General features: G+C 57.0%; 48 protein-coding genes and 1 pseudogene. 29 read left to right on the plus strand and 20 right to left on the minus strand.

Translation table 11 applies throughout. From position 1 onward, the window contains the following. Positions 1-154 precede the first annotated feature (154 nt). The 8 genes from U5A67_RS37610 to U5A67_RS37645 all read left to right on the plus strand — a co-directional run bounded on the left by U5A67_RS37610 (position 155) and on the right by U5A67_RS37645 (position 9,001). Entirely contained in the window at positions 155-4,702 is a 4,548-nt protein-coding gene (locus U5A67_RS37610) for an RHS repeat-associated core domain-containing protein (RefSeq protein ID WP_321818384.1), read from the plus strand. Positions 4,703-4,724: 22 nt separating this feature from the next. After that, positions 4,725-5,860, plus strand: a protein-coding gene (locus U5A67_RS37615; RefSeq protein WP_415768221.1) for an IS3 family transposase whose coding sequence is annotated in 2 segments (ribosomal slippage) — positions 4,725-4,989 and positions 4,989-5,860 — 1,137 coding nt in all. Because the reading frame shifts where the segments join, the coding sequence is not laid out codon by codon here. A 206-nt stretch (positions 5,861-6,066) separates the two neighbouring features. Further along, positions 6,067-6,417 carry a hypothetical protein gene (locus U5A67_RS37620; RefSeq protein ID WP_321818386.1) on the plus strand — a complete coding sequence of 117 codons (351 nt, stop codon included), beginning with the start codon at positions 6,067-6,069 and terminating at the stop codon, positions 6,415-6,417. A gap of 164 nt (positions 6,418-6,581) precedes the next feature. Further along, positions 6,582-6,797 carry a transposase gene (locus tag U5A67_RS37625; RefSeq protein WP_321818387.1) on the plus strand — a complete coding sequence of 72 codons (216 nt, stop codon included), beginning with the start codon at positions 6,582-6,584 and terminating at the stop codon, positions 6,795-6,797. Positions 6,798-7,053: 256 nt separating this feature from the next. Next, on the plus strand, positions 7,054-7,389 hold the full coding sequence (locus U5A67_RS37630) for a hypothetical protein (protein WP_321959809.1): 336 nt from the start codon (positions 7,054-7,056) through the stop codon (positions 7,387-7,389). 683 nt (positions 7,390-8,072) lie between these two features. Further along, a complete protein-coding gene (locus U5A67_RS37635; RefSeq protein WP_321818389.1) occupies positions 8,073-8,249 on the plus strand; it encodes a hypothetical protein in 177 nt (58 codons plus the stop codon). A 36-nt stretch (positions 8,250-8,285) separates the two neighbouring features. Then, a complete protein-coding gene (locus U5A67_RS37640; protein WP_321818390.1) occupies positions 8,286-8,579 on the plus strand; it encodes an H-NS histone family protein in 294 nt (97 codons plus the stop codon). 68 nt (positions 8,580-8,647) lie between these two features. Further along, positions 8,648-9,001 carry a hypothetical protein gene (locus U5A67_RS37645; protein WP_321818391.1) on the plus strand — a complete coding sequence of 118 codons (354 nt, stop codon included), beginning with the start codon at positions 8,648-8,650 and terminating at the stop codon, positions 8,999-9,001. 234 nt (positions 9,002-9,235) lie between these two features. Here U5A67_RS37645 and U5A67_RS37650 read toward each other — a convergent pair whose 3' ends face one another. The 7 genes from U5A67_RS37650 to imuA form a co-directional block, all read right to left on the minus strand. After that, complete coding sequence (locus U5A67_RS37650) at positions 9,236-9,703, minus strand: hypothetical protein (protein WP_321818392.1); 468 nt, start codon at positions 9,701-9,703, stop codon at positions 9,236-9,238. A 48-nt stretch (positions 9,704-9,751) separates the two neighbouring features. Further along, entirely contained in the window at positions 9,752-10,693 is a 942-nt protein-coding gene (locus U5A67_RS37655) for a site-specific integrase (RefSeq protein WP_321818393.1), read from the minus strand. Positions 10,694-10,918: 225 nt separating this feature from the next. Then, positions 10,919-11,227, minus strand: coding sequence for a hypothetical protein (locus U5A67_RS37660; RefSeq protein ID WP_321818394.1), 309 nt, complete (start codon positions 11,225-11,227; stop codon positions 10,919-10,921). A gap of 37 nt (positions 11,228-11,264) precedes the next feature. Further along, positions 11,265-12,185, minus strand: a complete 921-nt coding sequence (locus U5A67_RS37665) for a DUF72 domain-containing protein (protein ID WP_321818395.1) — start codon at positions 12,183-12,185, stop codon at positions 11,265-11,267. A gap of 10 nt (positions 12,186-12,195) precedes the next feature. Continuing rightward, positions 12,196-15,345 carry an error-prone DNA polymerase gene (locus U5A67_RS37670; RefSeq protein WP_321818396.1) on the minus strand — a complete coding sequence of 1,050 codons (3,150 nt, stop codon included), beginning with the start codon at positions 15,343-15,345 and terminating at the stop codon, positions 12,196-12,198. Positions 15,346-15,348: 3 nt separating this feature from the next. Further along, complete coding sequence (locus U5A67_RS37675; RefSeq protein ID WP_321818397.1) at positions 15,349-16,824, minus strand: DNA polymerase Y family protein; 1,476 nt, start codon at positions 16,822-16,824, stop codon at positions 15,349-15,351. Further along, positions 16,745-17,464 carry a translesion DNA synthesis-associated protein ImuA gene (gene imuA / locus U5A67_RS37680; protein ID WP_321818398.1) on the minus strand — a complete coding sequence of 240 codons (720 nt, stop codon included), beginning with the start codon at positions 17,462-17,464 and terminating at the stop codon, positions 16,745-16,747. The genes U5A67_RS37675 and imuA overlap by 80 nt, the downstream gene beginning before the upstream one ends. A 198-nt stretch (positions 17,465-17,662) precedes the next feature. On the opposite strand from imuA, the gene U5A67_RS37685 reads away from it, so the two are divergent. Then, positions 17,663-18,001, plus strand: coding sequence for a hypothetical protein (locus U5A67_RS37685; protein ID WP_321818399.1), 339 nt, complete (start codon positions 17,663-17,665; stop codon positions 17,999-18,001). 328 nt (positions 18,002-18,329) lie between these two features. On the opposite strand, the gene U5A67_RS37690 is transcribed toward U5A67_RS37685, so the two are convergent. After that, positions 18,330-18,506 carry a hypothetical protein gene (locus tag U5A67_RS37690; RefSeq protein ID WP_321818400.1) on the minus strand — a complete coding sequence of 59 codons (177 nt, stop codon included), beginning with the start codon at positions 18,504-18,506 and terminating at the stop codon, positions 18,330-18,332. Positions 18,507-18,866: 360 nt separating this feature from the next. Here U5A67_RS37690 and U5A67_RS40820 point away from each other — a divergent pair, with 360 nt between their 5' ends. From U5A67_RS40820 to U5A67_RS37720, 6 genes are all read left to right on the plus strand, one after another. Then, on the plus strand, positions 18,867-19,283 hold the full coding sequence (locus U5A67_RS40820; RefSeq protein ID WP_415768227.1) for a DDE-type integrase/transposase/recombinase: 417 nt from the start codon (positions 18,867-18,869) through the stop codon (positions 19,281-19,283). Positions 19,284-19,571: 288 nt separating this feature from the next. Continuing rightward, a complete protein-coding gene (locus U5A67_RS37700) occupies positions 19,572-20,819 on the plus strand; it encodes a porin (protein WP_321818402.1) in 1,248 nt (415 codons plus the stop codon). Between the two features lie 85 nt (positions 20,820-20,904). Beyond that, positions 20,905-22,353, plus strand: coding sequence for a M20 family metallopeptidase (locus tag U5A67_RS37705; RefSeq protein ID WP_321818403.1), 1,449 nt, complete (start codon positions 20,905-20,907; stop codon positions 22,351-22,353). 141 nt (positions 22,354-22,494) lie between these two features. Beyond that, positions 22,495-23,436, plus strand: coding sequence for a LysR family transcriptional regulator (locus U5A67_RS37710; protein WP_321818404.1), 942 nt, complete (start codon positions 22,495-22,497; stop codon positions 23,434-23,436). A 49-nt stretch (positions 23,437-23,485) separates the two neighbouring features. Further along, the gene (locus U5A67_RS37715) at positions 23,486-24,850 is read left to right on the plus strand and encodes an MFS transporter (RefSeq protein ID WP_321818405.1); all 1,365 of its coding nucleotides are present in this window, start codon (positions 23,486-23,488) and stop codon (positions 24,848-24,850) included. 36 nt (positions 24,851-24,886) lie between these two features. After that, a complete protein-coding gene (locus tag U5A67_RS37720; RefSeq protein WP_321818406.1) occupies positions 24,887-26,269 on the plus strand; it encodes an L-serine ammonia-lyase in 1,383 nt (460 codons plus the stop codon). A gap of 707 nt (positions 26,270-26,976) precedes the next feature. Here the strand turns inward: U5A67_RS37720 and U5A67_RS37725 are convergent. Together U5A67_RS37725 and U5A67_RS37730 are read right to left on the minus strand one after the other, a co-directional pair. Next, positions 26,977-28,989 carry an FUSC family protein gene (locus U5A67_RS37725; protein ID WP_321818407.1) on the minus strand — a complete coding sequence of 671 codons (2,013 nt, stop codon included), beginning with the start codon at positions 28,987-28,989 and terminating at the stop codon, positions 26,977-26,979. Positions 28,990-29,079: 90 nt separating this feature from the next. Beyond that, positions 29,080-29,526, minus strand: coding sequence for a MarR family transcriptional regulator (locus tag U5A67_RS37730; protein WP_321818408.1), 447 nt, complete (start codon positions 29,524-29,526; stop codon positions 29,080-29,082). Positions 29,527-30,122: 596 nt separating this feature from the next. Between U5A67_RS37730 and U5A67_RS37735 the strand changes: the two genes are divergently transcribed. Then, positions 30,123-32,243, plus strand: coding sequence for an FUSC family protein (locus U5A67_RS37735; RefSeq protein ID WP_321818409.1), 2,121 nt, complete (start codon positions 30,123-30,125; stop codon positions 32,241-32,243). Between the two features lie 576 nt (positions 32,244-32,819). Here the strand turns inward: U5A67_RS37735 and U5A67_RS37745 are convergent. Beyond that, positions 32,820-33,178: pseudogene (locus U5A67_RS37745) on the minus strand (transposase); the annotation flags it as partial. A gap of 318 nt (positions 33,179-33,496) precedes the next feature. Between U5A67_RS37745 and U5A67_RS37750 the strand changes: the two are divergent. Next, a complete protein-coding gene (locus U5A67_RS37750) occupies positions 33,497-34,615 on the plus strand; it encodes a porin (protein ID WP_321818410.1) in 1,119 nt (372 codons plus the stop codon). A 312-nt stretch (positions 34,616-34,927) separates the two neighbouring features. Here the strand turns inward: U5A67_RS37750 and U5A67_RS37755 are convergent, their stop codons facing one another. Further along, on the minus strand, positions 34,928-35,605 hold the full coding sequence (locus U5A67_RS37755) for a dienelactone hydrolase family protein (protein ID WP_321818411.1): 678 nt from the start codon (positions 35,603-35,605) through the stop codon (positions 34,928-34,930). A gap of 470 nt (positions 35,606-36,075) precedes the next feature. Between U5A67_RS37755 and U5A67_RS37760 the strand changes: the two genes are divergently transcribed. From U5A67_RS37760 to U5A67_RS37815, 12 genes are all read left to right on the plus strand, one after another. Then, positions 36,076-37,284 carry an NAD(P)/FAD-dependent oxidoreductase gene (locus tag U5A67_RS37760; protein WP_321818412.1) on the plus strand — a complete coding sequence of 403 codons (1,209 nt, stop codon included), beginning with the start codon at positions 36,076-36,078 and terminating at the stop codon, positions 37,282-37,284. A gap of 31 nt (positions 37,285-37,315) precedes the next feature. Continuing rightward, positions 37,316-38,620: an aromatic ring-hydroxylating dioxygenase subunit alpha gene (locus U5A67_RS37765; RefSeq protein ID WP_321818413.1), complete on the plus strand. Its 1,305-nt coding sequence runs from the start codon at positions 37,316-37,318 to the stop codon at positions 38,618-38,620. Between the two features lie 10 nt (positions 38,621-38,630). After that, on the plus strand, positions 38,631-39,173 hold the full coding sequence (locus tag U5A67_RS37770; protein WP_321818414.1) for an aromatic-ring-hydroxylating dioxygenase subunit beta: 543 nt from the start codon (positions 38,631-38,633) through the stop codon (positions 39,171-39,173). 12 nt (positions 39,174-39,185) lie between these two features. Then, on the plus strand, positions 39,186-40,130 hold the full coding sequence (locus U5A67_RS37775; protein WP_321818415.1) for a VOC family protein: 945 nt from the start codon (positions 39,186-39,188) through the stop codon (positions 40,128-40,130). Then, the gene (locus U5A67_RS37780; RefSeq protein ID WP_321818416.1) at positions 40,127-40,906 is read left to right on the plus strand and encodes an SDR family oxidoreductase; all 780 of its coding nucleotides are present in this window, start codon (positions 40,127-40,129) and stop codon (positions 40,904-40,906) included. The genes U5A67_RS37775 and U5A67_RS37780 overlap by 4 nt, the downstream gene beginning before the upstream one ends. Before the next feature lie 20 nt (positions 40,907-40,926). Further along, positions 40,927-41,253, plus strand: coding sequence for a non-heme iron oxygenase ferredoxin subunit (locus tag U5A67_RS37785; protein WP_321818417.1), 327 nt, complete (start codon positions 40,927-40,929; stop codon positions 41,251-41,253). A gap of 11 nt (positions 41,254-41,264) precedes the next feature. After that, positions 41,265-41,984 carry a class II aldolase/adducin family protein gene (locus U5A67_RS37790; RefSeq protein WP_321818431.1) on the plus strand — a complete coding sequence of 240 codons (720 nt, stop codon included), beginning with the start codon at positions 41,265-41,267 and terminating at the stop codon, positions 41,982-41,984. Between the two features lie 312 nt (positions 41,985-42,296). Further along, entirely contained in the window at positions 42,297-43,163 is an 867-nt protein-coding gene (locus U5A67_RS37795; protein WP_321818418.1) for an alpha/beta fold hydrolase, read from the plus strand. Between the two features lie 10 nt (positions 43,164-43,173). Further along, positions 43,174-43,962, plus strand: coding sequence for a 2-keto-4-pentenoate hydratase (locus U5A67_RS37800; protein WP_321818419.1), 789 nt, complete (start codon positions 43,174-43,176; stop codon positions 43,960-43,962). Between the two features lie 13 nt (positions 43,963-43,975). Further along, the gene (locus U5A67_RS37805) at positions 43,976-44,911 is read left to right on the plus strand and encodes an acetaldehyde dehydrogenase (acetylating) (RefSeq protein ID WP_321818420.1); all 936 of its coding nucleotides are present in this window, start codon (positions 43,976-43,978) and stop codon (positions 44,909-44,911) included. Positions 44,912-44,928: 17 nt separating this feature from the next. Beyond that, positions 44,929-45,951, plus strand: coding sequence for a 4-hydroxy-2-oxovalerate aldolase (gene dmpG / locus U5A67_RS37810; RefSeq protein WP_321818421.1), 1,023 nt, complete (start codon positions 44,929-44,931; stop codon positions 45,949-45,951). Positions 45,952-46,197: 246 nt separating this feature from the next. Next, positions 46,198-46,872, plus strand: coding sequence for a TetR/AcrR family transcriptional regulator (locus U5A67_RS37815; protein ID WP_321818422.1), 675 nt, complete (start codon positions 46,198-46,200; stop codon positions 46,870-46,872). Positions 46,873-47,304: 432 nt separating this feature from the next. On the opposite strand, the gene U5A67_RS37820 is transcribed toward U5A67_RS37815, so the two are convergent. The 8 genes from U5A67_RS37820 to U5A67_RS37855 form a co-directional block, all read right to left on the minus strand. After that, a complete protein-coding gene (locus tag U5A67_RS37820) occupies positions 47,305-48,966 on the minus strand; it encodes a GMC family oxidoreductase (RefSeq protein WP_321818423.1) in 1,662 nt (553 codons plus the stop codon). A gap of 102 nt (positions 48,967-49,068) precedes the next feature. Further along, positions 49,069-50,577: an aldehyde dehydrogenase gene (locus tag U5A67_RS37825; RefSeq protein ID WP_321818424.1), complete on the minus strand. Its 1,509-nt coding sequence runs from the start codon at positions 50,575-50,577 to the stop codon at positions 49,069-49,071. Between the two features lie 126 nt (positions 50,578-50,703). Next, the gene (locus U5A67_RS37830; RefSeq protein ID WP_321818425.1) at positions 50,704-51,498 is read right to left on the minus strand and encodes an enoyl-CoA hydratase/isomerase family protein; all 795 of its coding nucleotides are present in this window, start codon (positions 51,496-51,498) and stop codon (positions 50,704-50,706) included. A gap of 40 nt (positions 51,499-51,538) precedes the next feature. After that, positions 51,539-53,302: an FAD-dependent oxidoreductase gene (locus U5A67_RS37835; protein ID WP_321818426.1), complete on the minus strand. Its 1,764-nt coding sequence runs from the start codon at positions 53,300-53,302 to the stop codon at positions 51,539-51,541. Next, on the minus strand, positions 53,299-53,769 hold the full coding sequence (locus tag U5A67_RS37840) for a Zn-ribbon domain-containing OB-fold protein (RefSeq protein ID WP_321818427.1): 471 nt from the start codon (positions 53,767-53,769) through the stop codon (positions 53,299-53,301). Before U5A67_RS37840 ends, U5A67_RS37835 begins: the two co-directional genes overlap by 4 nt. After that, the gene (locus U5A67_RS37845; RefSeq protein WP_321818428.1) at positions 53,766-54,944 is read right to left on the minus strand and encodes a thiolase C-terminal domain-containing protein; all 1,179 of its coding nucleotides are present in this window, start codon (positions 54,942-54,944) and stop codon (positions 53,766-53,768) included. Before U5A67_RS37845 ends, U5A67_RS37840 begins: the two co-directional genes overlap by 4 nt. A 129-nt stretch (positions 54,945-55,073) precedes the next feature. Beyond that, the gene (locus U5A67_RS37850; protein WP_321818429.1) at positions 55,074-56,168 is read right to left on the minus strand and encodes a CaiB/BaiF CoA-transferase family protein; all 1,095 of its coding nucleotides are present in this window, start codon (positions 56,166-56,168) and stop codon (positions 55,074-55,076) included. 13 nt (positions 56,169-56,181) lie between these two features. Then, complete coding sequence (locus tag U5A67_RS37855) at positions 56,182-57,411, minus strand: MFS transporter (RefSeq protein WP_321818430.1); 1,230 nt, start codon at positions 57,409-57,411, stop codon at positions 56,182-56,184. Positions 57,412-57,671 lie beyond the last annotated feature (260 nt).

Raw genomic sequence — 57,671 nt, forward strand, 5'->3', positions numbered from 1 at the left:
GTGCAACGGCCTTATGTTTTTATGACAAAAACATGAATTAAGATTGCTAAGTATGCGATAGAGATATCGACCGAGATAGAACAGCCACGATAAGTATTGGACTGTAAGGCCGGATCTTCAAAAATTAAATCCATCTGGAATGGACGGGGGAAGAATGGGGGTGCCGACTCGACTGGTTGGTTTTTTTCTTCTGTTGAGCTGTCTTGCAGCGTCGCCATCTGGTGAGGCGGTGACTCTTCCTGAAGCGCTCACATCCGCTCATTTTGCTGAGCCTCTCGTAGCAACTGCACCGACCGCCGCAGACGAGGATCAATCGCTTGCGAACGCGATTTCTTCCTCGGACCGCGACCATGCGTCAGCTCTTAACACATTTCTTGCGCAGTATCCGAAGTCGGGATGGGCTGCATCAATTCTGACCAATCAAGGTCTTTCCGCGCTTCATGATGGCCATTTTTCGATTGCAATCGCCAAGTGGAAAGGTGCATGGGAGCTCGGTCGCAAGTCGAATGAGCCGCAAGCTCGGGCGGTGGTGGATCGAGCGGTGGGAGAGCTCTCCAGGCTCTATGTCGCACTTGGTCAGCTTGGCGCAGCAAAGGCATTGCTGAACGACATCGGGGATCGCCCGGTCACCGGCTCGGCAACTGAGTCGATCCAGACAGTCCGCGATACTCTTGCCTTAGTTGGACGTGACAAGGCGCATCTCTACAATTGTGGTCCGACTGCGCTGCGCTATCTGATCCAGACGCTCACTCCCGATGACAAGAGCAGCGCGTTGCTTCCGTTTGCGCCGGTTGGGCCGCAGGGCTTGAGCATGGCCGATCTCATCAGACTGGCCGGATCCAAAGGTTTCGACGCCAAAGTCGTAAAGCGTCAGGAGGGGCAGCCTGTACCGATTCCATCAGTGATTCACTGGAAGTTGGGCCATTACGGTACAGTGACTGCACAGGCTAACGGCCGCTTTCGGATTGAAGATCCGGCGTTCCCCGGCGGCGAACTTTGGGTGACACAGGACGGGCTTGACAGTGAGTCTAGCGGCTATTTTCTGGTAGCCGCAACCCTACCGGGCTCAAGCGTTTGGACGACGGCCTCTGCCTCCGAAATGGCAGAAATCCGTGGAAAGGGGCAGACGAGCGGAACTCAGGCTGGAGCAAGCGGCGCGCGCGACCAAGCCGTCGGTGGTAGCGATCCTAACTGTGGTATGTGCGGCGCTGCGATTCGAGAGTCAACTGTTGGTATCACACTGTCTGATACGCCTGTCGGATATGCTCCGCCGATTGGGCCGGCGGCGATGGTGACCTTGACTTACAACCAGCGTGAGGACAGTCAACCAGCCAACTTTAACTTTTTCAATGTGAGCCCCAAGTGGACGTTGAACTGGCTCTCCTACGTCACCGATGACCCAACGAACCCCGGTGGCAGCGTTTCGCGCTTTTTGCCGGGTGGCGGCGCGTATTCCTATTCGGGGTACAACAGCTCGTCCCAGACATTTTCTCCCGATAGCGATGACGGTTCTGTTTTGGCTCTCACATCGACGTCGCCTGTCGTCTACAAGCGATTGAAACAAGACGGCAGCATCGAGGTATTCAGTCAGTCCGACGGTGCCCTTGCATATCCGCGTCGTGTGTTCTTGACCCAGAAAATCGACCCGCAGGGTAACGCGGTCAACCTCAATTACGATGGCCAGAATCGTCTGGTCGGGCTGACCGACGCCGTGGGCCGGACCACCGGCTTCGCATACGGGATTACTACGTCAACGCAGTGGCTTGTCACAAAAATCACGGATCCGTTCGGTCGCTCTGCCACGCTTGCGTATGACTCCAACGGACGCCTTGTCTCGATCACTGACGTTCTCGGCATTACGTCTGGCTTTACCTATGACTCAAACGGGCTGATCAGCAGCCTCACCACGCCTTACGGCACTTCGACGTTTGCATATACGGCACCCGGAACCAGCGGCGCACCACGCTTTGCCGATATTACGGACCCAATGGGCTTCCATCGACGCGTCGAATGGCTGGAGCCAGCGCCAATCTCGGACAGTGACCCTGCCGCAACGGTGCCTACCGGCATGTCCACGACCAATCAGTATCTGACATATAGAGACAGCTTCTACTGGGATCCTGCGGCCTATGTTGCTGCAGGTTGTACAGTGTCCGGCGGTTGTGACTATACGAAGGCACGCGATACGCACTACCTCCACGTCGCCAACAGCAGCATCAAATCGACAGTACCGGAGAGTGTTAAACAGCCGTTGGAGAACCGGATTTGGTTTAACTATTCAGGCCAGAGTTCCTCCATCTTCACGGGGAGCTATAACATACCTACGATGGCGGGTCGGGTATTGGACGACGGAAGCACGCAGCTTCGTCAATATGCGTATGACACCATGGGCTCGTACAAGCCGACTTTGGCTGTCGATCCTGTGGGTCGAACGACCGGCTACGCTTATGCCAACCACGTTGATCTGGCTGCAATCGCGCAAGGCACTGGATTTGGTTTTCAGACAACGCTGGCCCAGTTTGCATACAACGTCCAGCATCTACCTGTTCTGTCCACTGACGCGGCCGGGCAAACCTCTTCTATCACCTACAACACAGCTGGCCAGGTTATCTCATTGACCAATCCGTTGGCTCAGCAGACACAATATCAGTACAGTACCCGTGGTGACCTAGTTGCGGTTATCAATGCGAATGGCGCCGTCGCAGCGAGCTATACATATGACGCTTTTGATCGGATTGCGACGGCCGCCGACTCTGAGGGCTGGACAGTCTCATATCGCTATGACGCTTTCGATCGGATTACTCGCGTTACTTATCCCGATGGCACGAGCGAGAGCAACACATACCAGAATCTCGACCAGATCACACACACCGACCGTCTGGGTCGGACTTGGACCTATGCGTACGATGCTGATCGTCGCCGAATCTCAGTTGCCGATCCGGCAGGTCAGCTAACGCAATATGCTTACGATCCGTCGGGCAGATTGACAGCGCTGACGGATCCAAAGAGCAACGTAACGCAATGGGCCTATGACGTTCAGGGGCGGTTGCTGACCAAGACTTATCCCGATAACAGTGCAGTCGCGTCCGCTTATGAAACGACGACGAGTCGAGTGAAATCGATTACCGACGCGCTCGGGCAGGTTAAGCAATATACGTACGCTAAAGATGACTTGCCCACCGCGATCACCTACCTGAACGCGGTTAATCCGACCCCTAACGTTAGCTTTACCTATGATCCTTATTTCAGGCGTGTCTCGTCGATGATAGATGGCACCGGGACGACGACCTATTCGTATGTGCCGGTGGGATCCCTCGGCGCCTTGCAGATGCAGCAGGAAACGAATTCACTGCCAGGCGCTTCGATTGTCTATGCCTACGATGCGGTCGGTCGCCTTACCAGCCGCACGGTCAGCGGCATAGCCACAGAAACTTTTGGCTACGACAAAATCGACCGCCTGATCAGTCATGCAAGTGCACTTGGTACTTTTAACTTTACATACTTGGGGCAAACCCACCAGCTTGCTAACCGTTCGCTTGTCGGTTCGACGGTTTCTACTAGTTGGAGTTATCTTGCTAACGTGGGCGATCGGCGTTTGGCTGGCATCGACACAGTTGGTCTTTCATCGGGACAGACAAGCAATTACCGGTACACAACCACACCTGAGAATTTCATTACGTCGGTGTCGGAGACTGAAGATTCGGGAAAAGTTCCTACACCCACGCCAACGTCACAGAACGCTACCTATAACAATCTCAACCAACTCACGACTCTGTCGGGCCAGTCCTTGTCTTGGGATGCGAATGGCAATCTTCTTTCCGATGGTCAACGCACTTACACTTGGGATGCAGAAAATCGATTGATCGGCGTCGGCTATCCCGGGCAGAGTGGCAAAATCACAGCTTTCAGTTACGACGGAATAGGACGGCGCGTCGCGATAACTAGTACTCCAGCAGGAGGGGGCAGTTCTGCAACGACGTTGTACATTTGGTGCGGGCTCTCCCTATGCGAATCAATGAACTCAAACGGCGCAGTGCGTCGCGGCTATTATGCGGAGGGAGAACTGGTCGCAGGAACTCCGATCTACTACGGAGTCGATCAACTGAACAGCGTCCGTAGAGCATTCACAAGTTCGAACAGTGCTCCGGCTTACTCCTATGATCCCAATGGTAATCAGTTAGAGACTACTGCTCAAGTTACGGATTTTAGCTATGCCAGTCTGATAAACGACCAAGAAAGCGGACTATATCTGGCGGCCTTCCGCGCGTACGACCCAGTTGTTGGGCGTTGGTTGTCAAGAGATCCCATTCTAGAGTCGGGCGGGATGAACCTTTATGCCTACGCGAAAGGTAATCCGCTCTCATATGTTGACCCCGATGGTCTGGCTTCATATAGCGGGCAAACTCCGCCATCGAATATTCCTGGCGGACCTTGGAACCCAGCGGGGAGTGGGCAGAAGCCGGGTACATTTTACGGGCCTCCGAAAACCGGCGGTAGAGACATCTGCCGGTACGTTCCAGACGGGAAAAACGGCGGCCCCGCAGGCGCGAACGATAGCTATTGGAAGGCAAAGTCGCCTAACTCTTCGTGGGTTCGCTATGATTTGAATGGTAATCCGATAACTCCGGACGAAGCACAGAGGTGGCCGCGCAAAATCGGACAGCGGGATAAGTGGAATGATCGGGGCCTGAGCCAGCGATAATGCAGGCAAAGGAACCGAGAAAATGACGAAACGAACCCGACGCACGCACTCAGCGGCATTCAAAGCGAAAGTGGCCCTGGCGGCAGTCAAGGGCGAGCGCACGCTGGCCGAACTGGCGCAGCAGTTCGATGTGCATCCGAACCAGATCACGGAATGGAAACGGCAGTTGCAGGAGCGTGCGGCTGACGTGTTCGGTGCGGCCGGCCCGGTGTCGAGCGAGCCACCGGTGGACGTGAAGACCCTGCACGCCAAGATCGGCCAACTCAGCCTGGAAAATGATTTTTTAAGCGGTGCGCTCACCAAGGCGGGATTGCTGAGCGCAAAGCGATGATTGACCGTGGCCATGCGTTGCCGGTGTCGCAGCAAGTCCGGCTTGTTGGTATCGCGAGATCGAGCGCGTATTACCGGGCGCGGCCGCTCAGCGACGACGACCAGCGGTTGATGCGCCGAATCGACGAACTGCATCTGGAGTTCCCATTTGCCGGTGCGCGGATGCTGGCGCGCCTGTTGCGGCGGGAGGGTCACGAAGTCGGCCGTCGCCGCGTGCGTACGCTCATGAAGCGCATGGGTGTGGAGGCGCTGTACTGCAAGCCGAACACGAGTCGACGCAACGCGAAGCACAAGATCTGGCCGTACTTGCTGCGCGGCCTGAAGATCGACCGGGCAAATCAGGCCTGGGCGCTCGACACGACCTATATCCCGATGGCGCGCGGCTTTGTGTATCTGACGGCGGTGGTGGACTGGGCCAGCCGCAAGATCCTCGCGCACCGCGTGGCGATCACGCTGGAGGCCGTGCATGCCGTTGACGCACTGGAAGAAGCGTTCGCCCGCTATGGGCACCCCGACATCGTGAACACGGATCAGGGTAGCCAGTTCACGGCGGGAGCCTTCACCGAGGCGGTGCTGGGCCGAAGCATCCAGCTGTCGATGGACGGCAAAGGCGCCTGGCGCGACAACGTGTTCGTCGAGCGCGTGTGGCGCAGCATCAAGTACGAAGAGATTTATTTGAGAGCCTACGAGTCGGTCAGCCACGCCCGGCGCTCCATTGGCCAATACATTGAGTTGTACAACCGCAAACGTCCTCATTCGAGCCTGGCGGATCAGACGCCCGATGAGGCATACTTCGCGACGCTGCCAGCGATCAAATCGGCAGCATGATCGCCCCGGACGTTCCACTTAAAAATCTCGGGACCCTGTCCGAAGAAGCGGCGCCACCTCTCACACCCTGGAAATCCCATGCCGTCTCAGCCGGAGAATATGCCGCCAGCGCAAACACCTACATCGCCTGGTCTTCCCTGGTGGAGCAAGGCCGGGGTGGGTCTCACATTGTTCTTGATCCCGACCCCAGCTTATTGAGATAAATTATGTCTATTTACGATCATTCTCTGCAAGATGATGACTGGTCCACCGGCATGCTGTACTTCCGGGAGACGTTGCAAGTGCTCATCTTGGACGTTGAAGGGCAATGCGAACGGGTGGGAGGGGGCAACGTGCCCTGGGAACTTAGGCAAGACGCAATTGATTTTGGTGATGCGCTCGTCGAATCGTCGGACGGCAAGCTGGGAGATGAAGTACTGGATGAGATTCGCGCATTAGTTGATGCGTTGAAGGAACTCCCCGAGAGCGCTTATCAGGGCGATGCAGTCACAGCGCTGAATCATCCTCAGTGGAGCGTAGTCAGGCGCATCGCCGCGAAACTTGTAGAGCGCCTCTAACCATTTGCGTGGTTGCAGCGTGCGAGTCTCGTTGGTGCACGGGTTGTCCGCGTGCCGAAGAAGTTGAGGCTCCATGGGCGTTTCCCGACGCTGATACAGGTCGATAACGGGCCAGAATTCTTGAGCCAAGCTCTGGCGCATGGGCATGCAAGCACGGTGCGCGATTGCAGTTCATCCGGCCTGGCAACCCGGTAGAGAATGCGCATATCGAGAGCTTCAACGGACGACTGGGCGAGGAATGTCTGAATCAACGCGCGTTCGTCAACATGGACGACGAACGCAAGCGCATCGAGGCATGGTGGATCGACTACAGCTCGGTCCGGCCGCACAGCGCACTGGGGCAAATAAAGTCGGACCAATTCCGGCAATTGCATCAATAGACATCCGGCGAAATCACTAACTTAATTAAAGCTGGTGCACTCGGCGGAATAAGATCAGAGCCGCGCCTGCAATTCTTTCCTGCATGAAGTCGATTTTTCGTGCACGGTGCGCGATCACAGGGCTACTGGACAGCTGCTCGGAATACACTGTCCGCAGTGACTGAGGTCGCTCGTTTGACCCAACGTTGATACCTAGATCGAAAACCTGCTTAACCTTTTCACCGCTGCGTAAGCGGCAAATTTAATGGAGATTTATATGGACTTGGGACGTTTGTTCCGTGTACTCGACACGGCTGGAGTAATCGGCCCTGATCGGGATTTTTTTAACGGACTCGTCGGGGGGGCATCCGAGATTATGCACGGAAAGGTGACGGATCTACCGCGTGGCCTTGTAGTGCATGTCGCCGGGGGAAACGAAACTGTCGCAAGACAGCGCCTGCAATCGCTGGCTGAGACGCAGCGCCCCGTGACTGCCGCAGCAGGTCAGATCACATGCACGGTGCTTGGCCTCGTTTTGTTCCCTGACGGTTCGCCGCAGGTTCAAATACAGCTGTCGCCGGAGTTTTTCGATTTATATCGCGCCACCGCCTGAAGTGTCCGTATTCCAAGACAAGAAAACTTCTATGTCGAACGCGCAGAATCACCGGATTTATCAACTCGTGAACGGTGCCGCAATTGTGTTGTGTGCGGCCATCTTACTCTCGACAGCAGATAGGCTTTTGAAGCTCTTTGGCGTGTCGTTCTTCGCCAAAAAGAAACGTCAAGCCAACTGATCGGAAAACGGCAATGGTCGGCATCGGAACTGACACATCTAGAGCGTTCGCTGAGCAGTTGTCCGAGATCGGCGAAACCGTTTCTCGTCCAACGTCTTCACCTGCGCTGAGGCTTATCACGCCAAATTGGGAGCGACTCGATCCTCCTTGGTGGCTAGTGCGAGCGGGCGTGCACGCATGCGTTGGAGTAACTGATGACGGTGTCGGTACCTACTGCATCCTCGAGCGGCTCCATGCGAGGTCGTACGTACAGACAGCCTTCGTGCCTGGGGCTGGGGTGGCGTGGCGTATCGAGTGGCGAAACACGGAGCCCAACGGCTCATATACTCATTATTTTGCAGTTGTCCCAGGCGATGATGGCTCGCTCGTACATGAAATCGAGTCTGTACTAACCGCATTCGAAGCATTTTATCGCGGGGAAGGTCTTCCGCGCAGCTTGGAGTGGACGATATATGACATTTGATGTCACCCTAGCAGCACTCAAAAGCGGAATAACGCCTCCATGAATAACTGCACAATTGCCAGCGAGCTGGCGTCGGATGTACAACAGGCGTTGCTCGATGCAGCAAACGAGTTCGATGGCAACGACAAAGCGTTCGCTGCTGTCGTTGATGAGAAGCGAGACCTGATGCGCAAGCTCGCCCACACTGAGTCGAATCTGCGCGGGCGTATGACGTGATCGCGCGCCGGAAAACACACCAATTGGAGGAAAAGAGTGGCAAGTTACCGTGAACTTCTGAAGCAACGCGAGGCGCTGGAAAAGCAAATCGAAGCGGCGAAAGACAAGGAGATCGTTGACGCGATCGAAAAAGTCCGCGCGATCATTGCCGAGTATTCGTTGACGCCCGAACAAGTGTTTGCTCAACCAAAAGGTAAGCGAGGACCGAAGCTGGGACCCAAGCCTGCAAAGTATCGTGATCCAGATTCCGGTGCAACGTGGAGTGGCATGGGCCGCGAGCCACTCTGGATCAAAGGGCAATCGCGCGAGCGATTCCTGATTCAAGACTGACTCAACGGAAAACGGAAAATCAATACCCGGAGAGCGAATATCTTTCGCGTGTCCGAAGCAGAGAAAACATGTCCAACGACGCTAACATTCAGGAATTCGTCGAGCGAATTCTTGCTAGCGGCGACTCCGCAATTATCAGGATGATCGACGCAATCGACGGCGAATATGCGACCAAGCTACGGGCTTATCCGGCTCATTTCCGCGCCGACGTGATCGCTGCCTATCGAGCCGGTCATCGAGTGGAAACGCCCGCCGGGCGTGAAGCCCGCATGCTTGCAACGCTACTTTGCAGCGCTCCGGTGGTGAATACTGAGGGTGTGCGTGCGGCCTTGCCCGTGGATGCGCCCGAGCGGGCTTTAAACGGCACAGCGCTCTCGATGCTATTCATGCAAGTATCAGCGCGCTTCGGTGACCCGTTTTGAACATCTACAAACGTCACCGCATGGTTAATTGAGAGGAATTCCATGCCTGTCCACGTTTCTCCTGGAAACTTCAAGCGCTATATCGAGGCGCGGGTAACGCCGGCGGTAATCGTGAGATTGTGAAACGGGTTCGCGAGCATACGGCGGTGAACTGAGACCGCGGCCCCGAGAGGTCGCGGTAGTTACCTGGCTATGGCACATCCAGCGTGCGGCTCACCGCAGGGATCGACGGCGTCAGACCAGCGCGGCTTTGATCTCCTCCGCAAGTGCTGTCGCCTTCGCGTGGACCGTGTCTACGCGCACGCGGCCGGCAATGAGATTTTCTGAGTCAATCTCGATGCGCTCGACGAGTCGCCCTCGCCGTGCGCGCTCAGGGGACGCGCTGTACCGATTCCCCCGCTGCATGTAATCGTGGATATCCGGGGTAATTGCATATTCAAACGAGCCCGTTTGATCAGTGGCCACGAGTCTGACCACGTCGAGGAGCAGGCCGCGTAAATCGTGATCCAGTAAGCGGTTGAGCACCTGGTCGCGCGCGGCCGCGGAGGTGACTGGATTCACAAAGCTGGTGTCGCACTGCCGCAGCTCGACAATAGCGAGCCAAGGCTGCTGTTGTGTGAAGGCGACGCGATATAGCATTGCATTCGGCCGACCTGTCTCGTCCGGGACGACGATCAGCTGTAGGGGGCTTCGATACGACATAAAAGGCTCCTGGTGGACTCACCGCTCAAGGTAGGCGGTCAATCCAGGTTACGGAGCCGTCGCCAAAGTCAAGCTCTCGCCCGACACTGGAAGCGTAGCGCGTAGACGCACAACCGTGCGTTGGCTGGTGAGTCCCATCAAGCGGCTCACCTCGTCGTTGGAGCGCCCTGCGATCAGCAACCTGCGACCGAACGTATTGCGAAGCACGCGGGGGCTCGTGTCGCCCCCACCATGGCCTTGTGCATCTAACGCTTCCCGAACCGCGCGCCAGAGCGTCTCTTCAGACAACGACCCGCCTGGCCCGCGCAATGGAAACAACAACTCGTCGCCCGGCGCCGCACTGTCTTGTAGCCAGTCATCCAGTAGGTCCGAGGCGAACGGAGCGATCGGCACAATACGCTCCGCGCGTGCGCCGTGCGCGGCAACGACGAAACGAAGTCTGTTTCCCGTTGCGATCACGTGCTCACGCCGTGCCCGCCGGACTTCAGCCGACGTTATGCCGGTCGCAAGGAGCAAAGCGACCGCGGCCCGGTTGCGCGTGGTTCTAGCATCCGTCCGAAGACCGCCTTGCAGCGCCGCCTGCAGACGTATATCCGCGCTCTCGTTGAGATACGCCGGCACTGGCTCTTTTGTCGGCCACGGACTCACGCGAGCGCGAATGGCCGCCGGATTGTCGGTACGCAGGCCAACACCGACCAGATGCCGACATATGCGATCAATGAGCTTCGCATAGCGCAGCACTGTGCTCGTCCCGGCGCGGCAATCACCTGCCAGATCTTCGAGGAAGGCGGCGAACTGGTCCTCCCCAAAGTGAGCAACGTTGGTCCCACGCATTGCGAGGAAGCGCAGAAAACGCTCGAACATCGCCGAGTGCTGAACGATCGAGCGATCGGAGAACGACCTTCCGGTCGCGCCGGTGGCTTCAAGCTTTTGCCATTGCCGAAACGCATCGGACGGCGCGTTAAGCCAGTCGTGGTTACATTCGGTCATGTGAAATATACTGAATAGGAGTACATATGCCTTGAAGGCGAATCTTCGATTCGCGCATCGCGCCTCTAGATAGAGGGCCTTATCCCGTCATTCTGAATCCAAGACTGTTTGATGAAGGTGGCAAAACACGCATCAAAACAGGTATCGTTGGCACGAATTCTGTCGCGGTGGCGCGACCCGGGAGACGACAGCGATCACGTTCGGAGAACGGGCCGTTGATCGCGGCTAACCGGGCTGGGTGGCCGACCCACGCGTGCTGGCGCCAAGCCACGGCATGATCTCGGCACGGCCCTCGAAAGAGGGCGCCTGGAGCCACCCGAGGAAGTCGTTCTCCCAATCGCTCCAGACGACATCCGCCAGGTCAAACTCCTCCTCGATGATGTCCGGGTTGTCGTCACGCAGGTACGCAAAGACGACCTGTCCCGCGTTCCACCATGCGACAACGAACTCGCTTAATCTGGCCACCTGGCCACGGGGCAGATCGCGCAGCAGCATGCCGAGGTTGGCCACGAAATTTTCTTCAATCGATTGCATCGCTCGACTCCGACAAGTCGACCCGTCAGAAACCCATTTACGCACGCGGCAGGTGCCCATCTTGCCCGCCGAGAATTCCCATAAGCGTTCTGGCGTTGCGCTGGCCCTGGTCTTCATAGTTGTTGTTGAAAACGACATGCGTTCGCGCAACAACACCCGCCACTTCAAGAATTCGTGACGATAAATCGGACAACTCATCGTTGTGATAGTCATAGTTGAAGCGATCACTCGCGGCCGTCGCTTCCTTGATATTCCAGGTCTCATGGTTCCGGCCATGCAGCCGCACGACGGCCAACTCTGGATTCGTGATCTCCCAGACAGCGGGTATGCTGTTGGCGCTCCCCTGTGGCTCATCAACGATGACATTGATGAGTCTGCGATCACGCTCTAACGCAAGCGTCGATGGGGCGTGTGCGGTGTCGAACCAGCTTTTGTTCCTGAACTCGACGGCCATTAAAACGCGGCTATCAGCGACATCGGCGCAGTGCTCGACGTGCGCGCGACCCTCCGGCCCGGACGTAATCCACGGGGCGAACTGGAAGTGGACAGCGCCCAGTTTCCCCGCAATGGCAAGCGGAGCAATCGCTTCGAAGTATCGGCGCCAGAGCTCGCTGCGAATGTCCTCCGGGATGTCCTTGTAGTAGAGGTTTTTCTTGCCGTTTTGGGGCAGCGCAGGCTGCATGTCCTTGGGAAACATATCCCGAGGGGTCTGGTGGCCGGTAAAGAGGCGGAAAGCTTTGATGTTGAACGTGAAGCCAGCTGGCGTTCGATCGACCCAGAGCGCAGAATTGCTTGCACTCGGCATCGAGTAATAGCTGGAGTCGACCTCGACGAGCGGGAACTGGCTCGCGTAGAACCGCAGGCGCGCCTCCGCGCTGCTGCATCCAGGCGGGTAAAACCGCTTGCTCTTGATGAGCGTGGGATCAGTCCACGACGCCGTCCCTACACGGATATCCATTTATGTCCCCTCAGCAAAAATCGCGACTCACGGTCCTAAGCTCGCCGAGCAGCGTGCTCATGTCGACGAGCCGATTCGCAACGAGATGGCGCACCTCGCCCTGGCGCTGCCAGACGCCGTAGACAGCGAGCAGGGCAGAGCCGAGTGCTTCGCGCCGAAACCGCTCCAGCACCGATTCCCACACAATGATATTGACGCTCCCGCTTTCATCCTCGAGCGTCATAAACATCACACCGTTCGCCGTGCCCGGTCGTTGCCGGACGGTAACGATCCCGCAGGCGCGGGCGAGCTGACCATTACGATAGCGCATCAGGTCCCCCGAAGCGACGAGGCGCATTTCCGCGAGTTTCGGCCGCAGCAGCGCCAGCGGGTGCCTCCCTAGGGTGAGCCCAATAGCACGATAGTCGCTGACGATCTCCTGGCCTTCCGTCATGGGTGCGAGCGCTGGCGTCTGATCGTCATCCGACGCGTCACGAAGCAGATCACGGTCTGGTACCGCGGCGACGGCTTGCCATAGCGCCGCGCGACGCTCGCCGGCAAGCGAGCACAACGCGTTGGCTGCGGCGAGTACTTCGAGATCGCGACGATCAAGCCGCGCGCGACGTGCCAGGTCGGAGACATCCCTGAATGGGCGCACAGCGCGAGCCATCTCGATTCGGGCCGCCGACTCTTCTTTCAGGCCACGTACGAGCGACATGCCCAGGCGAAGTGGGTCCTGCGTTGTCAGCCCTTCAATGCTGCTGTCCCAGTTGCTGATCGTCACGTCGACCGGGAGCACCCGCACGCCGTGGCGCTTCGCGTCCTGAACGAGCTGGGAGGGGGAGTAGAAGCCCATCGGCTGACTGTTCAGAAGCGCACACGCGAAGACTGTAGGCTCATGGCATTTCAGCCAGGCACTTGCGTAGACCAACAGGGCGAAGCTGGCGGCGTGGCTTTCCGGGAAGCCGTATTCGCCGAAGCCCTGAATCTGGGCGAAGATCTGCTCCGCGAATTCGCGCTCGTAGCCGCGCTCCAGCATTCCGTTGACGATGCGATCGTAGTAGACGCCCAGGCCGCCCTTGCGCCGCCATGCAGCCATCGCCCGCCGCAGCTGATCCGCCTCGCCAGCGGAGAAGCCGGCCGCAAGCATGGCGACCTGCATAACCTGCTCCTGAAAGATCGGAACGCCCAGCGTACGCGCGAGCGCCTGTTCCATCTGCGCACTCGGGAAAGTGACCGGCTCGATACCCTGCCGGCGGCGCAGATAGGGATGCACCATGCCTCCCTGTACCGGGCCGGGACGCACAATCGCCACTTCGACAACGAGGTCGTAAAAGCATCGCGGCTGAAGGCGCGGGAGCATACTCATCTGAGCCCGTGATTCGATCTGGAACACGCCCACGGTGTCGGCGCGGCAGATCATCTCGTAGGTCGCCGGATCCTCCGCCGGAATATCCTGGAGCTCGAAAACCTCACCCCGTTTGTCGGAAATCAGATCGAGCGCTCGGCGGACCGCCGACAGCATCCCCAGCGCAAGTACGTCAATCTTCAGCAGACCGAGCGCCTCGATATCGTCCTTGTCCCACTGGATGATCGAGCGATCCGCCATTGCGGCATTCTCGATAGGCACGAGACGCGAGAGCTTTCCGCGACTGATGACGAAGCCGCCGCTATGTTGCGAGAGATGCCGGGGGAAACCGAGGAGCAGGGCAGCAAAGTTCGCCCATTGCACAATAATCGGTGCCTCCGGGTCGAGCCCTGCCTCCAAGAAACGTTCGAGCAGATCGTCCCGCGAATCAAACCAGTGATGCGCCTTCGCCACGCGGTCGACGATCGCAGGATCGACCCCTAGCGCCTTGCCAGATTCGCGAAGCGCGCTGCGCGGACGATACGTCGTCACCGCGGCCGTCAGCGCGGCCCGGTCACGACCATATTTGCGGTAGATGTACTGCACCACCTCCTCACGCCGCTGGTGCTCGAAGTCCACGTCGATGTCTGGCGGCTCGCCACGCTCCTTGCTGATGAAGCGCTCAAAAAGCATAGAGGAGCGCGCCGGATCGACCTCGGTCACGCCAAGTGCATAACAGACGGCGGAGTTCGCCGCCGACCCACGCCCCTGGCAGAGAATGCCTTCGTTGCGCGCGAAGCGCACAATATCGTAGACGGTCAGGAAGTACGGCTCGTACTTCAGGTCCGATATGAGCGCGAGCTCGTGCTCGATCTGTGCCTGGACTTTGTGGGGAATGCCAGCGGGCCACCTGCGGTGCGCGCCAATGTAGGTCTCCTGCCGTAGATACGCCTCAGGCGTGAATCCCTGCGGCACCAGTTCGTCGGGATACTCGTAACGCGGTTCGTCGAGCGAAAACGTGCAATGGCGCGCGATCGCCACACTTTCGGCAAGCGCACCAGCGGGATACAAATTAGCGAGCCTTAGCCGGGAACGCAGATGCTGCTCAGCGTTTGGCGCGAGATCGTAGCCACAGTCGGCAACCGCACGGCCCACGCGTATCGCGGTCAGCACGTCTTGCAAGGGCTTGCGAGAGCGCACGTGCATGACGGGCGCGCCGGTGGCCACCACTGGCACGCCGTGGCGCGCAGCTGCCTGCTCGATCACGCCACGATGGATGTCGTCCATCGCGTAAGCGTGCAGCGTCAGCGCGACGCGCGCGCGGTCGCCAAAGGTCGCGGCCATCCATTCGACCTGCGCATCGGTGCGCGCTTCTTCGGCAGGGTACTCCGGGCTGAGAATCACGATGCACCCCGGCAATTCTCGCAGGTGTGCCTGTTCAGGTTCAGGATGATCGAGGTCGCGCGTCGCAAGGCGATATGTGCCCTTGTCGGCCCTCATGCGCGCAAGCGTGATCAGCTCGCTGAGATTGCCGTAGCCTTCGCGCGTGGTCGCGAGCGCGGTAAAGCGCAGGGCCTGGGACCCGTCTGCATTCGTCAGTCCGAACTCACTGCCAACGATCAGCGGGATACCCGCTTTTTTTGCCTCGACGTGCGCGCGCACGACGCCAGCGAGTGAGCACTCGTCGGTAATCGCAATCGCCGTGTAGCCAAGCTGTGCCGCGCGCGCGGCCAGATCGTCCGCGTGCGATGCTCCGCGAAGAAAGGAGAAGTTGGAGACGCACTGCAATTCCGCGTAGGCGGGCAATGCGCCAAAAGCATCCGGCGTTGCCATGACCTATCCAAAAAGGCCGTGGAGAAACCATCGTGGCTCGCGCTCGTCGCGACTGCCGACGCGCTCCCGATATATCCAGTAGAACAAATTATTTTCTGCTTCGGCGACGAAGTAGTCTCGCGTGACAGTCTCGCCATCCTGCCAGCCGCACTCGATCCGCTCGCCCGGAGACACCATACGCAAGGGCGTACCGTAGAACGGGCGGTGACCTCGCATGATGAGCTGGATCGGGGCATCGAGAAGCCAGGCCGGACGCGGCAGGTCGCGAGGCACAGACATTCGATCGCGCGATACTTCGCTGGAAGTCGGTACCCAACGAGCGGCTTTCTCAGGCCGATGATCGGCAAGGGGGCTGGCTCGCAGCACGTTCCCGGCACCCAGGCGTGCGACGAGCAGCTCCATCAGCCGCGCGTGATCCTGCGGCGTCCCGCCAGGTTCTGGAAACAACGAATCGCTGGGGGCTTCAGCAGGCCGCACGTCCCGCGCCTCCAGACTCAGTGCGATGACGGGTGCCGCGAGCTCGATTCGCGCGAGTCGCTCCTTCAGCAATCGCACGAGATGTTCTTCGTGCCACGTCGGTTCGCCCAACGCAATCTCAACCTCAGTCGGCGCAATAGCGCAGCGTCCTCGCTCATGCTCAAGGAATAGGGCAAAGCGAGCCACCGCAAGTTGGCGCGCAGCGAGCCACCCCGTCATCTGGAGCGTCATCCGGCGCGCAGCGAAGAGCGTGGCCTCGACGTGCTCAATCCTGTCCGGCAACTCTATGCGGGCCTCGAATGTCGGCGGCATCTCCAGCCATTCGTGCACCTCCGGCGCGACGCCCACTGCTCGATCGATTGTGTCGAGAAGTGCAGTGCCGCATCGCTTTTTAAGACCCGCGCGCGGCAAACGCATAATGTCCGCCAGGGTGGTACAGCCGAGACCATCAAACCACTCTGCGTATCGCCGCGCGGCGGGAACTGCTGTCACTGGCACGCGGGCCAGCGCGCGGCCCTGGCTACGATCAGCCAGCGCTGCACCACCGCCAGTGCGCGCAAGAAGCCAGGCGGCCTCTCCCGTTGTTGCAATTGACGTGACGCACGTCACGCCAAACCGGGCGATCGCGCGACGCATCTGCTGGCGAAGTGCGCGCAGGCCGCCGAACAGGCGCACGCTCGCTGTCACGTCGGCCAGCACGACGTGTTCGTCCGCGATCACGATGTTGGGCGTGAACTGAAGCAGCGCGAATGCCGCCCCTCTCAGGGTCTCCTGTTCTCTTGCGAGATCCCGGTCACGAACGCTGGCGTGCGGCGCAAGCGTTAGCACGCCACCGCGCCGCATCCCGGTGACGATGCCACGCGCAACGGCATTCGTGTCCATGGCCAGTACGCGCTCTTTTTCGAGCACCACGACGCCATCGTCAGACACCGGCGTGTGCCAGGTCGGGCAAAGACTCTCGATAGGCAGGCGCGGCAGATGTACGCCGATCCAGTGATGCATTGCGGTTCAGGAGGACTGGGGAAGGTGACAGGGCAACGAAAATGGGAGCGTCCCGATGCGGTCCCCGGCGTTTGATGAATGAGACGTTTAATCCCGTGCTCAGCGGTTCTAGCCCAATGCGCAGCGGCGCGGGCGATGTGGCGCTGGCCGCGGCCATTGGCCGGAAAAGAAAAAACAACGTTTCGGCTCGTTGTGCCGCTAGATGAAGCCGGCGCAGCGAGTCCGCACGTATTTGCTGTTGCCAGAAAAGAAGCGCTCCCGCTGTGCCAGCGCGAAGGATTTGTTCCGCGGCCCAGAGGGCGTCGGCGGCAGTCCGTGGCGTCACGACATTCACGTTCTCTGTCGAAATTCCACACCACGAGAACGCAACCTGTTGCAGTCGGTGCGGTGGTTGCAGCACGAAGACGGGGCGGCTAGACACAGTAGCTAGCGCACGTTTGAGCAGGCGAAGCTCACCGCATCCCGGCTGGGGATGCATAACTTCCGTCAAAGATCCTGCTGGCCATCCGTTGCCAGGCAACTCCGCGTCGAGCGCGGGATGACCGCTGGCCACCGTCCGGTTGGCATGCGAAGCCAATTGAGACGCGAGCCACAGGTCGGGATGGATTTCCTCCACACGAGGCAACGGCAGCGCAGCCATTTGATCACCTAGATACTGTATATTTGTACAGTATATGGCCACGCCGCGATTGTGCAAAGGCCATGATCGTGAAGTCTGCAGATGCAACGTTCACTTTGACCCGCTTCGCCCACCCCTGACCTCAACTGATTTGTCTTATGATTTCGTGACTCGCAAGAAGCGAGATCTAACTACTAACGCTAAAAGAAAGGGATCCTCATGTACCGTCGAGCGTGCGCCCTTATCGCCATTGCTGCATCGGCCGCATTAGGCGCTTGTGGAAAGCCAGCGGGAGAAGAATTCGTTGGAAAGTGGGCGAATCAAAAGACCAAAGAAACCGTCGAGATCAGCAAGAACGGCGACGGCTTCCTGCTCAAAGACACTACCGTGAATGGCTTTACCGGTCCCATGACGAGCACGGTTCCTGCGACTTACGAAAAAGGTGTAATGCAGGTTGCGACGGGATTTGGAACGATGAACGTCGGCTACGACAGGACTCACGACGTCCTGATCATGCCGACAATGGGTGGCAGCGTTGAGTTGTCGCGCGCGAAATAGGCGCGAGTCGCTCGACAGTCAGCTGCTAACTTCTCGTGAGCACCATCGGAAACACAAAGCATCAGACCCTAAAAATAATTTTTCGGTTGATAATTCTTAATACGTTAAATATAAGTAATACGAAACATTGATTCTGTTTTTCGAAGAGTAGTAAGTATCACGAATTCTGCCTATCCTTGAAGGGGCGAGCAGGCGCGCGGCTGCCTTGCAGCGAGCTTCGGAGGTTAATCCCGATGCGCTGTTCCTTGATAACGTCGATTTTTCGTTCCGTGAGTGATGGCGTTCCCCGCGGCGGTGTCATTTCACTCCCTGTTATTCAACAGGCTGTTCATTCCGTAGCGGGAATCAACCAGACGGCGGTGCAGATAGACCTTTCGACCTTCGGCGAACCGAAACAAGCCAGGTCTCCGAGCACCTGGATGTGCGTCGCGATCTCTTCGACGCCGTCCTCGCAAAAGCCGAGTTCGACACCGTTTGGCAACCGAACATGCAGCGTGAGCGCCATCAACGGTGCCGACACAGACGGTATCGACGGCAGGACTGGCGTAAGTATGTCGGGAACAAATGCCGGTAAAGCATTTGCGATTCCGGCGCTTCTGAGCGTCGGACCAGGAGTCTTGATCGAGGCGCCATCGATTGTCAATGAATCTGGGCCTCGCGAATTGTGCGGGATTTGCGGCTTGTAGTGCGCTCTATACCGGCGTAACTGGCTCGGGTTGACCGTCGTGCGCGATCACGGCGCGCGCAAGCGGTACGCCTTGACTTCAGACATAGTGCGACCATTTCCAGCACAGCATCCTCATTGAATCCACGCCAGCCATTCTGTTTTTGGCAAAGCACGAACTGCTGAAAGCTCGAGAGTTACGTGAAGATACATGGCAAATGGACGCACCGGTACAGAGCGGTAGATCGGGCCTTTTTCAGCGACGTCGTCAAGCGTCAGGGTTGGTCCCGGGAAACAATTACGCTCGATGAGTATGATGCCACGCCCCGGTCCGCGCGTGATATGAAGGTCGATGGCCAGTTTTCTGATAGCACGACAATCAGCTTCTCGAAGTATCTGCACAATTTGATCGGAAAGGACCATCCAGAAATCAAATCGAGGACAAGCGTGGTGCTCGGCGTCAAATGGTTTCGGAATTCCGCGGCGACGATTTCAGGCATCGAGTTCATGCAACGTATACGCGGAGGCAATTCGGTCTCTACGATCTCCGGCTCAATGACACAGCAGCGCCCTCTGCCTAGAATGCCCTCCTATTCAAGTAGCAAGCTATCTATATAAAGCGGCTCAACTGAGCCGACTATTTGCCCCCGCGCCTCCGGGAGATCCTCCAAGCAGGTTCGGCGAAACGCGTGTTCGAATCTTCGCTTCGCGGCCAATCATGTAGCCAATGAACTATCTGCGTGTCAACTCTGCCAATAAAGACAACGCTCGGCGACAACCAGTCATAACAAAACAGCATACCCCCAAGAAAATTTGATTTGCCCGGTCAATATTGGGAAGAGAACCTGTGCATGTGAATTCCGCACATCGCACACACGCAATACGACAGCGTCTACCGACGATCGTGTGGATCACCCCGAGCCACCCGACTACACACGATCTGACCTCATGAAGAATACGCTGTTGGCGCCAATCGCGGTGCTCTACTGTTGTCTGCCGGTTTGCTCGCAAGCGCAGGATCTCAGTATCCCGTTCGATGAAAATGCCGTCAAAAGCCAGTATCAGGCAGTTCTGGCGCCGATCGCAATCGGAGTTGGTCCGGCGGCTTTCGGCGTGGCATTGGGACAGAGCTTCGTCACGCTCTATGGCAGTGCCGATCTCGCCGTCAATTACGTGAACGCCGGGGGAAAGTCGATCGTTCGCGAACAGAGCGGTAATGTGTGGACATCGAAGATCGGCTTTTACGGGCAGGAGGATCTGGGGGGGCGATGGACCGCATTCTTCCGGCTTGAGTCGGGCTTTTCTGCGAACAATGGAGCCGAGCAAGACACGAGTTCGTTCTTCAATCGAGGTTCGTTTGTCGGCTTGAGCAATCCGGACTACGGCCAGTTGTCGCTGGGTCGGCAATACACGTCGCTTGGAACGGCCGTGCTAGGCGCCGACTCGTTCTACGTGAATGCACACGATGCGGTGTTCGCGTATCTCGCGGGTGCGTCCGATCTCGGCGCTGGCGCGACGACCGATGGCTACACGCGGCTAAACAATACTATCCGCTATGCCACGCCGCGAATCGGGGGGCTGCAGGCCGACGTCAGCTACACGTTCAAATCGGATCAGTCGATCGGACCGGCTGTGCACGCACGCACCGCATCCATCAGCTATGCAGGCTTCGGATCATCGATGTATCTCTCCTACGGCCAGACATGGTGCGATCCCGCTGTCTCCGGCAGTTGCACTGGAACCCCGAGTGTTGCTGCAGCGACGCGTACCGACAACTACGTCGCGAGCGTGATTCACGATTTCGGTTCGGTGGTCGGTCAGGCTGCCTATTTGCGCACCGCCCCTAAACGCGCGGGCGATGGCATTGCGAATCTCTATATCGTCGGAGCGCAGAAGATGTGGCGAGGTAATCTGTTACGCGCATCGGTTGGCTTCCGCGACACGACTATCGAACAGGACTACGCGTACGGCACGACGCTCGGGATCGATCACTTTCTGTCGAAACGTACTGCGGTCTATGCGCGCGTCGGTCTCGTGAAAAACGGGCCGAAGTCAAACCTCACTTACGACTACGATTCGACATCCAGTTCGACGCTCGTCGGTGATGGGCATTCAGTCACAAGCGTGACGCTCGGCATGTATACGAATTTCTAACCGGGTTTCGTCCCGCGACCGAACGCTGCACATACCAACCATGACGCGGCACGACACAGCGACAATCTATGAAGGAGCACAAGAGATGCAGCAGAAGATGCAACAGACCAACACGGATCGCTTCATCGATACGCAGGCTCACCACTACATTCAGCTATCGGACAGAATCTGGGAGTACGCCGAGCTCGGCTTTTCCGAGTTCAACTCAGCCGCCGCGCACATCGAATATCTGGAGCAGGCGGGCTTTTCGGTGTCGCGCGGCGTGGCCGACATTCCGACTGCGTTCATTGCAGAAGCGGGATGCGGCGGCCCGGTCATCGGCATACTTGGCGAATTCGACGCGCTGTCGGGGTTGAGCCAGGAGAGCCAACTACTCGAATGTCGCACATCGAGCGAGATTCTCAACGGAAACGGACATGGCTGCGGACATCATTTGTTAGGAACCAGCGCGCATTTCGCGGCCGTCGCCATAAAAGATTTTCTCGAGCGCGAAGGGCTACCGGGGACCGTGCGCTTCTATGGTTGCCCCGCCGAAGAAGGCGGCTACGGCAAAACCTTCATGGTGCGCGATGGCTTGTTCGACGACCTCGATGCCGCGCTCACCTGGCACCCGGGCGTTATGAACGCTATCATGAATGTCAACGCGCTGGCCGTGAAACAAGTCTATTTCCGCTTCACCGGTATTTCGGCGCACGCGGGGGCATCGCCGCATCTTGGCCGCAGCGCGCTGGATGCGCTGGAGCTGATGAATGTCGGCGTCAACTTCTTGCGAGAGCATATGCTGCCTGATGCCCGCATTCACTACGCGATCACGAACGCTGGCGGCACCGCTCCGAACGTCGTGCAGGCGAACTCTGAAGTGCTCTACATGATTCGCGCGCCGCAAAACCGGCTCGTTAACGAACTGTATGAGCGTGTCGAGGCCATTGCGAAAGGTGCGGCGATGATGACCGGTTGCAGCGTAGACATGCGTTTCGACTCGGCATGCTCGAACATTTTGCTGAACACGCCGCTCAATGAATTGATGCACAGGAATCTGGAACGGCTCGGCGCGCCTGCGTATGACAACACCGACCTTTCGTTCGCCGACGCGATGCAGCGAACGACGCGTCCCGAGGAGATCGAGATGGCAGGCCGCATGCTGACCGACGCATGGCGCAACCCGAAGCCTATATTCGATCGGATCGACCGCTTCGAGCCGGCCGCCGCTATGACAATACATGGCTCGACCGATGTCGGCGACGTCAGTTGGGTCACGCCGACCGCGCAGTTCATGACATCGTGCTTCGCATTCGGGACGTCAATGCATTCGTGGCAGTGGGTTTCGCAGGGCAAGAGTTCGATCGCGCACAAGGGCATGGTGCTGGCAGCCAAAACGATTGCATCGACGGCAATCGATCTGTTCCGAGATCCGTCGCTGATCGAGGCAGCGCAGAAGGAGCTTGAATTGCGCCGTCGCGGCGAGCAGTACGTCAGCCCGATTCCTGCGGATGTGAAACCCCCGATCGCAGGCCGTAGCCTTTCAGTTGGATAAATTGCTTCCGACCGTCGCAATCGGCAGCCGAATCGTCCCGCCGCGATTTTTGTCGAGCTATGCTCTTTTTCTATAGCTTGATACAAATGCGGCGCCCTCGTTGTCGAGTCGAGGCCGCCGCTCATCGATTGTCGGAGACGAATGAAACTGAAGCATCTTCAGGCGCTACAAGCGGTAGCGGAGTCGGGCAGCATTCAGGAGGCGTCGCGCAAGCTTTGCCTGACGCAACCAGCAGTGAGCCGTACGATCCGCGAGTTCGAAGGTGAGCTCGGTATTCCACTGTTGATTCGCACGGCGCGCGGGGCCACACTCACTGATTACGCGACTCAGATCATCAAGCGGGCGCGCGCAATCGATCGCGAAGTCAGCCGCATCTACGAAGATGTGGAAGCGACGCGCGGCATCTTCAATGGACGTCTTTCGATCGGCCTGACGGCGCCGACGGCGACAGCCGCGCTTGTCGAAACCATCGCCGAGTTTGCGAACGCGCGACCCAACGTGCAGTTGAAGATCATCGAACTGCGCACACAGCAGATCGAAGAAGGTTTGCGCGACGGCTCGATCGACATTGGCGTGTTGACGCATTTCAGCGACAACGACGTGTTCCCGTACGGCAACGAAATGCTATATCAGGCGAATATGATGTTGTCGATCAGCGACCGCTACAAGGGTCCAGTCGAACTGACGATTGCCGAGCTGCAACAGCTGCCGTGGCTGACTTTCGATCTGATACTCGACAGCAACAGCTTTCTGACCACGCTATTCGAATCGCAGGGATTGGCTATGCCGGAGCGGATCATACGTAGTTCTTCGGCGATGATGTACATGGGACTCGCGCGACGGCTTGGCGCGATCGGGATCTGGAACGAAGCGGCCAGTCCATTTCTGCAGAAGTTCTTCGATGACGGCACGATGCGCCGTATCGACGTGAAAGAGCCGATGCCGAGCATGAGCGTGCGGCTCGCCTATGCAGACCGCGATTTGATGACGGCACCGGCGCGTGATTTCGCACTGTGGTTGCGCAACCGAATTGAAGCGGACCGGTTGATTTTCGATCCGCAGGACAGCATCTTCGGCTCTTGAAGTATCAGCTATAAGAGAATGGCATAGTCCCAAGAAAAGAGACTTTGTCATGCCGTTTCTGGCCAGAGAGTATCGCAATATCGAACTACTTTCTGGAGCGTTCCACGTGCATACGAGTCTGTCCGAATCTACCGTCACACGGCCTGCGGCGGGTTCCGCCGAAGACCGTGTCCCGTCGCCTGTCACATTGATTTTTGCCACGGCGCTCGGCAACGGGCTCGAAGTGTTTGATTTCACCGTCTTCAGCTTTTTCGCGAGCTATGTCGGCAGCGCGTTCTTTCCGGCCAAAGACCCGCTCGTGTCGCTGTTGCTCGCGGTGGGCACCTTTGCTGCGGGATTTTTCGCCCGGCCGCTCGGCGCGATGCTGATCGGCGGTTTGGCTGACCGCGTCGGCCGCCGCGCGGCGATGACGCTGAGCATCTGGCTGATGGCGGCAGGTACGGCCGCGATCGGCCTTTGTCCTACTTACGCGACGCTCGGCGTGGCTGCTCCGCTGATCGTGCTGTGCGGACGATTGCTGCAAGGTTTTGCCGCAGGTGGCGAAATTGGTGCGTCGACGACCTATCTGATGGAGTCGGGCGCGCAACGGCAGCGCGGCTCCATGGTCGGCTGGCAGGGTGTGAGCCAGGGCGCGGCGGCGATTCTAGGCGCGCTGTGCGGCCTGCTGCTGAGCCGTCTGATGGACCCGCAGACGCTGTCTTCGTGGGGATGGCGTTTGCCATTTCTAATCGGGCTGCTGATCGCTCCCGTTGGTTACTACATTCGCCGCCATCTTCCGGAGCGCCACGCTGCCGCCAGTGCAAACGCGCATGCGAGCCCGATCCGCCTGCTCGTCACGCAGCATCCGAAGCAACTTGCCACCGCCGTACTGGTAATTCTCAGCCAGACCGTCACGATGTACGTGCTCGTGTACTTCGTGCCGAGTTATTTGAGTCGCGTGATGGACTATCCCGCGTCAACGGGTTTTACCGCAGCGATTTCGTCGTCACTTGCGATTGCCATCGCTTCGTTTGCAGGCGGCCGGATCGCCGATCGCGTCACGCGGCGCAAACCGCTGGTCTTCGCGACGACAACGCTCATCCTGATCTTGTGCTTGCCTTCATTCTGGCTGCTGATGCATGTGCCAAACGTGTACGCGGTCGCAGCCGTTTGCGCGACGATCTCGGCGTTGTTGGGGTTGGGCAGCGTAGCGAGCACAGTACTGATCATCGAGATGTTCCCGGCGACGGTGCGTGCGAGTGGCTTCTCGATTGCCTACGCGATCGGCGTCACGTTATTCGGCGGCACCGCGCAGTTCGTGACGACATCGCTAATCGTGAAGACTGGCAGTCCGCTCGCGGCCGGCTATTACGTGTTCGCGTGCCTTGTTGTGACCTGGTTGACAGTGTGGCGTCTGCGTGAACGGAGCGTCTGACATGCTATATCGATTTCTTGTTTCAGGGGCATCTGAATGACGGCATCGCTTAGCGTTTTCGATATTTTCAAAATCGGTTTGGGACCGTCGAGTTCGCATACCGTGGGTCCGATGCGCGCTGCGTTGCGATTTGCCGGTGAACTGCTCGAGCATGATTTGCTGCCGCAGGTGGCGTCTATTCGCGTCGATCTGCATGGCTCGCTGGGTTCGACCGGGCGAGGTCACGCAACCGACGATGGGGTTCTACTGGGCCTGCTCGGCGAAGCGCCCGATACGGTCGACCCCGATCATGCGCGCGCACTGCTAGTCACGGTAAGGCGCGACCGCTCGCTGAATTTGCTCAGACGACACAGCGTGTCGTTCGATCCGGCGCGCGACATCCGGTTTCTGTCACGGCGTCTGCCATTTCATGCGAATGGTCTAACACTCAGTGCATTCGATGCTCACAACACCTTGCTGTATAGCGCGACGTTTTATTCGACGGGCGGCGGTTTTATCGTTCGCGAAGGCGAAACGCTCGGCCACTCGAGCACAATGGCGATACCGTTTCCGTTCGATTCGGGCGACGCATTACTCGCCCGATCCCGCGAAAGCGGGCTGTCGATCGCAGGGCTCGCATTTGCGAATGAGTGCGCCCGCATTGACGCGGCCACGGTGCGCGCAGGTCTGCTGCGTATCTGGGACGCGATGCGGCAATGCGTGCAGCGCGGCTGCGAGGGGCCACGCGAATCTGACGACGTCGTACTGCCTCAGTCGGGCATCTCACGCCGGGCTCCCGCGCTGTACCGCGCTCTTGCCTCGCGCAATGCTACCGCCGACGCGATGTTCGACCGAATGGACTGGCTGAACCTGTTTGCGATGGCCGTCAACGAAGAGAACGCAGCAGGCGGGCGAGTCGTGACGGCACCGACGAATGGAGCAAGCGGTATCGTGCCGGCCGTGCTGAACTACTACGTGCGCTTTATCGAACGATCCAACGACGACGGTATCTGCGAGTTTCTGCTGACGGCAGGGGCGATCGGCATGCTGTACAAGTTGAAAGCTTCGATATCGGGGGCGGAAGTGGGGTGTCAGGGCGAAGTCGGGGTTGCGTCGTCAATGGCGGCTGGTGCGCTGGCCGCGGTGTTGGGTGGCACGCCGGAGCAGGTCGAGCACGCCGCGGAGATCGGGATGGAACACAATCTCGGGCTAACCTGCGATCCCGTAGGTGGACTGGTGCAGATTCCATGCATCGAGCGCAATGCGATAGGTGCAGTCAAGGCGGTGAATGCCGCCCGTATGGCGCTCAACGGTGATGGCCGCCATCACGTTTCGCTCGACTCGGTAATTCGTACTATGGCGCAAACCGGTGCAGACATGAAGGCGAAATACAAGGAAACCGCGCTCGGTGGCCTCGCAGTGAATGTCGTGCTCTGCTGAATGTATATTTCGGATTCGGGGTCTTTTGTGGTGGATCGAGACACCCGGACTGCGGCTAAGAGGGGTAATCGTCGTTATCGCGCAAAATCTGGCGGTTTCTCATAGGAGCCTTTAGCAGCACTGCTCGGAGGGCGATGCAAACGACTATCGGCAGGCTTGGCGTCGACCTGCGATATGCTAGTCGCCTACGATTTCGAATCACCTTTCGTGGGGAAGCAAGCCATGCCACGCTTGGCATTTCGCATTGTGGGTAAAGGCCGCGTGCCTGCTGCGCGTATCGGATCGATCTCTAACGCTACTACGCGCTGACGGGCAGCTACATCACCCCGCTGACTCCGCAACCCTCAGCCCCGGCGATCGTACCGCGAAAAGGAGACCACAAGAGTTAAATTACAGCATGACGGCATTATCTTGCCGCTCTTTAGTCATCTGCCCATATCCAGATGACATACATGCCAGCCCATGATGATGCACATCTGTTGTTTCTTCAGCTTCTTGCCAGGATGCGGGTGAGCGTGGATGCGAACCAACCTTGTCCTCAGTTCAGTCGCTGCGAGCGCGCTATCTCGCAAACTTACCGCTTGCGTCATGTAAAAGGAAGGCCTCCGCACTGTACCAGCGTGTCTAGCCGAGACAGTACCCAAACATGGCGCTCTGGAGAGTATTCAACGGCGGAGGTGGATCATCATCAAAAGAACTGTCTTTCATTATGATGATGCCTTGTTTGCGGCTCGTGAACTCGGAAAAAGATTGCAACGCAAGCTTGCAAGTTTGATAACCAAAGTCCGTTTCTGAGTGACATCACTGATCCTTATGGTTGCTTCGAGTGCCTTGTCTATATCGTGTCTTAGGCTTTCGGGTGGTCGCCGATGATCTCCCGCGAGGAGTCGCCGATAGAACTTTGATATCTCATTTGCAATCAAGAAACTGTTGGGCGTGGGCATATGACTTCCGTTTCTTTTGGTCAATTCGGCAAGTAACTGGCCTGCGCCATAATCACGTAGCGCATCGGACGGTTGTCGCAGGCTAACGCCATCGACGCGGACGGCTTTGTTCGCCAGCAGGGCAATACGGTGCGTTGTTTTGCTCCGCCATTCGGGATACACATATCGGTGTTCCGCGATATCGCTCCAAATGGCGCGCATCAGTCTCTGACCCACCGTCTGCAGCCAGATCGGCTGCACGATGGTCATGGACACAAGGGCAAACATGATGCCGGATAGCGTTGCTAATCCGTTGTTCACGTACCCGACAAAATCGGCCGTAAATTGGTCCGAAAGTATGACGGGGCTCGACAGGCCGACGATCAGATTGAAAGCGAGCGGACTATAGCGTGGCGCCGTGAGCAGAACACCACTGAGAATGAATACGGGGGCGAGTGCGGCGGCGAGAAGTGGAAACCCATCAATCGAGGGCAGTACCGCAGCAACATAGATTATCCCAAGTCCCATGCGCACTATTACGCCGATGAACTTATTCTTCAACGCGTGCGCGGGATCGTCGAAACCCGAGTACACAACGTAGAACACACCGGCCATCAGAACTGCGTTGGTGCCTCCGGTCCAGCCAGACGCAATCCACAGTAAGCAGGCAAGAAACAACGTCACACCGGCTGAACCAGCAATCACTAAAGCAGAAAAATAATCACGCTCGACCGATCTGGCTGCATGCTTGGGATATGCTTTTAGGAGTAGCCGATCCCAACTTTCTGCCTCATCCTGAACAGCGTGGTGAAGTTCACGACACTTCTGCATTGCAGCGATTAGCTCGGAAAGCCGCGAAAACAAGCAAAGTTGCATCATTTCGGATGAGTTCATGCCGGCGGATAGTGAGGGCTCTTGGTCCGCGCAACGCTGTTGCAGTTGGGCTGCATTCAATGTTTGATTACTGTCTTTTGCAACGAACCACGAACAAATATCCTTAAGGAGCTGGACTGAATCTTCCGAAAGTAGCATTTCATGCCTAGTCTCGTTGATCAGTTCATCCACGCTGACAGATAGCGGCAGGAGAATCTCTAACTGTGTTAGGAGAACGTTGAATAGCTTTCGCCGTGCTGGTGAAAGAGAACCCTCGTACCGCACTTGAGTCATTAAACCGTGGATCTCGTTGATTGCGACGGCTAGCTTCCTCCTATCCACAATTAGATTCGCCGAGCCACTCGCGTGTAATGCGTCTGCCGTCCATTGGGCCGTTTGGGTTAGTGCCTGGTCGACTTTGTCCATTAGGGATTTTGTAGCCAAACTTGGCCACAAGACCGCATGCACGACAGTTGCACTCAGAATTCCCAACGTGATTTCTTCCACGCGCGCAACGGCAATATCGAACACGGCAGTGGGTTCGCTCGTGCTTGGGAATGCAATGACACAAGTAGTCACGCCGGCCATCACAAACAGGTAGGATCTCGGAGTCTTGTCGATTGTCGCCAGAAATACGCAAAGACCTAACCAAAGCGCGATTGCCAGTGCAAGAGGTTCCCGGGACTGAGCAAGCGGCGGTACCAGAAACACCGCCATTACGGCGCCAGTCAACGTACCAATCAGGCGAAAGCTAGCTTTTGATGCGACGGCGCCGGCCTTTGGCTGGGCCACGATGTATGCGGAGATTACTGCCCAAAACGGATTGGTGAGCCCCATTCGGAGGGCGACGTACAACGCAATCATCGCCGATAAGTAGCTTTTCACCGAGAAAATAAGTGCAGAACGATTGAAGGCAGAAAGCATTGTGCATTACCGGGGCAGCCCCAGCAAAGGTCAAGGATCGTTAAAAATTCTGTAGCTTGGCCGTTCCAAAATGGACATGAGGAACGGATGTCATTCATTGCTCAATAAGTCGTGGCTGAGGCGTTGCAGGAACAAGTGCAACTGGGTTCTCTCCGCTGATGAAAAATTTCGCATGGCCAGTTCGCGCGCTTGGTCAAAAACGCATCTGATTTTTCGTAGTTCGGGCTTAGCCTTTTCGGTCAGTCCGATCAGTTTGATACGCCTGTCGATTGGGTCTGCGATACGCTCGATCAGGCCTCGCTTTTCAAGGCGATCAAGATGGTTCACTAACGACATGGGCTCAATGCCCATAGCCGATGCAAGCTCGGCTTGGCGAGGGTGACCTAGACGGTCTGCTACCGTCAACGTTCGCGCCTCAGCTGGCGTGATCTCCAAGTCAGCTTTGCGTAGTGCCGCCTCAAATCGAGTTCGCATGAGCCTCGCGGCGGTCGCAAGGACGAAGGCAAAAGAGTCGTCTGATGTGTTCTCGCTCGTCATTTTTCGTGGCTAAGATGGGTAACGATGGACATTATATAAGGCAACCTTATTATAAGCATGCGATTTATAGTTGATGCAACCCCAATTTAAACAAACAGACAGAACTGTTCGTAATGTGGTAAGGTTGGTTAGCAGCGCAACCATTCGGTGCGAAATTTGGCGAGATTGCCGGCGCGCCGCGCGGGACTTCTCATCCCTGACCTCCCAGATGTCGCCATCTCAACTACGGAAGACCATGGCCGATAGGAATGCCATCAGCTCTAGGCATGTCGCAGTCATCGACGTGCCCCTGTTCGTGATCCACAAAGGTTCGGGGGGGGCAGATGGGACTGGCCAACTAGCTGGCAATTGCCCATTCTTCGTGGAGGGGGGATCATGTTTGCGCAGCATCGCTAGGCGATGCGCAGTACAGATTCCGATGATGATAGAGCCAAGACACTGACGCTAGTAGCGGCTGGTGAGGACGGCCGCAGAATCTTCGAAGTGGACGTCGGCAAGTCCCGAGCGTGGGCGCTCGCCAATGTTTTCACTCTTGACTTGGCAATATGTTTGCGTGTCCTCTAGCGGGTCCACGCAGCACGTCAGAGCTGAATTCGATGTCGACACATCTGGCTCGGCGTGCCCGTGAAAATGCAAAAAAAATAGGGAAAGATGTGGTTGAAACACAGCGTGAGAAATTGATCGCTTGGTTGTTCGCAGGAAAGACTTGGGCCGCTGCAACGCTAGCATTGTTCGTGGCGTTGGAATTCAACCTTGACCGACCCGGGTGGGCGATTGCTACGGTTTTCATCACTTCTCAGCCCTTTGCTGGCGCTACGCAATCGAAGGCCGTATATCGGCTCTTGGGCACGTTGCTAGGCGCAGCGATATCGGTAGTCTTAGTGCCAGCGCTTGTCCAGGCGCCCGTGTTGCTCTGTGTGGCTTTAGCGACATGGGTAGCCGTGTGCCTTTACCTGTCCTTGCAAGATCGATCGCCGCGTAGCTATGTCTTTATGCTCGCTGGATATAGCGTCGCGTTCATATCATTCCCTGCTGTAAACACACCGCTTGATATCTTTGACATCGCTGTATCGCGCGTGGAAGAGATCACTCTCGGTGTAATTTGCAGTAGCTGCATCCATAGCATCATCTTGCCGAACAGTGTTATGCGTGCAGTCTGGATTCGGATTGACGGGTGGCTACGTGATTCGCGCGTTTGGAGCGCGCATGCGCTTCGTATGGAGAGCCACCACGTGAACTCGATGCAGTCTTCGTTTGACATAAAAGTTGCGGGATATCCACTTGAACTCGATGCGCTCTCAAGGCACCTCGCATTTGATACATCCCCACTCCGTGACGAAGTACCTTTACTTCGTGCATTGTTATACCGGCTGGAGTTGCTCCATCCCATTCTCGCATCGATAGAAGATCGCCTTGATATGTTCCGTCAGCACGGCGTCGAGGTGCCAGGGGCCATCTTGACGTTGATCAATCGTATCCGTGGTGTATTGCTCGCGGATACAGCGATCCCGGACTTGGCGGCATTGCGGGGCGAAATGGCTGCGGTAGAGGCATTGGAATATCAACTCGATAGCTGGAATGACATCCTCCGGGTTGGGTTAGTCGCTAGACTGCGAGAGCTTCTTCATACGCTACGAGTATGCTATTTGCTGCAACAGAGGCTTGCCGCGGCGCAGAGGCGCCCGACCCGGCGACGTCGCTTTCGTCGATTGGAAGTTAAGAGGCATATCGACCAAGGGTTCGCTCAGTTGTCTGCTTGGACTGCTTTTATATCGGTTTTGGTCGGATGCGTCGTCTGGATCGAAACGGGTTGGATAGATGGTGCAACGGTACCGATGATTGCCGCGGTAGCTTGCTCATTCTTTGCGACGCAGGACAGCCCGCTGCCGTCCATGATGAAATTCGCAAAGTTTGCATTTGTCGCGGTCGCAATCAGCCTAATCTACTCAACCATGTTACTGCCTCGAGCAACCAGCTTCGAGATAGCGGCACTAATGCTAGCTCCACTCTTTATGTGGTTCGGTCGGTTGATCGCAACGCCATCAACAAGTTTCATCGGAATGGTCGTTTCGACGAATGCGGCTACGCTTCTTGGTCTCAACAACGTCTATGTCAGTGATTTTGGTGCATCGCTGAATGCGGCAATAGCATTGCTCTTCGGTATCTTCCTGACCGCAGTGGTCATGAGCGTTATACGGGTCCGCACACCCTGGTGGAGTGCAAAACGCATTATGAAAGCGGCACGCACTGATCTAATCTCGACGCTTCGCCGAGCCCTTGAAGGGGATGGGGGCAGGCAGGCAAAAGAAGCGTTCATTCATCGGATGCTTGATCGTCTTAATCTCGCTATGCCTCGCCTCAACGGCACGAATATACGAGGTGGAATAGGGGAGGCCGCGTTGTTGCCAGAGATTCGGCTTGGAGCGAATGTGCTTGATTTGCATCGCTTTCGGTGCCATCTTCCTCCCGCGGTCAATGCCGAAGTCATCTCTTTGACAGAGCGGATCGCCGATTTTATGCAAGCGTTGGGGCGATGTCCAGACCTGGAGCCATCGCATGAACTCCGGTATCAACTGGATGGACTTCTTTCAACTGTAGCCAACACGGTTTCCACGCATCGGCGTTTCATGTTGCTGGCGCTTGCAGGAATTCGCGTCGTCCTGTTTCGAGACGCAGAATCAAACGAGGGACCTATTCTCGGCGTCAATACCGCGTGACGCCACACCGTCTATTGCGATAGCGTGAAGAGAAGCCATCGGTGCAGAACGTGGTTGACTCACTTTGGTGGGGATAGTGGCCGATCAGTCTAGCAGGCATGTTGAAATGCACCATGCCGATGCACAGCAGGACTATCCAAAGAGTGTCGGCATCGGGTTGATCCGCGTCGATTTGATGTCGAGCGTCCTTACTTCTGTTACGGCTCTAGTGCTATCTTCGCGCGGATAGTCGGCTCTACGCTGCTCTCCCAGCGAGCCTCCGCGGAACAGTGAAGTTGTCTGCTGCCGGAGTAAATAAGAACAACTGTTCGCTCCGGTCCCGGCCGCGATGCAGAGCCAGACGGATCCGGCTGACAGTCTTGCCCCGGCCAAAGAATCGTTCTATCCATTTGTGTTTGCACGGGCTGATAGCGTACGCTCCTGCGCATCGGAAGATGCGTCAACCGCGGAGTTACCCGCCCGGCGGTCGTTTGCGCCGCATGTGACGTTGCATGATTGGCGCAGTAACTTGGCACGAAGGCCGGCGGGGCGCGGCTCGTGTTAGCTTCCTGTGTTCGAGTGCCGGCAACTTGCTGTGTCGTGCTCTAGCAGTCGCGCTTGGGTCGTTCCGATGACCGTGTGATCCCAAACCACAGCATCCATCAAAAGGCAGACAAATTTCCGAAACAGCATGTTGAAGGAGATTTGCACTATCAGCATGCGTTCGCTCCGAATCACATACAGCACCTTCAACACCAGCACGCGAAGCAGCTTCTCTGCCACGATGATCGGAAGTCCGTTCTTCGCGTGACTCCCCTATATGCGTGCAAACAACGCGTCCATACGCTTGACCGCGTCGTTCAGCCGGATATGAATCGGACGAAAGGGGGCAAGGAAAAGTCATCCAGCTTCGCCATTGTGACGACCGTTTCGGTGTAGCCATCCGCCCCGCGCATTGTTTCTGCTCCCGGCGTTCCTTGAGATTGAGACCGCTGTCGCCTTGCGCAAACGTTTCTGTTCGACAGTACCCGAGCTTGATCATCCCCAGGGGTTTACCGGATAGCTGTGCGTACGCTCTATATCTGCTCGGGGATTGATGCGATATGCGAGCATGTCTTTTCGTGGAAACCCCTATTTTGTTACGCCATCAAAGAAAGACAATCACAAAACAAACAAATAAGTGTGTTTGTATGTGTGACTGAAGGATTGGTTGGTTGCGAGGCTGAGCGTTTCGTTGAACGCATAGGCTAGAGAACAAAAATCGGAGGAGATGTATGACACGTTTCAAGATCTTGGCGTCGGCATGCGCCATTGCGATAAGCGGTCCAGCGTTTGCTACTTCAAGCGTTACGTTGTACGGCGTCGTTGATACCGGAGTGGAATTCTTTACACATGCAACATCAACGGGTGGCACGCTAGCGCGATTTCCGACTATTAGCGGCGGCGATCTTCCTTCGCGTTGGGGGATAAAGGGAGTTGAGGATCTGGGCGCAGGCACTAGCGCTATCTTTACGCTCGAAAGTGGCTTTGCTCCGTCTTCTGGAGCGTCGCTACAAAATGGTCGCTTGTTTGGACGACAGTCGTTTGTTGGATTTAAGGGAGACTGGGGACAACTTACCGTCGGGCGGCAGATGAACATGACCATCTTTGGCATGGCCGACGCCGACGTCATTGGACCTTCCGCCTTTAGCATGGGGTCATTCGATGGTTATCTGTCGGCCGCTCGAGTTGACAACAGCATCGAATACCGTGGAACGTTCTCAGGACTGACGGTTGGCGCGAGCTATTCATTCGGCCGCGACGTTATGCCGGCGGGAAATTGCGCGGGAGAGGTCCCGGGCGACATGATGTCTTGTCGATCAATCACGGCAATGTTGAAGTATGATCAGGCTCGCTGGGGTGTGGCATTTATCTATGATGAGCAGCGGGGTGGGGCGGGAGCAACCGCAATCAGTGTAGTGCCTGGTGCGCCAGGTGTCGCGTTTGAAAATTCAGGAGACACAGATCGACGCTATCAAGCCAATGGGTACTTTCTTCTCGGAGGAGTCAAGATTGGCGGAGGATGGTTGCATCGTGAAGTAAATGGCGACGTACGTACTGTAAGAACGGATCTAACTTATCTTGGCCTTTCCGTCCCGCTTACGGCTTGGACTCTTGATGCGCAAGTATCTCACATAAAAAACAATTCCTATGATGCAAATGGGACACAAGGCGTTGTCCGCGCGAACTATTCGTTATCGAAGCGAACCGCTCTCTACGGACTGGTTGCATATGTCAAGAACAGTGGGCATGGCGGGATCTACTCAGTATCATCGTCTAGTATTACTCCTGCGACGCCCGCACCTGGTGTCGGTCAGGCGGGAGTGATGTTTGGCGTCCGCCACTACTTCTGACTATGCTTTCAGTTAGGAGTGGCGCGGCAAATCTAGATCATGGTCGTGCTTTCGTCAGTGTTTGTTTAGACCGAGACTAGGATTCGGTCTCTTAGCGCCTTTTTATATCTACGTGCTCGTCGGGCTGGCGTCCTCGGGGAGCATGAAACGCGATCCTCGGTCTTTTATCGGAGGTACTTGAATGATCGCAGACCTACATCGAATAGAAGAATCGATATCTTCTATTTCTACAATTTATGATTAGTATTCGTTATGATGCGTTGTCTCGGGAGACAACGCAATTTCGATTATGAGAAATTCGAGCCGTCCCAATCACGATAAATCTGGCGATGTACGAGTATGTTTGTCAAGAAAGCTCAAGGTGCGCTGTAGCGCCAGATACGAACTTTCTGGGTGATAGTGTAGGGCGTCTCCTTGTCTATCGAAAGCGTGTCCGATCGGATATAGAAAAGTGGTCTCGACCCCAGCGCTTAGATCGGCCGTCTGCCGCGGGGCGTATTGCTTGTCCATCTGACCTACGTGGTTCAGTACGGGCGTTTCTACACGCCGTTCCTTTTGCTCATTGTCCTGCGCGGCATAGTAGACAACACATGGAAGACGCAATGCCCGCGCTGCTTGCTTAGCGACGACGCCGCCCCAGCCGTAACCAACTAACGCAATGTTGCCCGCGTGGGCGATTGCTTCGACGGCGGTCTCAACGAGTTCAATCGCTGACGAATTGCCCAACTGTGATGCGAGTTCCTGCCCGCGTTCCAGTTCATTGGGAAGATAGTCGTCGAATTCGACTTCGCGTTGGATCTTATCGAAAAGAGCCGGCACCACGGTGTGGTATCCCGCATCAGCGTATCTCTCCGCTATGGCTCGCATATCATGGTTTACCCCGAATACTTCGTGAATCAGCACGACTCCACCGATAGGGCGGTCGTCCGGGGTAGCAACCCAGCCGTTCATGGGGCCGTATTTCGTTACCATCGTAATCCAGTGACTCATTTCAATTTCTCGTAAAGGAGTGGAAAAGTGGCTTACTACAACCAGGGAGACATTGTGCGTAGCGAAGGTTGAACCAACCGCGCTCGACGTATCTTGATGGATGGTAGTTGCCCGTGGAGCATCGCGGATCCGACGCAAAGAAGCTTCACCGCAGCCCACAATCACCGGAAGCCGTCAGCCAATTCCGGTTGCTGTTCTTCTATCGTCTATGGGAGTGTAGGACCTTGTTGTGCTGAGTTCCCCAATCGTATGCCACACATCGCATAGTAACAAACAAACAAGCGTGCCGGTTTGTATTATGTAAATATTTCTCTCTATCGCTAGTCGAATAGTGTTGCACTGCAGCAGTAAAAAATATGTTGAGCGAGTTGACAGGCGAGATGTAACGAAGAACAATGACGAACAAACAAACGAACACGTCGGTTTGTAAGTTGTATTGAGTCTCGATGGAATCAACAACTGGAACACGTATGAACAAAGACACTGACAGAATCGTGATCATCGGCGCAGGACAGGCCGGTGCAACGGTTGCGTTTGGGTTGCGCCGCGGAGGTTTTCAGGCCGAGGTCACACTCATAGGCGAGGAGTCTCATCTACCGTATGAGCGTCCGCAACTGTCAAAGGAGATGCTGCAAGCGGAGCAGGGTGTAGTCCGTCTTTTCAAATCTATGGACGAGTTCGAAGCGAACGGAATTCAGCTGCACCTTGGTCGTAAGGTGGTCAAGGTGGATGCGAAGGCGCGAAGAATTCTTCTTGACGATGGACGTCAGCTCGACTTCGGGCGATTGGTGATTGCAACAGGAGTGAGGCCACGGCAATTGCCGGCTGCGAGCTTTGATCCTGCGCGAGTGCATTATCTGCGAACGGCCCAAGACGCAGAGAGCCTGCGTGTAGATCTTTTGGCGAAAAAACCTATCGCGATCGTTGGTGGAGGGGTGATTGGGTTGGAAGTCGCGGCCGCAGCACGGAAGATCGGTTGCCGGGTGGTCGTTATAGAAGCTTCTGATCGGCTGATGTCAAGAAGCGTGGATAGCACGGTTTCTGAGTACCTCGATAGAACGCACAGGGAAAATGGTGTCGATATCCGCTATGGCGTGCACGTAACGGAACTGCTCAGCGACGGTCATCTCCGTCTATCTGACGGCAGTACTGTTGCTGCGGAGAGTTTGGTTGTTGGAATTGGTGTAACTCCAAATCTCGAAGGTCTTGAGGAACTTGGTATTACAGACGACGCAGGGGTCCGCGTAGACGCAGCCGGTGAAACCAGTCTTGACGGGATCTTTGCGACTGGGGACGTCGCTTCGCAACCAGGATCCGCAGGCTTTGGGCGTATCGAGACATGGGCAAACGCGCAGGACCATGCTCTCAACTTGGTAAAAAATCTGCTTGGACAGCGGGCCTCTTACGACTCACCCGTGTGGTTCTGGTCAGACCAGGGGCATATAAATCTACAAGTGGTGGGCGATGCAACTCGCGGTAGGCGCATCATTCGTGGGGATGAGAGCAGCGATCAATTCAGCATATTTTGGCTTGACGAACGCGATCGTGTACGTGGTTGCTCGTGTGTGAACTCACCTAAGGATATGGCAGTTGCGCGGCGTTGGGTAAAACAGTCAAGCCGCGTTGATGCAAATAAACTCGCCGATTCTGAATGTCCGCTGCGCGATTGCGCAATTTAAATACGCAGATTTCAATAAGGAGGAGAGTCTCGTGGAGAACAAAGGAAAATTGGTTGAGGTGGATGAAGACAACCTCCAGTTCCGGGTAGCCAGAGAAGCATTCGTAAGTGATCAGATTTTATCTGAAGAATACGAAAGAATATTCGATAAATGTTGGCTCTATGTGGGGCACGTTTCGGAGTTTAAGAAGCCGGGTGATTTTGTTACGCGAACAATTGCGCGCCGAAATTTGCTGATCACAATGGGAACGGACAACAAGATCAACGCGTTTTTCAATACATGTCCGCATCGTGGGGCCACTGTTTGCCGCGATAAATCCGGAAACTCGAAAAATTTTCAGTGCTTTTATCATGGTTGGGTGTTTGGCTGTGACGGGAACTTGAAGAGTCAACCCGGAAAAGACCGATATTGCGCCGACTTCATCTCGACCGGTGCCGGTAATCTCGTTCCCGTACCGCGCTTCGACATCTACGCGGGCTTTTGCTTCATAAGTTTCAACGCGGAAGTGGAGTCGTTGCCTGATTATCTGGCGGGGGCCAAAGAGTATCTCGAGTTGGTGTCGAAGTACTCAGAGAGCGGCATGGCTATCTCCAGCGGAACGCAGGAATATGCGATCCGAGCAAACTGGAAGCTGCTGGTGGAAAACAGTGTCGATGGTTATCACGCTGTAAGCACGCATGCAACGTATCTTGATTACCTGAAAAATACAAACGGAACCCTATCTAGTACGAAGCTCGAGGGAACGAGCTATGACCTGGGCAATGGCCATGCCGTACTTGAGTATTCGGCACCTTGGGGACGCCCGATTGCATCCTGGATTCCACTTTGGGGTGAGGAGGGAAAGCGGGAGATCGACGAGATCTATGCGCGTCTGGTTGAGCTGCACGGCGAAGAAATGGCTTCGCGCATGGCTCATAAGAACCGGAACCTGATGATCTTCCCAAATCTAGTCATCAACGACATTATGGCGATCACTGTTCGGACATTCTATCCGCAGGCTCCGAACTACATGTTGGTCAATGGTTGGTCGCTTGCACCAAACGAAGAATCTGATTGGGCGAAGAAGTTCAGGCTCAGCAACTTTCTTGAATTTCTCGGGCCAGGCGGCTTCGCTACGCCGGATGATGTCGAGGCGTTGGAGTCCTGTCAGAACGGCTTCAATAATTATCGACTCGTACCGTGGAGTGATATTTCTAAAGGCATGGGCAAGGAGTCGCCAAACTACGACGACGAGCTTCAGATGCGCGCTTTCTGGACGCGTTGGAACGCCTATGTAAGTAAGTCATCGTGTTCCTCTTCGGAAGTTAGTCAATCTTCGTCGGCATCCACCGCCTGAGGTAATCCAAATGAATGCGATTGTCAACGAAAGAAACTCTGTGCGTGTTCCTTCGACCAGTGACTTTGCCGAATACGTAAATCGGACGGAGGTCGAGGATCTATTGTTTTATGAAGCAGAACTTCTTGATTCCTGGCAGCTTCATGACTGGCTTGCGTTGTTTACCGAGGATGGTACCTACTATGTTCCCTCTACGGATTTACCGCGCAACGCCAGTGCGGACGAAAGTCTTTTCTATATCGCCGATGACCCAGTTCGCCTGCGCGAACGAGTTATCAGGCTGATGAAAAAGACCGCCCATTCGGAGTATCCACGCTCTCGAACACGGCACCTTATCAGTAATATTCGGATTCTTGAAGCTGGTCCGGACGAGATCAGGGTAGCCGCGGCGTTCGTGACGTACCGGATGAAATTTGGTAGTAGTGACGCATATATTGGTAGCACGAACTATCGTTTGAGGCGGGTCGATGGTCAACTACGGATCATCGAGAAGAGATGCTTCCTCGACCTCGAAGCACTTCGTCCTCATGGGCGAGTCAGTATCATTCTTTGAGCCGGAAACACAATGGATATCACGCTTCCATTTCGCTACAAGAAACTTGGCTACGCTGCGATTAACGTCACAGACCTCAGTCGATCAGTGGCGTTCTACGAGAAAATCGTTGGCCTTGAGGTGACACATGTGGATGCTGACGTTGCGTACTTACGCTGCAGTCGGGATCACCACAATATTCTGCTTTGCCAGTCAGATACTCACGGGCTCAAACGGGTGGGTTTTGAACTGGAGCAAGAGAGCGATGTACGTTCCGCTTTTGAGCACTTTGAGAAGCTCGGCATGAGACCTGCTTGGGTGTCCAAGGACGAAGCCAGGAAGATGAAACAGGGTCTGGGTTTTCGCGTGCGCGAGCGCCACAGTGGCCTGTTGTTTGAGCTCTTCGTCGGCAATATGCACTTAAGCAAGCCGTTCGTGCCGACAGTTGCGAAGATTGCTCGCATTGGCCATGTTGTGATCGGTTCGGAGAACTTCGAAGCGAGCCGGGACTCGCTAGTAAGCGATTTCGGTTTTCGAATCTCGGACCTCATTGAAGACCGCATCGTGTTCATGCGATGCCATCCCAATCCATACCATCACACCTTTGCCGTTGGGCCGGCGTCCAGCAGTCACTTTCACCATGTAAATTTCATGGTCAATGACATCGACGATATCGGTAAGGCGCTGTATCGGATCAAGAAGCATGACATAAAGGTGGTTTTCGGGCCTGGTAGGCATCCGCCTTCAGACAGTGTGTTCTTTTATTTCCTAGATCCTGATGGTATGACCGTTGAGTACAGCTTCGGTATGGAGAGATTTGCGGAGCATGGTGCTCGTCCGCCGCGGTATCTGGAGCCGGTTCCTGAATCGCTGGACGTATGGGGTGCGGTTCCTGACGGTCAATTCGGTCGAAGCGGTCCGATTGAGGGAGACGTCGGCGATCTGTTGAATCAGACAGCAGATAAGGGGGGCCTGTGAGCCAAACGAAAAAAAGTCGGTCCAGCTTGGAAGGACAGGTCGCCGTGGTTAGTGGTGCTGCTCATGGCATCGGTCGAGGCATTGTTGAGCGACTTCTGCAGTTGGGTGCAAAGGTAATGGCTTCGGATATCGACCGCGACGGGCTGTTCGCCACTCGCGAGCAACTCGCCAAATCGTTCGGATCGTCCATCGCTGCTCACGCCGTCGATCTTTCAAAAGAGCGCGGTGCGCAAGCATTGCACCGCGCCGCCGGGAAAAAGTTCGGACCGGTGCAGGTCCTTGTCAACTGCGCTGGTGGTGGTGTGATCCGTCCGTTCCTCGAACATACGCCGGAAACGCTCAAGGCGACGATCGATAGGAACCTGTGGACCGTCATTTGGTGCAGCCGCGTGTTCTTGCCCGACATGGTTAATGCGAAGTACGGTCGGGTCGTCAATATCGGTGCGGATTCGGTGCGCAACGGTCTGGCGGCACACGCCGGGTACAACGCGGCCAAGGGGGGCATGCACGCGCTGACCACAGGTTTGGCCCGTGAATTTGCGTTGAATGGAATAACGGTCAATACGGTTGCGCCGTGCGCAGTGAATACCGACGCCTGGGTGAAAGCGAAAAAGGCGAAGCCCAAGCTGGCACAGCAGTTCCTCGACGTAATTCCGGTCGGTCGGGTCGGCGAGATCGAGGAGGTTGCATCGATGGTGGGATATCTCGCACTGCCTGAGGCTGCTTTCGTGACTGGCCAGGTGATCAGCGTCAACGGTGGCAGCACGATGCTATGAGTAATCAAAGGAGTGAAACAATGGACTTGGTCGATCTGTGCGCTTCGGGCGACGTCACGGACGGGGAAATTCGACGTGGGCAATTGCCTTCTGGGCATGCGGTGGCCATTTACTGCGTAAGCGGCGAATACTTCGTAACAGACGACATTTGTTCACATGGCGACGCGTCGTTGTCCGAAGACGGCTCGCTGGACGGATACGAAGTCGAATGCAGTTGGCATTTTGGTAGATTCGACGTTAGAAGCGGAGCGCCCTGTGCAATGCCTTGCGAACACGCACTTCGGAGCTGGCCTGTGAAGATAGAAAACGGTCGGGTCTTCGTAGACGCCGGGGCACATTCGCTATGAATGCAAATGAGATGGGCGTCCTCGAACGCCGAGTGCGGGTTGCAGCGCGAGCGCTCGCCCGCCACGGACTTGTTGGGGCTTGGGGGCACTGCAGTGCGCGAATCGACGAAGAGTCGTTCCTCGTGTGTGCGTCACGGCCAATGGGGAACATCGGTCGGAACGAGCCGGGGATCGTCGTTCGCGTCGATTCGCCGCTGCCCTTTGGGGTTCTCGGAGAAGTACGTATCCATCAACAAATCTACAAACAGCGTCCCGATGTCGGTGGCGTATGTCGGGTTATGCCGCCACACGTGGTCGCCCTATCGACCCTTCGTATCGTACCGAAACCACGGCACGGTGTAGGCGCGTTTAATGCGGCGTGCAAATTTTGGGAAGACCCGCGACTCCTACGTGACGATGTGCTGGCAGCTCAGTTGGCTAAGCAGTTAAGCGACGCGCCGTCGATCATCATGCGAGCGAATGGAGCCGTCACGGTGGGTCCAAATGTCGAGCTGGCTGCCGGCTTTGCATGGTGCCTGGAGGACGCAGCACGCATCGAGGCGCTTGTCAGATCCATGGTTGGAGAAGAGCGATCAGACGATGTATTTCTTAACTCCGATGAAATCGCGTCTCGTCAAGTTAGCTCCGGTGCAGTATTCGAGCGCTTATGGGAATACCTGACGGCCGGCGATCCAGAAACAGTTGTGAGTGACACTGAGTTCCCAAAGCCGGTGTGGGGAAGCGTCACTTGAGGGTATGAGATTGCGATCGGGCTTTACCGGTCCATGCTGGAATTGGGCAGTTCGCAGTTATGACGTCGGAGGGCGGTTTGGGAAAATACAGAAGGGATCGCCAACGTCCGTGGTCTTAGGATTAACAACGAATGCATGAGATGGTTAGTAAAGATTTACGGTCGCGCCGGAGTAAAAATCGGTTCCGATAATTTGTGATTTGCATGCATATCGCGTTTCGCGAGAAACCGTCGTTTGCACTAACGATTCATCTCTACCCTGAAGGCAGTTGGTGGCACCAATGTCGAACCTTCATTTTCAAGGAAAAAATTTATGAGTCTCTGGCTTGATTTACTCGGCGCAGAAATCCGATATGTCGATACAAAGAATTTTGGAACAATTCGCATTGCTGAAGCTGGAAAGGGAAGCTCCGATACGCTGATCTTCTTGCATGGTATTAATGGTCACTTGGAGGCGTACGCCAAGAACATTGTTCCGCTGTCGAAGGATTTTCATGTCATTGCGTTCGACTACGTGGGGCATGGTCTCTCTAGTAAGCCGGTGCGGGAATATAACCCCGTTATGCTTGCGGAGCAGCTTGGCGAACTGATGGATGCGCTCGGTGTGGAAAAGGCACATCTTTCAGGCGAGTCACTCGGAGGCTGGGTTTCTGGCCATTTTGCAGCGATGTACCCACACCGGGTGGGGCGGTTGATGCTCAATACAGCAGGCGGAATACCGATCGTAACCGAAAAAGGTCAGCAGGACTTGGCGCACTTTATCGGGTTGAACAAGCGCAATATCGACAACACTCCGACTTACGAATCTGTGCAAGCGAGGATGCACTGGCTAATGCACCCTACGAACCGTCACTTGGTGGATGACGAACTGGTCGACTTGCGTCTGCGCGTTTACCTCAGACCGGAAAGCCGTGCGGTTCTGCCGAAGCTAAACGAGATTCTCGAGCACCACGATGAGTATCTGATTCCGCTGGAACGGCTACCTGAAGGCACTCTGTTCCTGTGGACGCACGACAATCCTATCCACGATACCGAATCAGTGAAAGCCGCACAGGCGAAAGTGCCCGGAAGCACGCTCTACTTCATGAAGGGCAAGGCAGCTCACTGGCCCCAGTACGAGGCAATCGATGAGTTCAATGACGTCGCAGTGAAGTTTTTCAAGACAGGATCGGTCGATTGAATATCCGGATATGAAAAAATCTACTGAAATCGCGGAACTGCTTTGGAGTGCGCAGCAGCAAAGGGTGCCATGTCCTCCAGTGCGTGACTACTTCGCTGATCACGACGTGCACGAACATTCGCCGCTGGCCTATGAAATTCAACAAATTAATATCGAAAGGCATTTGGCGTCAGGTCGCAGGGTTGTAGGACGAAAGATCGGACTGACGTCGACCGCCGTTCAGACGCAGCTCGGTGTTGACCGGCCAGACTTTGGCACGCTGCTAGACGATATGGCAATTGTTGATGGCGAGGCAATAGATATCGCCAGACTATTGCAGCCGAAGGTTGAAGCAGAGATCGCACTGGTTCTTGATAAAGACCTAACCCATGAAAGGCATACCGTCGCTGATCTGATTGGCGCGACAGCTTATGCTCTGGCGGCGATCGAAGTTGTGGGAAGTCGCATTGCAAACTGGAACATCCAGTACGTTGACACCGTCGCAGACAACGCTTCGTCAGGTCTGTTTGTCCTTGGTAGCAAACCGGTGGCGCTTTCCAAGCTGGATTTGGCGGGATGTTCGATGCGATTGACATGCGGCGAGGCAACTGTATCACAAGGTGTCGGTGCCGCCTGCCTTGGTAACCCGCTAAACGCTGCACGTTGGTTGGCCGATACCCTGGTGCAGGTCGGGACCCCCATGCGTGCGGGCGACGTGATCCTCACCGGCGCGCTCGGCCCTATGGTGGCAGTGCAGGCTGGTCACACCTACATCGCGCATATCGATGGTTTCGCCCCGGTACGGGCGATCTTTTCCTGATGGGATAGCTTTCATGAACCTGAATGACGAAAAGCATGCGGTCGCCATTATCGGATCCGGCAACATTGGCACGGATCTGATGGTGAAGATTCTGCGCCACGGAAAGCACTTGAAAATGGGGGCGTTCGTAGGTATCGATCCCGAGTCGGATGGTCTGAAGCGGGCTGAACGCATGGGCGTATCAACGGTGGCGACCGGGATTGAGGGGTTACTTTCACACCCCGACTTTAAATCTATCCGTTATGTGTTCGACGCCACGAGCGCGGGCGCACATGCACGGCATGAACAGTTGCTTCGCGCACACGATGTGCGAGTAATTGATCTGACTCCGGCAGCGATTGGGCCATTTGTCGTGCCGGCGGTCAACATTGACCAGCATCTGGAGTCGCCGAACGTCAACATGGTGACGTGCGGAGGGCAGGCGACGATTCCTGTCGTCGCAGCGGTCTCCCGCGTTGCGCCAGTTGAATATGCCGAAATCGTTGCGTCGATTTCGAGCCGGTCAGCTGGCCCAGGCACTCGAGCCAACATCGACGAGTTCACTGAGACTACCTCGAATGCGATTGTGCGTGTCGGCGGCGCGAAAGTCGGTAAGGCCATCATTGTTCTGAATCCTGCTGAGCCACCGTTGATTATGCGGGATACGGTCTACTGTCTGGTTCCCGGTGACGTCGACCAGGCTGCGATTACCGATTCGGTCGAGCAGATGATCAACTCTGTACGCTCCTATGTCCCGGGGTATCGACTAAAACAGTCGGTGCAATTCGATAAGTTCGTGGGGCGGATGCCCCACGAGCCTGTCGGTATGAAGTCACCGCGTTTTAAAGTGTCGGTGTTTCTGGAGGTCGAAGGCGCTGGTCATTATCTGCCAAGCTACGCCGGTAACCTGGACATTATGACCAGCGCGGCGCTGGCTACTGCAGAACGCATGGCTGCGAAGCTGCAGTGATATCAAGGGGACGAACTATGTATGACGCGAGCAAGAAGATTTACGTATCTGACGTGACCCTGCGTGATGGCATGCATGCGATCCGCCATCAGTACAGTGTGGCGGATGTGCGTCGTATTGCGCAGGCGCTTGATCAAGCGGGCGTCGACAGCATCGAAGTGGCACATGGCGACGGGCTCCAAGGGTCCTCTTTCAATTACGGGTTTGGCGCGCACACCGATCTGGAGTGGATTGCGGCTGTGGCCGACGTCGTCGAACACGCGAAGATTGCAACTCTGCTTTTGCCCGGTATCGGGACAATCCATGACCTTAAGGCTGCGTACGACGCTGGTGCGCGTGTTGTGCGAGTTGCAACTCACTGTACGGAAGCCGATATCTCGAAGCAGCATATTGAGTATGCGCGTGCGCTAGGCATGGATACAGTCGGTTTCCTGATGATGAGCCATATGACGACTCCAGAGAAGTTGGCTGTCGAGGCAAAGAAGATGGAGAACTACGGAGCGAACTGCGTTTATGTCGTTGATTCTGGTGGTGCGATGAACATGAGCGACATTCGAGACCGCTTCCGCGCATTGAAAGCCGTATTGGCGCCTGCAACTCAGACAGGCATCCATGCACATCACAACCTGAGCCTTGGGGTGGCGAACTCGATTGCCGCAGTTGAAGAGGGCTGCGATCGAGTTGATGCAAGCTTGGCTGGCATGGGCGCGGGGGCGGGGAATGCGCCTCTGGAAGTATTTATTGCGGCAGCAGAACGGCTCGGCTGGAACCACGGAACAGATCTTTATGCCTTGATGGACGCCGCGGATGATATCGTGCGACCGCTCCAAGATCGGCCTGTGCGTGTCGATCGAGAGACTCTAGCGCTAGGCTACGCGGGTGTTTACTCAAGTTTCTTACGTCACTCGGAGGTTGCAGCGGAAAAGTATGGCTTGAAGACCGTAGATATTCTGGTAGAACTGGGACATCGCAAAATGGTAGGCGGACAGGAGGATATGATCGTAGATGTGGCGCTGGACCTTCAGCGCAATTCCGCATGATATGACCCTTATAATTTAGGCATTGAGGCGGTCCGCGACGAGAAGGTTCCTTGCGCGGAGTGGTTATTCCTCTGATGCCGATTATTGGGGCGATCATAGGGGCAACTGAGGCACAATTTGTACTGAAAGGGACGGTTACTGTCGGTGCCGTCCCAGCACTTAGAGCCCAGATATTCCGCTCAGACAGGCATGGTTTTGGGCGCTCGTCGAGCGTGACGCTCCGTGTGCTAACCTATCGACCCCAAAATGATCGAAACAGGTTTCCTGATGGCACACCCAAGTATCAAAGGCGTAGCGGAAACCAGCAATGGAAGACGTACCCAGGCAGAACGCACAGAGGAAACCCGGGGCAAACTTCTGGCTGCGTCCGTGGAGGTACTGGCAAAGAGGGGCTACGTCGGATTTCGGACAATGGATGTGGCCGACGCCGCACAGGTTTCGCGCGGTGCGTTGACCCACCACTTTCCGTCAAAAGACGATCTCATCATCGCGACTCTGGAATATGCCTTTGCCGGCTCCGCGGAGCGAGGGGAAGTGAGGGCGCATCGGACTCAGACAGTGGATGCTGCGATTGCGGCGCTCATCAAGGATAGTCAAGACTTCTTCTTCAGCGATTTGTTCCTTATCGCGCTGGAGTTCGCGTCCCTGAACCGGAGGGATCCGGAAAGTCCTATACCTATCAGTACGATTTCGAGGGCGGCCCGCTTGCCGGTAGAGACTGCCTGGATAGAGTCGCTTGTCGCCTCCGGTGTGCCGCAAGCCATCGCGGAAGACGTGTTATGGCTGACGAATAGCATTATTCGGGGGTTGGCAGTGCGTCGGCTCTGGCAAAACGACCGAGCACGTTTCAATCGCACACTGCTCAGATGGCGAAAAATGGTCAAAGTCTATATAGACAATTTCAGTGCCGACCAGGATTGATCGCGCACCTTCAGATTGTCTCTTCGCCTATAAATAAGGGCGCAACAGGATTGGAATTGTTCATCTACGCATGAGCGATCGATTGAAGACCGTCTGGAAAAGAGCACGGAGTATCCGAGAAAGCAGATCCTGTGGAAGGCTCGCGCTCATATGCGCAGCCGTCCAGACCAGATAAGCATGACATTGCGGGGTCGTTCTTGGCACACTTGGCGGAGGTCCAATTGAAGTGGTGCAGAAGACATGCAGCGAGTTAACCGATTGCCTCGCAACTAGTGGCCCCGTCGAGCTGAACGCGCGCTGCTTTCTCCACGCGTTGAAATAACCGAAAGTCCTTGCAGTAGTCGGCACGGTGTGGATCAATTACTGGATGGGTGTCGATCCGCCCGTGCCATTTGGCGGTCCGGCGTGGTCGGGCGTCGTGCCGCCCGCGTTTTATATCGTTCTGATCGCACCCGTTTGCGAGGCGATGCGGGCATTGGTGCTTTCAGCGTAGGGAAGTCTCGAAGCTTTGATGATTATTTCCGCTGCTCGCTCCGCGATCATAATGGTTGGTGCGTTGGTGTTGCCACTGACGATGTGTGGCATGACGGACGCATCGGCTATCCTGAGGTTCGCAATCCCCCAAACTTGCAGGTTGAGATTGACAACGGAAGTATGGGGTTCTGCGCCCATACGGCAGGTCGACGTGGGGTGGAAAACTGTCGTGCAGTTCGTCTTCACGTAGTCGAAGATATCGCTGTCGTTCGAGAATACTGGCGCTATGTTCTTCGTGATTTTTTTCAAGGAGGGGGCGTTAAAAAACTGAAGACCGAGCTTGACAGCCTTGACTTGAGACGCAAGATCGCCTTCGGCAGTCAAATAATTGCCTTTTAGTCGAATGTTGTCTGCGTGGGTTGGCCCGGTCAGAAGAATTTCACCACGGGACTCAGGATAGACGTGACCGATCTTCAGCGATAACCCGTCCTTGATTTGATCTGGCTGGTTTTCGTTGGCATCACGTTTCCCTTCATAGAATGGAAACACAAATAGCTGTGTGTCAATTCTGCCGTCACGATTGATATCAAAATATCCGCCTCCTTCTAAAACATTCGAAGAAACCACGCCATCGTGGTTAACCGTAAGCCACTCGATTCCGTTGGCAATTTTCCGTAGACCTTGGCCTTCTCGCAAGAAACTAGGTATGCCCGGAGTTTCAGCAGTCAGGGAGACCATAAGATGGTCCTGGTAATTCTTGCCGACTTGTGGGCTGTCAACCTGGACAGCAATCCCCAAGTCACGCAGATGTTGAGCGGGTCCAATGCCCGATACCATCAAAAGCTTCGGAGTCTCGAACGCACCGGCGGTCAGAATAATTTCCTTTGTCGCAAAGGCTTCGATAGCGGAATGACCTTTATGGGAATAGCGCACGCCAAGTGCTTTGCCATTCTCGATGAGTACCTTATCCGCAGTCGCCCCCGTAATCAGGGTTAGTAAACTGTTCCCGGCGACACGCCGGAGGTATGCACGAGCCGTGCTTGCCCGTCTGCCTTCATGGATGGTGCATTGCCAGAAACCGACTCCCTCCTGTTCCGCGACACCACTCAGGTCCGTGATGTAAGGGTAGCCTAGTTCTTGCCCGGCTTTGATATATGCCATAGTGAGTGGATGGCGATAGCGGTGCTCACTTACCCATAGGTTGCCATCCGTGCCGTGATTTGCGGAGCTTATGATCTCGTTTCGCTCCGATCGGATGAAATACGGCAATACGTCTTTATGACCCCAGCCTGTGCAGCCGTACAGGTTTGCCCAGTCATCGTAGTCGTGAGCGCTGCCGCGGACATACACCATGCCGTTTACAGAGCTTCCTCCCCCAAGTACGCGACCTTGGTGAATGGGGATAGGGGGGATCTTCAGCTCCGGATTCGCTTCGCTTGTATACTTCCATGAATACTTCTGAGCATTTCTTAATCCTGCGGGCATATGGATGAACTTATCTCTATCCACTGGCCCGGCTTCGAGCAACAACACTCGAGAGCCTGCCTCAACGAGTCTGGTAGCGATGACGCAACCAGATGATCCTCCTCCTACTACGATATAGTCGTATGTGTTTGCCATTCTGATAAGTCTCGAAGTTCGCTTATTTTATTCAATAGTCTGGACGTGAAGGCATTAATGTTGCCTGTACAACCTTTCAATCCGTCGGACAACACGCGGGCGCTATGAAACATCATGATGCGAAGGTGGCCTGTCCAGTAGAACGGTTTTTGTCTCGAGATAAGGCATCAAGCCTTCAACACCGCCCTCTCTACCAATGCCAGACTGCTTGAATCCACCGAACGCAATACCGAAGTCGTTTCGGAAAGCATTTTGGGCGACCGTGCCTGAGCGGATCTTGCGTGCGATGGAGTAGGCATGGTCAGCATCATTTGTGAATACGGCGCCGCTGAGTCCATATATAGAATCGTTCGCAATCTTGATCGCTTCATCTTCACTGTTCGCGGGGATCACTGCGAGGACTGGCCCGAATATTTCTTCCTGCGCTAATTCGGAGCTATTGCAGACATTTCCGAATACCGTGGGCTCTATATAGAAACCGCGTGGTAGGTGATCTGGACGTTTCCCACCTGCCGCAAGGGTGAATCCCGCGTGAATGCCTTTCGCGATTGCGTGTGCGACGCGCTCTCTCTGCTTTTCCGTGGCGACGGGGCCCATCTGCGTGGTGGAATCGAACGGATTGCCAACCCGCACTGCCGAGTATGCGGCCGATAGCGCTTCAAGAAAGCGATCATGGCGAGATCTCGGCACAATGATGCGAGTCAGGGCAGCACAGACCTGACAAGTCATTTGACTCGCAGCCGTAGCCAGTGTTTTTGCTGCGACCTCCATGTCATAGTCATCAAGTATGATCGCGGCAGATTTGCCTCCAAGTTCAAGGGTGAAGCGGCCAACTCGCTGAGCCAGAACGGCTGCAATATGTTTACCAACCGCGCTAGAACCCGTGAAGGTTATTTTGTCGACCCCGTGGTTTCGAACCAGTGCATCCGAGGCGTCTCGGTCCGCGGTGACCACGTTGACGACACCCGGCGGCAGGCCAATTTCCTCCGCGACTTCAGCAATGATTAGCGCCATGCCCGGCGCTTCGGGCGACGACTTGATGACGACTGTGCAGCCGGCGATCAACGCCGGAGCGAGCTTGTAGGCGATGAGCATCGCGGGTGCATTCCAGGGGATGATCGCACCGACAACGCCAACGGGTTCCCGAATGAGCAGCCCTTTTCCAACGCCAGAACTCGTTGCGCGTAATTCCTCAAATGAAAAAGTGTCAGGTAGTTTGGCGTAGAAGTCGTAGATGTCGGCAATTCGTGGCATGTGCGATTCAGCGAACGCATAGGTGACCCCCATCTCATTGGGCCAGACGTTTGCCATGTCGCCCGAGCGCGCCCGGAGTTTCTCCGCTATTGCGTGAAGGTAGCGGCCTCGCTCCGCGTGCGTAAGGCGGGGCCATGGACCGTCGTCAAAAGCTTGTCTGGCGGCAGACACTGCCTTCTCTATGTCAACCCTGCCGGCTTCGGCAACGCGAACGTAGACATCCTCGGTGCTGGGGGAGATGACAGAAAATTCTGCCCCAGTGGAGGATGCTACCCATTTTCCCCCGATGTACAGCTTATCTGGATGCTTGTATGGCGCTCGTGCTGCCCGCAGATCATTGGACGATGTTGTGAACACAAATGACTCCTTCGATGTCTGGCAATTGATTTTCGTAAAGGTAATGCGATCGATTCGGTGGGAAATCTTAAGAAAATGGCGGGGATGTAGCGCTGAATGAACCGCCGTTCACCGGTGCGCGTACCGTCATTGACCGACGAATCGAGGTTCGCGCTTCTCGAGAAACGCGCGCAGACCTTCTGCTCCGTCATGAGACGCATAGCAGACGTTTTGCGCGGCCGTCTCGCGGGCCAGTGCGTCGCGCATAGCGCCCAGGTGACGCTGCTGCACGGCACGTTTTGCAAGGCGTATCGGCAGGGGCGCATTCATGGCGATTCGGGAAGCCATTGCGCGCGCGGTATCCATCAACGCGTCTGGTTCGACCACGCGGCTAACGACGCCGTGGCCCAGCGCCTCCGCGGCATTGAGCACCTCGCCCGTGTAGATCAACTCCAGGGCCTTGGACTGGCCCACGACGAGCGGAAGCAGGTAGGTACCACCGTAGTCGGGCATCATGCCGCGCAGCACGTGAGATTGTGCGAATTTCGCGTTCTGTGACGCGATGCGGAAGTCTGCGGCGAGTGCGAGATTCATGCCCGCTCCCATCGCGGGGCCGTTCACCGCCGCGATGACCGGTTTCGACGCTTCGTACACGGCGAGCAAGGTGCGGTCACGCGGGGGCTCGATCTTGTCTTCGAGTGTCTGACCGTGCACCGCGCGCGCGTGAATCTCGCGCAAATCACCGCCCGAGCAGAACGCGTTGCCCGCGCCGGTCATGATGATCGCGCGCACGCCGTCGTCGGCTTCCGCTATGGTCATCGCGGTCACGATGTCCTCGCGTAGCGTGCCCCCGAGCGCGTTGCGGCATTCGGGCCGGTTGAGCGTGACGATGGCGATATGATCTGCGCGTTCGTACAGGATATTGCCAATGGCTTGCTGCATGCGTTCGTCTCCAGTAGGTGCATGAGTGCGCCTGTTCGTGTTATCGAGCCGGGATTTGGTCGGGCGGAGCGGGGGGCGCTTCGTGAGCGCGTCTTGCGTGGATTTCATGTTCACGCGCGCGCAAAGCTGCAGCCGCATGTGAGGCCACGCGCCAGCCAAACACGATGGCCGGGCCGAGCGTCGCGCCGGGACCGGGATAGCTGCCGTGCATAATGGACGCCATATCGTTGCCGCAGGCATAGAGCCCTTCGACGACGCACTCTCCAGCACCGAACACGCGGCCGTCCGCGTCCGTGCGCAGGCCGCTGCTGCTTGCCGCGTCGGAGGGCCAGATGGCTAGTGCACAATATGGCGCGGTAGCGATCGGGCCGAGGCACGGATTCGGGTGATGTGCGGCGTCGCCGTTGAAGCGGCTGACCGGTGTGTCGCCCTTGCCGAACTCGGTGTCGTGTCCGCTTTGTGCGTAGCCGTTGTGGCGCGCAATCGTGCTGGCGAGCGCTTGTGCGTCGATGCCGAGACGCCTTGCCAGCGCTTCCGGGGTCGCCGCAGTGATGAGATATCCGGAACGCTCGTAGCGGCGCAGCCGTTGGGTGCCAGGCGGAATGACGCCCAGCCCGTATTGCCGGATGAACATCGCGTCGCAGATCAGATAAACCGGCAGGCTGGCGGCGCGTTCGACCATAGCCGCCACGAAGTGGTGATAGGACGCGCCTTCGTTGACGAAACGGCGACCGGCTCCGTCGACGGCGAGCAGGCCGGGCTTCGCGCGGTCGAGATATAGGTGCGGGAAGAGGCGGTGGCCGCGCGGCGTGGGCACGCGCGAGACCGGTTGCCAGAGGAAATCACTGGGATGGCGTACCAGTTCCGCACCTGCCTCGCGGGCAAGCGCAATGCCTTCACCACGCACGGCGGCCGGCGTAAGCGATTCGAACGCTGCCGGGTCGAGCCCGGCACGCAGACCAGCGTGATGGCCAATGCCGCCGGTCGCAAGCACGACGCCGGCCTTTGCGCGCAGGCTGTATCGCTGCCCTTGCGACTCGAAAGTCGCACCGCGTACGTGCCCGGTGTCATCCTTGTCTAGTCCAACTAGTCGAGTTTCGAAGCGTACTTCGACATTCGCGGCGCGCAGGCTGTAGAGCAGCCGCCCGACGAGCGCGTTGCCGAGCACCAGCCGGGTGCCTCGCCGGTAGTGCAAGCGGTCGCGGGCATAGCGGGCGACGAGCCGCGCCGTGTGCGCGAACGCTTTCCACGAGCGGTACCGACGCACGAGGGCCTGCACGTCGGACTTGTTCGCCATCATGCCGCCAAGAACGAGGAAGTCGTCGAGCGGCGCACGCACGCGTGCGAAATCGTCGCCGAGCATGCGTCCATCGAATTCGATCGGTGCGAGTGCGCGACCATGGATCGCCGCGCCGGGCGCCTCGATGTAATCGGGATGCTCGCCGCAGGTTGCGAACGCGAGCGCTGTGCGGCGCTCGAGGAAAGCGATTGCTTCGTTGCTGCTTTCGAGAAACGCGCGGCGTCTCTCGAATTCACAGTCCGGCCCACTGATCGCTTGGAGATAGCGCTCTCCGTCCTCGGGGGTGTCGCTGTAACCGGCTCGCCTTCCGTGCTGGTTGCCCGGCAGCCATAACGTGCCGGCAGACGTGGCCGTCGTGCCGCCAACCTGCGCCGTGGCTTCGCAGAGGACGACCTTGAGCCCTTGGTGTGCGGCCGTGACGGCGGCCGTCATGCCGCCAGCGCCAGCGCCTACGACGATCAGGTCGAACTGTCCGTCACCCTTGTCGTTCCCTCGCGCGCTCATACCGTGTCTGGCCCACACAGGCGCCATTGCAGCAGCGCGTAGGGCGGATCGGCGTCGGCGTGGTGCTCGAACACGCCTTCGACATCGGCGCCGATCGTCACCGCCTGCTGCGGATCGCCGAGCAGGTTGCCGATCATGCGCACATGGCCCGCGTGAGGCATTTCGACGAGCACCGCGAGGTACGGACCATGCCCGGTCAACGCATCATGCGACGGATGCCAGATCCGCTCCCAACTGTAGATGCGGCCACGCGGCGCAACCTCGGTCCACACGGGATCGAAGGTGTGGCATCCATGGCAGATCCATTCGGGGCCGAACTGCCACGTGCCGCAATGATCGCATCGCTGCACGAGCAGGCGGTTCTCGCGTAGTGCTTGCCAGTAGGGCGCGGAAAGACCGTCTGGCTCCGCTACGGGAATTGGAAGACCAGCGGGAAGGTAATACGGGGAAGTGTCAGCTTCTTTCATCGTGTCGTCTCCTTGCCGAGCAGAAGGTTGCTTACAGGCGAGACCATTGGACCTCCGATTACCAGTGCAACATCGTTTCGGCGTGCCTGGTTGCACGACGTGCCGCGTACTTGTCGTACCGCTTCAAGCACAAGTTCGAAGCCATGCATGTAGCACTCGGCCAGATTGCCGCCGCTCGTGTTGATTGGCAGGCGACCGTCGGGGGCAATGAGATTGTCGAGCGTCAGAAAGTCATTGGCCTCGCTGGGAGCGAAGAAGCCGTGCTCGGCTAGTGCCATCACGACGCCGGCGGTGAAGTTCTCGTAACTCTGCACCACGCCGACATCGCCGGGACCGATGCCAGCCATGCGAAAGAGGTCGGGTGCGACGGTGCGGAAGTTGGCGCTCGCGTAAGCTGGGCCATTGTGCGGCACCGCCGCGAAGCGATAGTCCGAGCCAGTGGCGGCCCCGAGGACGTAGGCCGCCTTATCGCCGAACTCTTGGGCGCGTTCCGCTGGCACGAGAATTAGCGCGGCGGCGCCGTCGTTTTCCATGCAGCAGTCAAACAGATGGAAGGGCTCCGCGATCCAGCGCGACGACTCGTACTTTTCGACATCGAGCGGCTTACCGTACATCACCGCTCGTGGATTCGATTGTGCATGCTGATATGAGGCCATAGCGATGGCACGCAGCGCTTCCTGACGAACCCCGTGCTCGTGCATGAAGCGCTGCGCGCGCATCGCGAAGCGCTGAGGCGGTGCAAGCACACCGTACGGCATGAGCCAAGCTTTCTCGCCTGAAATCGTGTCGATGCCAGTGGTGCGCCCGAAGCGCCCGTACTGACCTTGCGCTAGAGAGCGGAACACCACCACGCAATCTGCGAGTCCAGCGACGATCGCCGCCGCGCCGTTTGCGACGGCCGCGCAGCAACCGCCGCCGCCGCCGCCCCACTGCATCGTGCTGGAACGCAGACGTCGCGTGCCGAGCGCCGCAGCAAGTCGTGACGCCTCACTGCGATCGTCGCTGTACGAAGCGAAACCATCGATATCGCGCGGGTCGATGCCCGCGTCGGCGCAGGCGGAGAGAATCGCTTTCAAGGCGAGCTTGAACTCGCTATCCGGCGACTTGCCGTGCCGGTAATACGGCGTTTCGCCGATGCCGACGATCGCCACCTGCCCTTTGAGCGAGCGCGTCATGTTTCCATGCCTCCCGTGCGAACGTATCGGGCCGTTTCCGCATGGGAAATGGCGGGTTCAAATTCATGGCTCAAACCTGCGAACATGATCGCTTGTCCTGGTGAGTGATGAGGAATGCTTGTGCGGCGTTCACCGCTGTAGCTCGTCCGCGTGCCAGGTTTCGAGCACGGCTGGTGCGGTGGTGAGCATGGCCTGTGCGGCTTCGCTGGCGGGCGTTCGGCTAAGACGCGGCGCGGCGGCAGGGCGCACGGCATCTCGTTCGACGACGTAAGTACGCCGCGCCGCGACGTGCTCGTGTTGCGCTGCCTCCCGCAAGCTGAGAACGGGGCTGACACAGGCGTCGGAGTCTCGGAAATGCGCAGCCCACGCGTCGCGGGTCCGCATTGCGAAGCAAGCGGCGAGGGCGGCGCGTATCGTGGGCCAGGCGGCTTTGTCACTGCGCGGCGGAAGACTATCGGGCGAGATCTCCAGGCCTGCGAGGAGAGCTTTCCAGAAAGGCTCCTCAAGCGCGCCAACAGCAACGTAACGGTCGTCGGCGGTTCGATAGGTGGCGTACCACGGCGCACCGCCGTCGAGCATGTGTGTGCCGCGCGGGCCGCTCAATTCGCCCTGCGCGAGCAGCCGGCAGAACAGTGACATCAGCATGGCACTGCCGTCCACCATCGCCGCGTCGATAACTTGGCCATGGCAGCTGGCGCGCGCCTCCAATAACGCACAAAGCACACCGAGTGCGAGAAACATGGCGCCACCGCCGTAGTCGCCGACAAGGTTCAGTGGCGGCACCGGCGCGCCGCCGGCAGCGCCGATGGCATCGAGCACGCCAGTCAGGGCGATGTAGTTGATATCGTGGCCCGCGGTCGAAGCAAGCGTACCGGTTTGGCCCCAACCAGTCATCCGGCCGTACACCAGGCGCGGATTTCGCGCGAGGCAGGCTTTGGGCCCGAGGCCAAGGTGCTCCATGACCCCGGGGCGATTGCCTTCGAGCAGAACGTCTGCGCGTGCGATTAGTTCCAGCGCCGTGTCGCGATCGTTCGGTTGTTTGAGGTCGAGCGGAACAACCCGACGGCCGCGTTGCATGAAATTGGTCGTGTCGATCGCGGTGCGCGGCCGCGCGATCTGTACCACGTCCGCGCCCATGTCGGCGAGCAGCATCGCGCAGAATGGCACCGGGCCGAGCGCGCTGAATTCGATCACGCGCACACCAGAAAGTGGACCTCGTTGCATGTCGTCTCCCATTTCAGCCGCGAGCGGCCATGCGGCGCCCGGCGAAGAATACGCATGCCGACGACAGCGCAAAGAACACAGCGACCACGATCATGCCGGCGGCGAGATTGTGCGTCTGCTGCTGCAGGCGGCCGACCATCATCGGGACGATCCAGCCGCCAAAAATGGCGCCGAACGAACTGATGATTGCAATCACGGCAGGCTTGGCCTTCGCCGGAAGATACGTTTGTGGAATCGACCAGAAAATCGCCAGGGAGGCATAGACGCCGATGTTGGCGAGCATGAAGCCGATCAGCGCGCCGGCCATCGTGGTGGACAGGGCAACGGTCGTATAGCCCGCTGCGGCGATCAGCATACAAGCGACCGTATGCAGCACGCGCTCCTTGCGACGATCGGAATGTCGGGACAGCAACGTCATGCCGACGATGCCCGCAAGCGGCGGAAAAGCAGCGACGAAACCGATAATGCCGAGCGGCACGCCCGCGTGATGCAGGATCTGCGGTAACCAGGCGCCGACCGTTGCGTTGCCCGAAAAGATGCCGACGTAGCCAAGCGTGAGCACCCACATCTCGGGTCGGCGCATGAGGGCCATGACGCCCGACGGTACGCCGTGTGCCGGCGCCGCGTTATCGTTTTCGAGCTGCTTTTCGAGCCAGAGCTTCTCGCTTTGCGAGAGCCAGCCCGCTTGATGCGGTCGGTCGGTCAGATAGAACGCGCCGAAGATGCCGAGCGCAACGGCGGGCAAACCCTCAAGGAGGAACAGCCACTTCCAGCCCGGGACGTTCCATGTGCCGTCAAGTTGCATGATCGCGCCGGACACGAGCGATGCGAGCACGTAGGCCGCCGGGATCGAATAGGAGAACATGGCGTTGTAGCGCGCCCGGTATTGCTGAGGAATCCAGTAGCTCAGGAACAGGAAGACGCCTGGTGTCAGTCCTGCTTCAGCAATGCCGAGCAGCGCTCGCATCGTATAGAAGCTATAAGGACCACTTACGAATGCCATCGACATCGTAACAATGCCAAATAGGATGGCAATGCGCGTGAGCGTAATGCGTGCACCGTAACGGGCTAGCGCCAGATTGCTGGGCACCTCGAAAAGCGAGTAGCCGAGAAAGAGAATACCCACGCCCATGCCATACATCTGAGGTGTGAGTCCTAACTCCCTGTTCATTGAGAACGAGGCGAAACTCAAATTGCCACGGTCCAGCACGGACACGACGTAGAGCGCAATCAGATACCACATCAATCTCCGTCCGACGCGCGAGACGACCCGGGACCCATCGACTACCGCCTCTCCCGATATGGCCGGCGGTGGCTTCGAGGCGACCGCTGGGGATTGGGGCGACACGCTCATGCTTATCTCCTTGTATTGTCTGTCCTAACTGGAGGGACCAATTTGGTGGGTCAATATATTGGACGAGGACAGCATTTTACAGCCCGGGAAATCCCTTAGCCGAGAAGGCAAGGCGAGAGTATCCGGCGATATATTGAATATTTATGGCA

The sequence above is a fragment of the Paraburkholderia sp. J69-1 genome (assembly GCF_905220255.1).
In the GTDB taxonomy this organism is placed as follows: domain Bacteria; phylum Pseudomonadota; class Gammaproteobacteria; order Burkholderiales; family Burkholderiaceae; genus Paraburkholderia.

Coding starts and splice junctions, on each gene's coding strand:
- imuA (WP_321818398.1), bottom strand. CDS start 17,464: ATGGCTGCGCTGCCGTTGCCTCGTGTGGAGGAAATCCATCCCGACCTG.
- U5A67_RS37795 (WP_321818418.1), top strand. CDS start 42,297: ATGAGTCTCTGGCTTGATTTACTCGGCGCAGAAATCCGATATGTCGAT.
- U5A67_RS37770 (WP_321818414.1), top strand. CDS start 38,631: ATGAATGCGATTGTCAACGAAAGAAACTCTGTGCGTGTTCCTTCGACC.
- U5A67_RS37835 (WP_321818426.1), bottom strand. CDS start 53,302: ATGAGCGCGCGAGGGAACGACAAGGGTGACGGACAGTTCGACCTGATC.
- U5A67_RS37730 (WP_321818408.1), bottom strand. CDS start 29,526: ATGACGAGCGAGAACACATCAGACGACTCTTTTGCCTTCGTCCTTGCG.
- U5A67_RS37785 (WP_321818417.1), top strand. CDS start 40,927: ATGGACTTGGTCGATCTGTGCGCTTCGGGCGACGTCACGGACGGGGAA.
- U5A67_RS37675 (WP_321818397.1), bottom strand. CDS start 16,824: ATGCATCACTGGATCGGCGTACATCTGCCGCGCCTGCCTATCGAGAGT.
- U5A67_RS37665 (WP_321818395.1), bottom strand. CDS start 12,185: ATGGATATCCGTGTAGGGACGGCGTCGTGGACTGATCCCACGCTCATC.
- U5A67_RS37645 (WP_321818391.1), top strand. CDS start 8,648: ATGTCCAACGACGCTAACATTCAGGAATTCGTCGAGCGAATTCTTGCT.
- U5A67_RS37690 (WP_321818400.1), bottom strand. CDS start 18,506: ATGGCGCTCACGCTGCATGTTCGGTTGCCAAACGGTGTCGAACTCGGC.
- U5A67_RS37790 (WP_321818431.1), top strand. CDS start 41,265: ATGGGCGTCCTCGAACGCCGAGTGCGGGTTGCAGCGCGAGCGCTCGCC.
- U5A67_RS37755 (WP_321818411.1), bottom strand. CDS start 35,605: ATGAGTCACTGGATTACGATGGTAACGAAATACGGCCCCATGAACGGC.
- U5A67_RS37650 (WP_321818392.1), bottom strand. CDS start 9,703: ATGTCGTATCGAAGCCCCCTACAGCTGATCGTCGTCCCGGACGAGACA.
- U5A67_RS37685 (WP_321818399.1), top strand. CDS start 17,663: ATGTACCGTCGAGCGTGCGCCCTTATCGCCATTGCTGCATCGGCCGCA.
- U5A67_RS37850 (WP_321818429.1), bottom strand. CDS start 56,168: ATGCAACGAGGTCCACTTTCTGGTGTGCGCGTGATCGAATTCAGCGCG.
- U5A67_RS37760 (WP_321818412.1), top strand. CDS start 36,076: ATGAACAAAGACACTGACAGAATCGTGATCATCGGCGCAGGACAGGCC.
- U5A67_RS37705 (WP_321818403.1), top strand. CDS start 20,905: ATGCAGCAGAAGATGCAACAGACCAACACGGATCGCTTCATCGATACG.
- U5A67_RS37715 (WP_321818405.1), top strand. CDS start 23,486: ATGCCGTTTCTGGCCAGAGAGTATCGCAATATCGAACTACTTTCTGGA.
- U5A67_RS37805 (WP_321818420.1), top strand. CDS start 43,976: ATGAACCTGAATGACGAAAAGCATGCGGTCGCCATTATCGGATCCGGC.
- U5A67_RS37655 (WP_321818393.1), bottom strand. CDS start 10,693: ATGACCGAATGTAACCACGACTGGCTTAACGCGCCGTCCGATGCGTTT.
- U5A67_RS37735 (WP_321818409.1), top strand. CDS start 30,123: ATGTCGACACATCTGGCTCGGCGTGCCCGTGAAAATGCAAAAAAAATA.
- U5A67_RS37750 (WP_321818410.1), top strand. CDS start 33,497: ATGACACGTTTCAAGATCTTGGCGTCGGCATGCGCCATTGCGATAAGC.
- U5A67_RS37720 (WP_321818406.1), top strand. CDS start 24,887: ATGACGGCATCGCTTAGCGTTTTCGATATTTTCAAAATCGGTTTGGGA.
- U5A67_RS37630 (WP_321959809.1), top strand. CDS start 7,054: ATGGACTTGGGACGTTTGTTCCGTGTACTCGACACGGCTGGAGTAATC.
- U5A67_RS37635 (WP_321818389.1), top strand. CDS start 8,073: ATGAATAACTGCACAATTGCCAGCGAGCTGGCGTCGGATGTACAACAG.
- U5A67_RS37855 (WP_321818430.1), bottom strand. CDS start 57,411: ATGTGGTATCTGATTGCGCTCTACGTCGTGTCCGTGCTGGACCGTGGC.
- U5A67_RS37800 (WP_321818419.1), top strand. CDS start 43,174: ATGAAAAAATCTACTGAAATCGCGGAACTGCTTTGGAGTGCGCAGCAG.
- U5A67_RS37775 (WP_321818415.1), top strand. CDS start 39,186: ATGGATATCACGCTTCCATTTCGCTACAAGAAACTTGGCTACGCTGCG.
- U5A67_RS37845 (WP_321818428.1), bottom strand. CDS start 54,944: ATGACGCGCTCGCTCAAAGGGCAGGTGGCGATCGTCGGCATCGGCGAA.
- U5A67_RS37610 (WP_321818384.1), top strand. CDS start 155: ATGGGGGTGCCGACTCGACTGGTTGGTTTTTTTCTTCTGTTGAGCTGT.
- U5A67_RS37660 (WP_321818394.1), bottom strand. CDS start 11,227: ATGCAATCGATTGAAGAAAATTTCGTGGCCAACCTCGGCATGCTGCTG.
- U5A67_RS37620 (WP_321818386.1), top strand. CDS start 6,067: ATGTCTATTTACGATCATTCTCTGCAAGATGATGACTGGTCCACCGGC.
- U5A67_RS37725 (WP_321818407.1), bottom strand. CDS start 28,989: ATGCTTTCTGCCTTCAATCGTTCTGCACTTATTTTCTCGGTGAAAAGC.
- U5A67_RS37710 (WP_321818404.1), top strand. CDS start 22,495: ATGAAACTGAAGCATCTTCAGGCGCTACAAGCGGTAGCGGAGTCGGGC.
- U5A67_RS37830 (WP_321818425.1), bottom strand. CDS start 51,498: ATGCAGCAAGCCATTGGCAATATCCTGTACGAACGCGCAGATCATATC.
- U5A67_RS37840 (WP_321818427.1), bottom strand. CDS start 53,769: ATGAAAGAAGCTGACACTTCCCCGTATTACCTTCCCGCTGGTCTTCCA.
- U5A67_RS37815 (WP_321818422.1), top strand. CDS start 46,198: ATGATCGAAACAGGTTTCCTGATGGCACACCCAAGTATCAAAGGCGTA.
- dmpG (WP_321818421.1), top strand. CDS start 44,929: ATGTATGACGCGAGCAAGAAGATTTACGTATCTGACGTGACCCTGCGT.
- U5A67_RS37670 (WP_321818396.1), bottom strand. CDS start 15,345: ATGGCAACGCCGGATGCTTTTGGCGCATTGCCCGCCTACGCGGAATTG.
- U5A67_RS37820 (WP_321818423.1), bottom strand. CDS start 48,966: ATGGCAAACACATACGACTATATCGTAGTAGGAGGAGGATCATCTGGT.